This is a genomic window from Mesorhizobium sp. M1273 (genome assembly GCF_040318195.1).
Classification (GTDB): Bacteria; Pseudomonadota; Alphaproteobacteria; order Rhizobiales; family Rhizobiaceae; genus Mesorhizobium.
The window spans coordinates 1-55,701 of record NZ_JAMYLV010000002.1; the positions used below are offsets into that span (position 1 = coordinate 1).

Below are 55,701 nucleotides of genomic sequence, written 5' to 3' on the forward strand. Positions count from 1 at the left end.
GTTTTCACGATTATGTTTCGCGGCGAGGCGAAAGGCAGGCGGCGGTGGGGGGGGGGGGGGCGGGCCCCCCCCCCCCCCCCCCCCCCCCCCACTTCCTGTTGCCGGACTCCAGCTTAGCAAGGGGGTGAATTATAGTCATGGGCCCCACCATCAAAGTCGTGCGATGCGCTGAGCCGGGCAGGCTGGTGTTTGAGGAGCAGCAGGCACCAGGCACTCCGCCCGAAGGCTGGGTACTGATCAATGTCGCCTATGTCGGGATATGTGGAACCGACTACCACATCTTCGAGGGCAGGCATCCTTATCTCGCCTATCCGCGCGTCATGGGCCATGAGGTTTCGGGAACAATCGCGGCAATCAACGCGCCGGTGGACCTGTCGGTTGGAGAGCAAATCCTCGTCAACCCCTATTTTGCCTGCGGAAATTGTGCCGCCTGCCGCCAGGGAAAGCCGAACTGCTGCATGTCGATCGAGGTGCTTGGCGTGCACCGTGACGGTGCCATGAGCGAGCAGATTCTCGTGCCGGCGCAGAACTTGATAGCAGCGGCCGGCCTGTCACCGGTCGAGGCTGCCACGGTCGAGTTTCTGGCCATCGGTGCTCACGCGGTGCGCAGATCCATGGCGGGGCCGGGCATTCGCACCTTGGTTATCGGCGCCGGGCCGATCGGCCTTGGCACCGCGCTTTTTGCGCGCATAGCGCAACTCAACGTGACCGTCATGGACGTCGATGCCGAGCGGCTGGCCTTTGCCGCAAGACAATTGGGCTTCCTGGTGATCGACGGGTCGAAGGGATCGATCGTCGAAACGATAGCGGAGCGAACTGCGGGAGCAGGTTTCGACGTCGTCTTCGACGCCACGGGGAACAGCCGTTCGATGCAGGCTGCCTTTGCCTATGTTGCCCATGGCGGCGTCATGGTGATGGTCAGCGTCGTGCCGGACGACATAACCTTCTCAGATCCAGAGTTCCACAAGCGGGAAATGATGCTGATCGGCAGTCGCAACGCGACGCGTAGCGATTTCCAGCACGTCATTGCCTCGATCCGCGCTGGAAAAATACCAATCGACCGACTCGTTACCCATCGCACTACCCTGCGAGACAGCCCACGCGATATTGCGATCTGGGCGCAGCAGAAGTCCGGTCTAATCAAGGCTGTTGTCGACGTGGCTGGAGCTGGCTGACGTCAGCAAACACAATCAAGATATGTGACCGCAGCCCTGATGCCGCATTATGGGAGGGGGAGTTGCTCGGTGACGCCAGGCTAAGCGGCGCGCTTGACACAGTATTCGGAGTGGGTTTCCTCAGTGAACAATTGTCCCTGCCGAACTGGCTTGGCGTTTCACTGATTGCAGCAGCGGGCGCAGTTCTCGTCGCATACAAAGGTTGAAGCCGTGAAGCGACAATCCTTCCGGCACAAAACGCGTTCCACGCCAAGTCCGCCGGCTATTCGCACCGGTTGAGTATCCGACGTCGCTATTCTATATGATGCGTGATGTTTGATGCGCACCAAGCAGGGCAACATGAGAACCACACTGGCGATCGATGACGATGTCCTGGTTGCAGCCAAGGCCATCGCCCGGCAGCAGGATCGCAGCCTCGGCGAGGTCATCACCGATCTCGCCCGGCGCTCGCTGCGTCGGCCTCAAGCCGGCGGCGAGCGCAACGGGATTCCTCTACTGTCGCCTCGGCCGGATGCACCTCCTGTCACGCTTGAGACGGTCAATGCCTTGCGAGACGAACTGCCGTGACGCTCCTGCTCGATGTCAATGTGCTGATCGCACTGATAGATCCTGGCCACGTCGCCCATGACGAACGCGCATGGCTGGTTCGAAGAGACCGGTAAACTCCGCATGGGCTACGTGTCCCGTCACCGAAAACGGCGTCCTGCGCATCGTCGGCAACCAAAGATATCCCAATTGTCCCGGCTCACCAGCTGTTGTTGCGCGAATCGTTACCAAGTTGCGGACCCTGCACGGGCACAGCTTCTGGCCCGACGATGTGAGCCTGGTTGGCTCCGGCGACATTGATGCAGCCAAAATCCTGACCTCGGCGCAGGTGACGGCTACCTACCTTCTCGCGCTTGCCAAGGCGCGCGGCGGCCAACTTGCCAGCTTTGACCGCAAGCTGTCACAAGCTGTCAGCGGCGGCCGTGAAGGGCGGGAAGTCTGCACTGCATCTGATTCCAACAAGGTAGAGACTCTTCGGTGCGGTCTACCTTAATCTTCTCGGGTTTCTTCGGCGAGAAAGTCGCGGTGGTCCAGAGGCAGCACGGAATCGAGAGCGTCAAAGACTTCTGCACGTCGAATAACATAGGCAGGTGGCCGAGCGAAGAGGTCAATTGCCATTCGCGAGCGGCCCGAGAATTTGGACTCCCTGGCGGCGTGCGGCAAGTGCGAGCTTCCGATCGAGGGTGGCCAGCGGCAACTCGGTTTCGATTGCCAGCGCCAGATAGGCGGCGTCATAGGCGCTGAGCCCGTGCGAAGCCGCTAATGTCAGCACTGCGCCGTCCGACCCGCCGCCGGCGTCCTCCAGCGGCAATCGGCGCAGCCGTGCCATGGTGGTGGCAGCTTCGCCCGCCGCGATGCGGCCACGCCGCTCGGCCATCAATACGACGTTACGCGCCTCGTGCCAGAACAGGGAAGGGACAGGCGCGGTTGCTCCCGGCAATCGTCGCATCAGGGCGGCCGCCGCCTCGCTGTCTTCATCAGGAAGAATCCAGGCAGCCGCCACGGAAAGGTCGACAACGAAAGGCATCAGACGATGATCGCCATCAAGCGCGGCGCCCTTCATCGCGCCAGGCCCGAATTTCGTCCTGCGTCACGGGCTTGGCGCGGGCGCGGGCAGCGCTGATCTCTTCGATCACGGCTTCGACATCGTTGCGGCGTTGAATCCGCGACAGTTTAGCGATGGGATCATTGCCGCGCGAAATAATCACCTCCTCGCCGGCTTCTACCCTTGAAAGCAGTTCCGAGAGATGCGTTTTGGCCTCGCCAACTTTCACCGTGATGGTCATTTCCTGTCCTTGCGCGCGTCGGGTCAACGTGGTGAGCCGTGTTCATTGCCGAGCTGAGTGTGGATTGCTCGACAATCGCTCTTGCACGCGACGATAGGCGCAATCCTGCCCCTTGGTCAAGGCTTGGTCAAGTCATTGCCGACCCCTCGCACGCCGCAAGGCGGGCCGTCTTTTGACAAGGTGAAATCGTTCTGGAGCAACGGCTTCTGATTATGCGCAGTGTCTGATTTTGCGGGCGGAAGCTTGCGCAACTTTGTCGCGGTTAGCGCACTCCAGTGGATCGCGAGTGGCTATCTGACCATAGTTTGCGGGGCATTCCTCTTCGGGCGTTCGCGCTTGGACGCGCAGCGCCGACCTCTCGCCGTCTCTGTTGCCGTAGCACGACCCTGATCACCGCGATCCTGCCACCCATCTCTTCCCCAGGCTCGCGACCCATCTGGACAGTTCGGCCTTGCCCCAAATTGCCCTTTCAGCTGAAACGATTCGGGCGGAACGTTGCAAGCATGGGATGCGGATTGCCAGAGGCGATTTCTTTGGCAAGCAATTCGCCGACGATCAATCCAAGCGTGGCGCCGCTGTGGCTGAAGGCGACGTGAAGTCCGGCAACGGTCTCGACGGAGCCAAGCACTGGCTCGCCGTCGCCGGGGATGGGCTTCGGGCCAACTGCATAGGCAGCGAGTTGGAGCCGCGGATTGCCCTCGAGCACCGCACTAGCCTCCTCGAGCAGTCCTTTGACGGTCTTGTCGTGCACGGTGTAGGTTCCGTCAGAGTTGACCACGACTTCTTCCTCCGACCACGCCGAATCCAAAACAAGTGCGCCATCCGGCGTCGGGCGAACCGCCACGCGGGGCGTATTCAGCACGGCACGGAGCTCGGTCTTGATCGGCTTGGTCTTCAAGAGAAGTGAAATTGGCGTGGCGTCGGGGACACGAACTCCGATCTCTGCGAGCATGATAGGCGTCGCTGGCCCGACCGCAAGGACCACTGCATCCGCCTTTACCGGCACACCGTCGGCAGTGACGACGCCACGCGCGCGACCACCTGTGGCATCTATCCGGACGCGTCCAGCGTCCCGAACAAACTTGCCGCCGCTGGAGCGGAACTCATTGAGCAGCAGACTGATCAAAGACGGCAGGTCAACCCATCCTTCGCCGGGATTGAAGATGGCACCCTGGGCGGTAATTGCGCTCGCGTTGACGCCGGGCACCACTGCACCGACTTCGGCAGGGCCGAGCAGAAGCGCGTCATAACCAATATCCTGCTCCAGCTGGCAGACGGACGCGATCTGGTTCGTCTCGTCATCCGCATCCCAGGTGAGGCCGCCGTCAAAGCGAAGCCACGATCCCGTTTCCGGCCTTGTGGCGGCCAGGGTCCGATAACGGTCGATGCCTGCAAGCCTCAAGCGGTGGTAGGCAGTGTCCGCACGTCGCGCTGAGTTCAGCCAGGAAAGTGAACGGCCGGATGCACCGTTGGCTGGCGCGCCGTCGTTGACAACCGTTACATCAAGGCCAAGACGAGCAAGGTGCAATGCGGAAGAGATGCCGAAGATGCCCGCGCCGATAACAACGACATGGCGCGGCTTTGGTGATGCGGTCATAGAGAAATCCTTCTTCGCAGAAGCCGGGCTGGGAGTTGTTGGATGGCTGCAGAGCGCGGCGGAATTAATAGTCGGTGAGCTTCTTCATGTAGCGCCGGCCCTCAAGCATTGGACGGCCGCGCAGGGCGGCCAGCTCGTAGGCAAAACGCCAAAGCGTGTCGAAGAACACCAAGGGCACGAGATAGGGTTTGATGTGTTCGGACATACCGCTGAGGTCGAGTTCCGCTCCATCGAGCACCAGGACGTTTTCCCGGCTGCCGTACTTGAAAAGGAAGTCTCGGGCGCGTTCGGGAAGGCTCCGCGTTTCGTCCAAACCCAGCAAGACCACGAAGCAAGTATCCCGGTCGACCACCTCAAATGGGCCGTGAAAGAACTCGTTGGCGTGTATGGCCTGCGAATCGTACCACTGCATCTCCATCAACACGCAGATGGCGTACGAATAGGCCGCACCATAGCTGGCACCGCTGGCCAGTGTGTAGATCGCATTGCGCGGCGCGAAACGGGGGGCGAAGGCCTGAAACCGGTCGGCATAGGTCCGGTGCGCACGCTCGATCGCCGGCTGAAGATGGCTCAGGCTCGTCAGCAGATCGGCAGTTAGCCCGGCATCCTCCCGAGCATCGATCAGGCCGGCGAGCAACATATAGAGCACGCCGTAGTTGCTGCAGGCTGAATCGATTGCTTTGCCCGTCGTGTAGGAGGCCTGGTAGGCGACTGCGTGGTCGACCGCCAGCGCGAGGGGCGATATCTGGTCGAGCGTCATGCCGATTGTCGTTGCGCCTCGATCCTTTGCATGATTGGCCGCTCGCACAGTTTCGCGGGTGGTGCCGGTCTGCGAGCAAAGGACAACGAGCGCGTCAGGTCCCAACCGTCGCGGGTCTCGGCAGACGAACTCATCCGCGTTGTAGATGTCGCAGGCGAATGTGCCGCTGTGACGGTCGACGAAGTATTTGCCTGCCATCATGATCGAGAGCGAACCGCCGCACGCCACGAGGAATAGGTGCGAAAACTGCGTGCCCGCCGTAGCGGTCAGGGCGCGTTCCACGTCGGAGGGCAGGGCGGAAATCATGAGCGTCCTCGTCTCGTTGGCAGAGCTAGGGGCGGGCCCACAATTGACAGGTGGGCGGCCATTATGCGAACGTTATCACACCCTTTAAACTGAAAGTCCTGCAATGGTCAAGATTGCCGCGATAGGCGATAACGTGGTCGATTGTTATCTTGCTCGCGACGAGATGTATCCTGGTGGAAATTGCCTCAATGTCTCGGTTTATGTCAGCCGCTTCGGCGGGCGATCGGCCTATGTCGGAGCGATCGGCAAAGACCGGGCAGGGGACCTTATCTGCACTGCACTGGCGTCGGAGCGCGTGGACATCACCCGATTACGGCGTCTCGAGGGACCGACCGCTTACTGCCTCATAGGTCACCGCAACGCCGATCGGATTTTCCTGGACTTCGATCTCGGAGTTTCGGTGTTTACGCCGACGCAAGAAGATCTGGATTTTCTCTCGGGCTTTCAGGCCGTCCACATCGGCCAGTCCAGCGGTTTGGACCCGTGGGTTGCCGCTGTATCAAGTAAGTCACTGTTGTCTTATGATTTTTCCACGCGACGGGAACCGGGACATCGACGCGAGATTGGACCCTATTGCTATCTGGCTTGTGTCTCGGGTGACGGTCTCGACGAGAAGGAATTGGCCGCAATCGCGGCCGAATTGCTTGCATGTGGTTCAAAGTGGGTTCTTGTGACTCGTGGTCGAGCCGGCGCGGTGCTTCACGGCGACACCGTCTCTTACCGAACCCCGGCGCGGTTGGTCAAACCCGTCGACACCCTGGGCGCGGGCGACACCTTCATCGCAAGAACGCTGTTCGGCCTGCTTAAGAAGGAGGCGCCTCAAGACATCCTCGGCCATGCCGCGGACGCGGCGGCTGCTACCTGCCGGTACTACGGGGCAATCGGCCATGCGACAGCAATCGACTTAGGAAAGATGACGCCGAAGATCCCCCACGCTTAACACTGGAAACCATCTAGCTGCGAAATTCTCCGAAACAATTGACGCGAGAAATGGACAATGCTAGAGAAAATGATAACGTTCTCACCTTCCTGGCCGAACGCCGTCCAAGAGCGTTTTGATAGATGAGACGTCGAGTGGGATCGCAAGGCCGAGTTCGGCCAATCGTAAGAGGAGAAGACATGCACACGAATTCGAGCAGGCGCCTACTTTTGAAATCCGGTCTGGCGCTGACGATCGCGCTGTTGACAGGACTTGGCACGTTGGCCTCGTCAACTCAAGCAAACGCGGCGGACAACCCTTATAACCTCATCGACCCGACGGTGATCAGCGTCGGAACCATGGGCGATGCGAAACCCTATGTCTTCACCGATGCCAACGGCAACTTCACCGGCTTCGACGCCGAACTCTTCCGTGATGTGGCGCGCCGGCTCGGGTTCAAGGAGGAGCAGGTCGTTTTCACCGGCCAGGAATTCTCGGCGCTGCTGCCCTCCGTTGCCAACGGCCGCTTCGATGTCGCTGTCGCCGCCATCGGCACAACGGCGCAGCGCAAGAAGACGGTGGATTTTGGCGACGGCTATCTCGCCGGCTACCTGTCGATCATTTCCGCGGATCCGGCACTGACGAGCAATGAGAGCACCGCCGGAAAGCGCATCGGCGTGATCCAGGGAACGCTGCAGGAAATCTATGCCGAGAAGAACCTCAAGGGCGACATTGTCAAATTTCCCGACAACAACACTGCGGTGGCGGCGCTGAATAACGGGACGATTGATGGCCATTTCACTGACTATGAGTCCGCCAAGCAGTATGTGGAGCGCTATAAGAACCTGAAGATAACAATGAACGTGCCGTCCTTCGATGCGCCGGCCGGGTTCGTGGTCAAGAAAGGCAACGATGCCTTCCGCGAGGCGCTCAACAAGGCGCTGCGCGAGGCCATGGACGATGGCACCTGGAAACGGCTGCATGAGAAATGGTTCCCGGGCACTCCGATGCCGGATCAATATCTGCCCAAGAAGTAAATTCGCGCGTATTCATTTTCGTTTCCGGCCGGGCCCGTCAGCAACGGTGCCCGGCCGAGTTATAGATGGACTTGATATGAGCTGGTTCGATACCTTCGCCCGAAGCTTCCTTGATTTCCAGGCGATGGCAGAAGTTCTGCCAAACATGGTGATGGTCGGCCTCAAGAACACTTTGATCCTGGCCCTTGCCTCGACGTTTTTCGGGACGCTGATCGGTATCGTCCTCGCAGTCATGGGGATTTCAGAGAACCGGCCGCTGAAACTCCTTGCCCGAGTCTACACCGATATCTTCCGCGGGCTTCCTGCCATTGTCACGATCCTGATCATTGGCCAAGGCTTCGCGCGGTTGGGCCGAGATCTGTTCGGTCCATCGCCTTATCCGCTGGGCATTCTGGCGCTCAGCCTGATCGCCGGAGCCTATATCGGAGAGATTTTCCGCGCCGGCATTCAGAGCGTCGAGCGGGGTCAGATCGACGCCACGCGCACTCTCGGTATGACGTATGGCCAAGGCATGCGCCTGGTGGTGATCCCGCAAGGCATCCGTCGCGTCCTGCCTGCACTGGTCAACCAGTTCATCGGCAATGTCAAAGACTCCAGCCTGGTCTATTTCCTTGGTCTGCTCGCCTCCGAACGCGAACTGTTCCGCGTCGGCCAGGACCAGGCTGTGCTGACCGGCAACTTGTCGCCGCTATTGCTGGCCGGAGTGTTCTATCTCGTGATCACGGTGCCGCTGACCCATCTCGTCAACTACATCGACGCGCGCATGCGCGTCGGCAAACGAATAACCGCCGTGCAGAGTGGCCTCAAGGAGGTCGCCGAGCTTGCCGAAGCCGTCGTGCCGGGAGCAGCGACGTTGCCTGCAGCAGCGCTCACACGCTTCAAGGGTGGCGGCATCGAGGTCAAAAATATCGACATGGCCTACGGCGCCGTCCAGGTGCTGCATGACGTCGGTCTGAAAGTGGAGCCCGGGACCGTCACCTGCCTCATCGGTCCGTCCGGATCGGGCAAGTCGACCTTGCTGCGCTGCCTCAACCGTCTCGTAGAATGCCGAGCCGGTGACATTCTGCTCGACGGCGAAAGCATCTACAAGCAGACCCCTGACCAACTCCGGCGGCGCGTGGGCATGGTTTTCCAGCAGTTCAATCTGTTCCCCGACCGTAGCGCGCTCGCCAACATCACCTTGGCGCTGCGCAAAGTTAAACGCATGTCGCGCGAGGAGGCTGAGAGTGTGGCCTTGGTGAGGCTGCATGAAGTCGGACTGCTGGAGCGTAAGGACCATCGGCCGGCCAATCTCTCGGGCGGGCAACAGCAGCGGGTGGCCATCGCGCGTGCGCTCGCCCTCGAACCCGAAATTATGCTGTTCGACGAAGTCACCAGCGCCCTCGATCCAGAATTGGTCAAAGGTGTCCTGAACTTGATGGCCGACCTCGGGCGGGGCGGGATGACGATGGTGGTCGTTACACACGAGATGAATTTCGCTCGCAAGGTCGCGAACCAGGTCGTGTTCATGGACGAGGGGCGGATCGTCGAGGCAGGCCGGCCAGAAGACCTATTCGACAATCCGCAGAGCCCGCGTCTTCGACGCTTTCTGTCGGAGGTGCTGTGATTCAAATGGTGTGCGCAGCGGCGGGTTCTGCGGTGTTCGGCCTTGCGGGGCGTGCCTAACTGCCGCTAGTTCGTCGCCACGACGTTGCATGGTCGGCGGGACTTGCTGGGTGACTCAAAGATCCAAAAACGCAACTATCATCGAAGTCGCTCGCCGGGCTGGAGTGAGCTCTGCCACGGCTGGGCGCGTGCTTGGTGACTACGGGTACAGCAGCCCTGAGGTCCAGGAGAAGGTGCGCGCCGCGGCATCTGCGCTGGGTTATCGGCCCAATCGCCTGGCCAAAGGTCTGATCACCGGTAAGACCCAGACTATCGGCGTTGTCGTAGGCGACATCGAAAGCCCATTCTATGCAAGCGTGCTGCGCGGAATAGGGGACGTCGCGCGCCGTGGCGGCTTCGGGGTTATCGTTACGAATAGTGACGAAAATGCCGAACTCGAGCGAGAGGCGGTGCAGCTGCTGTTGGAAAAGCAGGTCGATGGTTTAGTCGTCTCATCGACCTTCTTGGACAAGCCGGATCATCTTCGTGACGCAGTCGCGGCCGGCTGTCCCGTCGTGCAGTTCGACCGCATCGTGGCGGGCATGGAAACCGATTCGGTCGTGGTCGATAACGTTTCTGTAACGCGTAGCAGCATAGCGGCGGTCATCGCCGCCGGACACAGCCGCATCGGAATATTGGCGGAACTCGGGCCGGACCAACGCGATGATGTTGGTTCCTTTGTGACAAACGCTGATCTCTCCAGCTCCGACGTTCGCTACCATCATCCAAGCTGGCAACGGTTGTTGGGTTATCTCGAAGCCCATCGCGCTGCGGGCATTTCGCCGGATCCACAGTTGATCCGCCGCGTGGCGGTCTATTCCAGCGAGGCAGCCCGAAAGGAGGCACTCGATCTGCTGACAATGCGCAATGCGCCGTCCGCCCTGTTTACCGCCGACGGTGTGATGTCGACAGGCGTTCTGGAGGCGACATCCGCACTGAAGCTTGCGATTCCGGGAGAGGTTTCGCTGCTTTGCTTCGACGATCTCGACTGGATGCAGTTCGTGGCCCAAGGTATCACAGCCATCGCGCAGCCGGCGCATCTGATCGGGGCGACGGCAGCCGAGCTTCTCTTGAAGAGGCTGGCTGGCGACACCGCACCGTTTGAACACCGTGTCCTCGCGGCTCGCCTGGTGAACCGTAATTCGATTGCGGTTCATCTCAACCGCAACGCCCCTGATCCGGCCGCGACGGTGTAGCTGGAGCCAAATTGCCGCGCCTCTTTGTGTCGAGGTCGATCCCATGCAACGGCTGAATGATAGCTCAAGCGTATTGCTGGGTAGGACTTTCGTCGCTTGCGATGCCCAGCGTGAGCTGCGCCAGAAATCGGGCGAGCCCATCCGGGTTCCGAGACCTAATCACGTGCGGTCGCAGTAGTATGGCTTGGTCGTTGAACGCAAAGGCTGCCCGATTTCGTTCCGCGATGGGTACAATTATAGATCAAGCAAAATGTCGCCTTGTGGGCGGCTGCAGCACGCCAGGATGTAGCCTGCCGATTTATCCTCCAAGGTCAGTCCGCCTAGGTCATCCATGACGACTTCGCCAGACAGCTTGGCGATCCGGCACGTACCGCAAACTCCCTGCTGGCAAGCGGTTGGGACATAGACGCCACATTGGCGCGCCGCTTCCAGCAGGGTCTCTCCGGGCGCGCAATGATATGCAAGGCCGGAGCGGGCGAAGCGGACCGAAGACGAAACCTTTGAATCCGATAGCGAACGCGAAATGTTGCCGCCCCCGAAGCTCTCCTCATGATACTGTGAAGGGGCGAGCCCGATTGCATCGAGGCAACTGCGTGCAGCCTTCATGTAGGATTCCGGCCCACAGGCAAAAATCGTGCGGCTATGGAGATCGGGAACCAAAGTCAGGAGCATCTCACTGTTAATTCGCCCGGTTGGACCCGTCCAGGCCGGGTCTCCATGACTGCAAATGCAAGTCACATGAACATTGGGAAAGCGAGCGGCAAGTGCGTCCAGTTCGAGCCGAAAAATGATGTCGTCCGGCGTTCTCGCACTATGAATGAAGTGGATATCCTGGTTTGCTGCGCGGTCGGTAAATGCCCGCAGCATCGACATGACGGGAGTTATCCCGCTGCCACCTGAAAGGAAAAGGGACTTTGCATGCGGCAGATCGTCGAGATTGAACGAGCCGAGCGGCCCTTCGATCTCGATCCCATCGCCCGGCTTCAAATTGTCATGGAGCCAATTCGAAACGAGCCCGCCCGGCGTCCGTTTCACGGTGATCTGCAGGTCGAGCGGTCGCGTCGGCGGTGATGAAACAGAGTAGGAGCGTGTCACCGCGGCGCCCTCGATCCTCAGGTGCACCACAACATATTGGCCAGCGCTGAAGCAGAACATCCGATCTGAAGCGGGTGTGAGAACGAACGTTTTCACATCGTGCGTCTCGTCGATCACGCGTCGGCAGAGCACAAGCTGCGGCGTGGTCTGTGCCCACTGCCGGTGAAGCTTTGTTGGGGCGAAGCCGGGGGCTCCTAAGGCCGCGTGTGCGTTCATTATTCAACTCGGGTTTGAAGTCGAGCCAAGATGCCACTTCAAAACCCGCTGAACAGCCGCGCAATCCTACCTTTATGATCGGTAATTTCGATTAAACTTCCAGGGACATTACAGCCACCTGGAGAGCTCGGATGCCCTTGCGAATAATGGGTTCGTGTTTGCGGCGCGCAAGGATCGCGGTGTGGACTGGCTGGTGCAGCGTCGGCGCTCCCTCGACGAGGAACGATGGGAGCTCGGCCGTGAACCGGCGCGCATCGTCGCTGCGCATGTAGCAGGTGCCGCCCGTTCGTCGCAGCATGATCTCCGCCAGAGTTTCCGATCCCGTCGAAAGCCGGCAGATCGCAAGCTCGGCCAGCAGCTCTGCGTGCGTCTTTTCCAGCACCGCGGTGTAGCCTGGGCGAATGTAGGTTTCAGGGTCGACATCGGACAGCGTTCTGGCAGCCGTCGAAACCATCACATATTCCTCGACCATCAGATGCTCGTAGGCGATCTCAGGCAGGTAGCGAGGCGCATAAAGCACGGCAATATCGAGATTTCCCATGCTTAGGTCGCTGACCATCTGGTTCGAATAGTCCGACTCGACATGGATCGAGGATTTTGGAAGCGCCTGGCACAGTGTCTCGACCCATCCCGGCAGGACCGAACGGGTCATCCCCACCTGTGCGGCGATGCGCAACGTGCCCTCGAAACGGTTGAACGCTCGCACATCGTGTCGAGCTTGCGACCACGTCGACAGCAAGGATCTGGCATAGGCTTCGAACCGCCGCCCGGCGGCTGTCGGCTCAGCGCCGGCGCGCCCGCGCAGAAAGAGCTCGGACCCGATCGCGCTCTCCAGATTCTTGATGCGGGTGCTGATCGTCGACTGGGTCAACCCCAGCCGGTCGGCGGTACGATTGAAATTTCGCGACTCGATGATGTCGAGAAAGGTTTCGATGTGATCTAGCTGCACATGACCTCCGATCGAAAAAGTCGATCATATTGCGCAGGATCATAAGCTTGATCAAACAATACTCAAGGCGGAAGCTGCACGCGGTGAAATCGGCCGGCAGATCGTCCAGGCTGAAGCTACGGAGCTGAGCAACGTGTTCATAGTCGACTGCGATTGTCACAATTACTGGTCGAGCGCGACTGTATTGGAGCCTTACCTTTCCGGCCTATGGAAGGACATGTTCGTTGAAGGCGAGAAGACAGGTCCCGTTGGCGCCTTCCCGCATGGCCATCGTCCCTGGTTTCATCCGCAGGACTTCTCACGCAAGGACGTCCGTCCGAAAACAGAAGCCGACAACTATCTCATCATGAAGGAAAAACACCTCGACAAGTACAAGGTCGACGTGGCGATCCTGACCGGCGATGAGCCGATCGAGGCTTCCACCCTCGCCAATCCCTATTATGCCAGCGCCCTCGTCAGCGCCTACAATGACTATCAGATCGACCAATGGCTGCCGAAGGACGATCGCTTCATGGGCTCGATCATCGTCGCGCCACAGGATCCGAAGCTCGCGGCCGCCGAGATACGCCGTCTGGGCAATCACCCGCGCATGGTTCAGGTTCTCGCTTCGCAAGGCTCCGTCAAGCCCTATGGCGATCCGTTTTACCATCCAATTTATGAGGCTTGCGCCGAGGTGGGGCTGCCCTTTGCCATTCATCTGGGCGGCCATGGCGGCGTGAATTCGACCGCGATTGCTCCGGCCCCGACGACATTCTTCTGGGAGACCCATGCCATCCTGCACATGTCGGCCATTTCGCATGTCGCAAGCATGATTGCGCATGGCGTCTTCGAAAAATGGCCGGACCTCTACTTCGTGGTCATCGAATGCGGCGTCGCCTGGGTGCCATCGGTATTGTGGCGCCTGGACGCCGACTACAAAGCCCTACGCAAGGAGACGCCATGGCTAAAGATGCTGCCGTCCGAATATTGCCGGCGCAACATCCGCTTTTCCACGCAGCCGCTGGAGCAGCCCGCAAATATTCAGCATCTCTGGTCCACTCTCGAGGCGATGGACGGCGAAAATACGCTGATGTTTGCCTCCGACTACCCCCATTGGGACTATGACGATGCCAACACGCTGCAAATCCCTCCTGCCTGGAAGAGCAAGATCATGGGGCTGAATGCGCTGGAGGTTTACAAGCGCATCCCGCGCGCGCAAGCGGCGAATGCTGCCTGAGGAAGCAGACGATGCCCGAGAAGACATACATCTGTAGAGTCGAAGAGATCGAAACCGGATCTCCCTTCATCGCCAAGATCCGCAGCCTTTCGGTCGGCGTTTTTCGCATCGGAGATTCATTCCACGCGCTGCTGAATGTTTGTCCACACCGCGGCGCTCCCCTTTGCGAGGGGCCGCAATGTGGAACAACTGCACCGGTCGAAGAGGCGCAGTTCATCTATCACCGCCAAAACGAGATCGTGCGCTGCGCCTGGCATGGCTGGGAATTTGATATCAAATCGGGCGCGGCCCTGGTCGATCCGTCCGTTCGCGCGCGCACATTTCCAGTAACGGTCGAGGCGGGCAGCATCTATGTGACGGCCTGATTGAGGTACGGATTCGAAAAGTAGCAGAAAGGGTGATCGCGGCTAACGGGCAGATTTCTTCACAGGGTGCGGCACGAACAATAACGCGGAAAATCCGCAATGGGAGAGTCAAATGTCAGAATCTGGATACAAGCTTGGTATCGCTCAAAGCCTGATCGGTCGCGGCAAGATTTCCCGTCGCGACTTCATTCAGCTTGGGCTGGCCGCTGGGCTGACGGTCACCGCTGCGGATAAGCTCTTCGTCAGCACGGCCCGGGCCGAACCGCTGCAGGGCGGCTTCGCCAAGCTCGGAATGGCACATGGCGCGACGACGGATTCGATCGATCCGGCCGGCTACCCGGACACCTTCACACAGACAGCGTTCTCGGGCTCGATGTCCAACAGCCTCACCGAGGTCGACGCCAAAGGCAACGTCCAACCGGACCTTGCCGAGAGCTTTGAATCGTCCGATGGCGCCAAAACCTGGGTCTTCAAGCTTCGCAAGGGCGCAACCTTCCACAACGGCAAGAATGTGACGGCGGACGATGTCGTGACTTCGCTTCGCTATCATATGGGCGACGAAACTAAGTCGGCGGCGAAGCCGCTGCTTGAGCCCGTCGCCAGCATTAAGGCGGATGGCCCCGAAACGGTTGTCTTCACGCTGAAAAGCGGCAACGCCGACTTCCCCTACATCATGAGTGACTACCATCTGGTCATCATGCCGGCCAAGGACGGCAAGGCGGATTGGGGATCAGGCGTTCGCACCGGTGCTTTCGTGCTCGAGAATTTCCAGCCCGGCGTTTCGGCCAAGCTCAAGCGCAATCCGAACTACTTCAAGAACGGCAAGCCCTATCTCGACGAGGTGGAGTTCATCGCCATTACCGATCTCGCCGCTCGCATGGCCGCGTTATCGACAGGGGAGGTAGACTATATCGGCCGCGCCGACCTCAAGACCCTCGGCATGTTGAAACGCAACCCCAAGGTGGAGATCGTCGAGGTCACCGGCTATGGCCATTATACGTTGCCGATGAATGTCACGATGGCGCCGTTCGACAATGCGGACGTCCGAATGGCCTTGAAATGGGCGATCAACCGTCAGGAGATCGTCGACAAGATCTTTCTCGGTCACGCCACCGTGGCCAATGACAACCCGATCGCGCCGGCGATTAAATTCGCCACCAATCCGCAGCCGCAGCACAGTTTCGATCCGGAGAAAGCCAAGCATTATCTGAAAAAGGCCGGGATGGAAAAACTGAAAGTGGACCTCTCGGTTGCGGATGCCGCTTTTGCAGGCGCTGTGGACGCGGCTGCGCTCATCCGCGAGACGGCCGCCCAGTGCAGCATCGACGTAAACGTCGTGCGCGAGGCCGAGGACGCCTATTGGGACAATGTCTGGCTCAAGAAACCTTGGTGCGCTTCCTATTGGAGCGGTCGCGCGACGGCCGACTGGATGTTCACGCAAGCCTTCGCCGCCGATTCCAGCTGGAACGAGTCGTTCTGGAAAAATCCCCGCTTCAACGAGTTGCTTGTCCAGGCGCGCGCCGAGACGGATGAGGCCAAGCGGGCGGCAATGTATGCCGAGATGCAGCAACTGACGCATGATGATGGCGGCAGCATCGTGCTGGTCTTCAACAACTTCGTCAGCGCCAAATCCAATAAGCTCGCACATGGCGAAGTGGCGCCGAACTGGGAGAACGACGGACTGAAGATGGCCGAACGCTGGTGGATCGCCACTGCGTGAGAGAGCGGGCCGGACCCGCGATGGCTACCGGGCTTCGGCTTGCAGCCGCGTGCCCTGCCGGCAGGGCAGCGACGGCAACGGGAAACGCGAGCAAATGAACCCGGTCGCAAGAACGGTTCTGCAGCGCCTTGGCCTCGGCCTGGTCACGCTGTTCATCGTCTCCATCATTATCTTCTCTGCGATTGCAATGCTGCCGGGCGACTTCGCCAAGGCGATGCTCGGACAATCCGCGACACCCGAAACGGTCGCCGCCTTCCAGCGAGAAATTGGCATCGACCGTCCGCCTGTCGAGCGTTATTTCGTCTGGGTCGGGCAGATGCTCCACGGGGATTTCGGCTCTTCGTTCGCAAGCCGCACCGGATATCGGCGCACCGTCGCCGAGATCATCGCGCCGCGCCTTTACAATACGATGTTCCTCGCATCGATGACCGCGCTGATCGCAGTTCCGCTCGCCTTGGGACTGGGCATCCTCGCTGCGCTCCACCGCAATGGCTGGTTCGACCGGGTGGTCAACGCAGTGACGCTGACAACCATTTCGTTCCCGGAGTTCTTCGTCGCCTATATGCTTGCCTACCTGGTCATCTCGCGCGACACATTCATCGGCTCCGAGTTCGCACAATCCCTGCCGCACTGGCTTGCAGTGTCACTGAACTGGATACTTAACGCAGTTCCCAAGTTCCCGACATTATCGAACGTGAACGACCAGACGCCGTTCTGGGATCAGGTCTGGAGAGTAGCCTTGCCGGCGACCACGCTTACGCTCGTCATCGTCGCACACATGATGCGCATGACACGAGCGGCGATCATCAACATGCTTGCAAGCCCCTATATCGACATGGCGCGTCTCAAGGGAGTCTCGCCGATGGCCATCGTACTCAGGCATGCCTTGCCCAACGCATGGGCTCCGATCGTCACGGTGGTGGCCTTCAATCTTGCTTATCTCGTCGTCGGAGTGGTCGTCGTCGAAGTGGTGTTCGTCTATCCCGGCATCGGTCAGCTGATGGTCGACGCGGTCAAATCAAGGGATGTTCCGGTTGTCCAGGCTTGCGCCTTGATTTTCGCGGCGACCTATATCCTCCTTAATCTGACCGCCGACATCATTTCCATCGCCACCAATCCCAGGCTCTTGCATCCACGATGACCAGCTACGAACCCATCGCGCAGGTTCACAGGCTGAGGCGCTCGCGCGCCACCCGGGCCAAAACGGCGCTGAGGAAGGCACCCTTCAGTGCCTGGTTCGGCATCCTCGTGATCATTGGCTATGTCGTCGTTGCGGTCTTCGCGCACTGGATCGCCCCATACGGCGAAACACAGGTCTTCAGCGAGGCCTTCGCACCGTGGAGCAAGCAGTTCAAATTGGGAACCGACCAGCTCGGCCGCGATATGCTCACACGCTTGATTTACGGTGCGCGCAACACCATCGGTATAGCCGTCGCGACTACATTGCTGTCCTTCGCAGTCGGCGTCTCGCTAGGCCTTCTTGCCGCGTTGTATAGAGGATGGCTCGACCAGATACTGTCGCGTGCGGTGGACGTCTTGATGTCGATCCCAAGCCTTATCTTCGCCCTGGTGCTGCTTTCGATCTTCGGCTCGTCGATCACAAGCCTGATAATCATCATTGCGCTGCTCGATTCTACCCGTGTCTTTCGGCTCGCACGCGCCGTCGGGCTTAACGTGGCGGTAATGGACTATGTCGAAGTGGCGCGATTGCGCGGCGAAGGCCCGAAATGGATCATCGCCAAGGAAATCCTTCCCAACGTGATGCCGCCGCTGGTCGCGGAGTTCGGCTTGCGATTTTGCTTCGTATTCCTCACGATCGCGGCACTGTCCTTCCTGGGGGTCGGTATTCAGCCACCGACCGCCGATTGGGGATCGATGGTGCGCGAGAATGCGACCCTGATCACCTACGGCGACGTCACGCCGCTGCTGCCGGCCGGCGCGATTGCCCTCCTCACGGTCTCTGTGAATTTCGTCGTGGACTGGTTCCTGAATGCAACAAGCGGGTTGCGGGATGAAAAATAGCGCTCCCGGATTGCGCGAAAAAGGCAAGGATCTGCTTCAGATCCGCAATCTGCATGTGGAGGGTTTCTCGGACGAGCGGTGGTATCCCATTGTCCGCGGGGTCGATCTGGCGCTGAAGCGGGGGGATGTTCTTGGCCTGATCGGCGAGTCAGGCGCCGGCAAATCCACCATTGGCCTCGCGGCGATGGGTTACGCCAAGCCGGGCTGCCGTATTACACAGGGCTCGATCCTGTTCGACGGGATCAATCTTCTGGCACTAAGCGAAACAGGGCGGCGTCGCCTCAGAGGCTCCCGTATCGCCTATGTCGCGCAAAGCGCGGCGGCCTCTTTCAATCCGGCCCATCGACTCCTCGATCAGACTGTCGAAACCGTGGTGGCGCATGGGATTGCCAGCCGAGAGAAAGCGAACCGGAGTGCGGTCGATCTTTATCGGCGTCTTCAGCTTCCAGATCCGGAGACCATTGGCTTTCGCTATCCTCACCAGGTTTCCGGCGGACAATTGCAACGGGCGATGACCGCGATGGCGATGGCTTGCCGTCCGGACCTCATCGTCTTCGACGAGCCAACGACGGCGCTCGATGTGACAACGCAGGTCGAAGTTCTCGCCTCCATTCGCAACATCGTGGAGGAGTTCAACACCGCTGCAATCTATGTGACGCATGATCTGGCGGTGGTGGCGCAAATGGCGGACCGCATCATGGTTTTGCGCCATGGACTAACCGTGGAGGAGGCAGAAACGCGCCAGATGCTCGCCTCGCCCACCCAGGAATATACCAAGACGCTCTGGGCCGTGCGCAAGCTCGCCAAGCCCGAAGTTCCGGCCGATGAATATTTGCTTACGATAGACAACGTCACCGCGGCCTACGGCCGGGCGGTTAAGGTGCTCCAGGATGTCTCGATCAAAGTTCCACGCGGAAGAACAGTGGCTGTGGTCGGCGAGTCCGGTTCCGGCAAATCGACGCTCGCTCGCGTCGTTACCGGCCTGCTGCCCCCGCTTTCGGGGTCGATTTCCTTTGCCGGCCAGGCCCTTTCCAAGACCGTGAAGTTGCGCCCAAAAGAGATCCTGCGACGCATACAGATGATTTATCAAATGCCCGACAACGCCCTAAATCCGCGCCAGACGGTCGAAGAAGTTATAGCTCGTCCGCTTGAATTCTACCTTGGCCTCAAGGGTGCACAACGGGATCGGCGGATCGGCGAACTCATGCACATGGTCGAGATGAGCGAAACTTACCTGGATCGTCTGCCGGCCGAACTGTCGGGAGGCCAGAAGCAGCGCGTTTGCATCGCCCGGGCGTTGGCCGCCGATCCGGAGCTGATAATCTGCGACGAAATCACGTCCGCGCTCGACCAGATTGTGCAAGAGGAAATCCTGAAGCTCTTGATCCGGCTTCAGCGCGAGCTCGGCATGACCTACATTTTCATCACCCATGACATTGCCACCGTGCGGGCGATCGCCGACGAAATTGTGGTCATGCACCAGGGTAAAGTCGTTGAGCAGGGATTAAAGAGCGAAATTCTCACGCCGCCGCATGCCCCCTATACCGAACGGCTTCTGTCCTCCGTGCCGGAAATGGATCCGGATTGGCTCACAAGGCTGCTCGCCAGCCGGACGATGTGATCGTCGGGCAGAGTGTTCTTCCATATCGCCACGGTTTACAGTCTCGCGGAAGGCGCTCGGCGAGACCGCGCTCGGTCGCAAACGGACAGCGCGCGTCGCCCCGTCCATACGAGGATAGGCGCCCTTTGCCGTCACTCGGTTTTCTGAGAGCATGATGGAGTACGCGCAATCCGGGAGCCGATACTCTATGCCAACAGAAATCGATGCTAGTGTAGCGCGCCGGTGGTTTGCCGAAGACCTGCGTGTCGCATCACCTGTCTTGCACAATCCTGCGGTCATCGAGGCCTTTGCAAGGGTTCCGCGCGAACACTACCTTGGCGACGGGCCATGGCGTATCCATTCGAGACTGCAAATCGGGGCGGTCCATACCAGCCCTTCAGCCGCACTTCATGAGATCTACCACGACGTTCTGGTCTTGCTTGACGAAAAACGCGGACTGAACAGCGGCTTGCCGTCGCTTTGGGCATTGGTTTTCGACCATCTGAACATCACTCCCGGCCAGACCGTCCTTCAGGTGGGCGCCGGTGTCGGCTATTTCACCGCCGTCCTCGCTGAACTGACGGGTTCTGAAGGACGCGTGATTGCATATGAGATCGACGAACAACTAGCTCGTCGCGCGCAAGGCAATCTTGCTCAATATGCGCATGTCGAAGCGACGTGCGGTGATGCAACGCAGGCAATTGATCTGCCAGACCTCGATGTCGTGATCGCCTTTGCCGGAGTGACGCACGTGCCGGAACGGTGGCTTTCAAATTTGTCCGACGCTGGCCGGATGGCATTGCCGTTCACGGGTGAAGACCGACGAGGTTTCATGATGCTTCTGGAAAGGGCTGGCGATACGTTTCCCGTACGATCACTTGTGCCATGCGGATTTTACCCCTGCAGCGGAGCCAGGCGCACTGACGAAGAAAAGGCCTTGATGGTCGCCCTCAAGGCTGCGCGAGGCAAGGTCACCCGTCTCGCGCAATATCACCGAGGGCGACCGAAAAATGGCATCGAGAACGCTTGGTTGGTGACCGACACATACTGGATTTCGAAAGCCTAGAGATCAATGTCGATCTTGCGTGTCACCGTCGTAGCGTGCGGCACGGCTTTCCACGAGCGATCTATGCCGGCGGGAGCAGTCCGAAACATCATTATTGCGTCCGAAATTTCCCCGATCCGCGCGTGGGGATTGCAGCCGCGGTCCTGGCCGGCTGCAGCACAGCCTTCTTCTTATGCGAAGACGGACTGGAACTATACTGCGCAGCATGATCCGCCGTCGAGACGTCTCCGACCAGCGCCGCAAGGTCAGTCTCATCGAGCGTCTCGGTCTCGAGCAGCCTGCGTGCCGCCCTTTCCAGCACGTCGCGCCGCTCGGTGAGCAGGCTGACGGTTCGTTCGAACGCGGCCTCCACAATGTCGCGCACTTCCGCGTCGATGGCATCGGCGGCGGCTTCGCCGTAATCGTGCTCGCGCGGTCCGCCCGCGAGCGGGTTGGGGCTCAGGAAGGAGCGTGGGTCCTTTTCCAGCGCCACGTGCCCGAGTTTTGCCGACATGCCGTAACGCGTCACCATGGCGCGCGCTATGTCGGTTACCTTGGCGAGATCATCGGCGGCTCCGGTGGACAGATGGCCGAATACGATCCATTCGGCCGCCCTGCCGCCGAGCAGCACTGCCATTTTGTTGTCCAGCTCCTCGCGTGTCATCAGGAAGCGATCCTCGGTCGGACGCTGGATAGTGTAGCCGAGCGCGCCGACGCCGCGTGGTATGATCGACACCTTGTGCACCGGGTCGACGCCAGGCAGCGCCATGGCTACCAGCGCATGACCCATTTCATGGTAGGCGACGATCTCGCGCTCCTTCGGGTTCAGGAGCCGGTTGCGTTTCTCCAGTCCCGCGACGATGCGCTCCACCGCATTGTTGAAATCTCCCATCATTACCGCATCCGCCTTGCGGCGCGTGGCGAGCAACGTCGCCTCGTTCACGAGATTGGCCAGGTCAGCACCGGTGAAACCGGGCGTCAGCGCCGCCACTTTTTCCGCGTCGACATCCGTCGCCAGCTTGGCCTTGCTCATGTGAACCTGCAGGATCTTGATGCGACCCTGCTTGTCGGGCCGGTCGACCAATACCTGGCGGTCGAAACGGCCGGCGCGCAGAAGTGCCGGATCAAGGATCTCAGGACGGTTCGTCGCGGCCAGCAGCACGACGCCGATCTGTGGATCGAAACCGTCGAGTTCGACCAGAAGCTGGTTGAGCGTCTGCTCCTTTTCGTCGTGGCCGCCGACCATGGTCCCGCGGGCGCGGCCAAGAGCGTCGAGCTCGTCGATGAATATGATTGCGGGAGCCTTGGACCGCGCCTGCTCGAAAAGATCGCGCACGCGCGCGGCCCCCACCCCCACGAACATCTCGACGAACTCCGAACCGGAGATCGAGAAGAACGGGACCTTGGCTTCGCCGGCGACGGCCTTGGCGAGCAGAGTCTTGCCCGTGCCCGGCGGTCCGACCAGCAGCACGCCTTTGGGCATGCGGCCTCCGAGGCGGCCGTATTCGCCCGGGTTCTTGAGAAAATCCACAATCTCCTGCAGCTCGGCCTTGGCTTCATCGACCCCCGCCACATCGTCGAACGTCACGCCGGTATTGGCTTCGACATAGACCCTGGCCTTGCTCCTGCCAATTTGCATCAAACCTCCGACGCCGCCGTCCATGCGTCTTAGAAGCAGCATCCACAGGCCAAAGAAGACGAGCACCGGCACAACCCAGGAAAGCAGGTCGCTCAGGAAGGTGCTTTCGACCTGGCCGGTCACAGTGACACCGTGCTCCTGCAGGTCACGGGCGAGGTTCGGCTCGACGCGTGTGGTGATGAATAGCGGCCTGCCATCTTGCGGCTCCTTGAAGCGGCCCTGGATGAAGCGGTCCGAAAACCTGCACCTCGGCGATTTTGCCGGCGTTCAGCAAGGTCTCGAACTGGCTGTATGGTATCTCGGCGACGTGCTGCGTCGTGGCATAGATATACTGGACGACCATCACGCCCACGAACGCCGCGACCCAGTACCAGATATTGAACCGCGTCTTTCTGTTGCTCATGTCCATGGCGGCCTCCACAGGGAACCGGATATAGGTCGCCAAGCCCGCGCGGCATCGGTGCAGGCCAGGTACGGCGCAAAAAAGTGGGAAGCCCAGACCAGCCGGCGACGATACTGGGTCTGCATTGTCCTTTCCTGCGCGGCATGCCCGGCATGCCGTTTTCCTCCGCCGGATAGACCCCCTTCAAAACGTCGTTGAAATCATGGCTGACGGCCGCATTGCACTCGCAGGCAAGCACCTGCGACACGGCGGCGGTCGCTGCTCTGCAGCAATGCCAACATCCAGACAACATCTGCGCCGGCATGCGGCCGCTTTTCCGCATCGCAAGGGTTCAACACTCAGGCGAGAGCCGGACCTATGGAACCCTACATGAATGGACGCGGAGAGAACGCGCCAGTCCTCGCCCGCCGGGGAGTTCCTCGCCGGCGGGCGGATGCCTCGGATACAGAGAGTGGCCGCGTTCAACTCAAAGTCGATCGACGGATGCTGTAAAACCGGTGATTTCACGACCGCGACCGGCGCCGGGAAGCTTCTCCAATTGATCCAATTGGCGCAACGCGTCCATGATGGCATCGAAGCTGACCGGTTCGGTTGCGCCCGGCGGCATGCGCAGCGCCGGCACCGATTCCACTGCACAGGCATCCGATGCCCATGACGAAAGGATTGCACGCTTCTCCTGGAAGTCCAGCGTCACGTCGGTCAGCACGTTCTCAGGTCGCTCGAAATGCCGTGCCGGATGGAGCAACCGGTCAAGAAAAACATCAGGGCCCTCGGGCCCGATTGGGGGAAAACTCGTCGAAATGGCTCCTTCCATCGATAGTCCTCCGCTTTGAATAGTCTCCTCTGTTGACGTCGTCTGTGGTGGCTGTCGCGATTTCCACCAGCTGAAAATTTTGGAGAGTTTCGACCAAATTTCAATGGCTCCGCAACGCCACATCCTCGCAGTTCCGCCCGCCATCAACATTTTTTCGAACCGGTGAAACAATCGGCGTGAATGTCAGTTCTTGCGCCTGGGACAAGTCGCGCGGCAGCGCCAGGGCGGTCGGGCGGGAGAACCAATCATTTCTTACATTTCCAGGAAGCGACTGTGCATTGGCTTGGTCGCAGGAATTTTGATGCTCTCGGCTGGCGGCTTTGCTCCGGTTTCAGCACAGGAAATCCTGAACGACTTCGGCGCAATCCTGCGTCAGAAGCTGCCGGCCGTGGTCGCGAGCCCGGGCAAGATTACCGGTTTCGCGCTCTATTATCGAGGCCGACCAGCAAATGGCCGCGAGAATGCCTGGCTGATGAGGGACACATGCTGGAACTCGAAAGCCTGGCGATCGATATCAATCTCGCGTGTCGCCGCCGTAGGGCGTGGCACGCATTGAAGGGCGTTCCACGAAGGAGCTATACCATTGTGCCAGTCGTGGCCTTCCCTGCAGGAAGTCGGGCAGTCCGCGGAATTCCAGCCAGCTTAGACAAGTGGCGAGCGCGATGTGGCCGACATGGAGCGGCGCGTCGAATTCGACCTCGCTTTCCACGAAGTCATAGGATTCGATAAGCTTCATCGTCATGCCTGCACCCAAGGCGGGATAACGCAGATGTTCAGGGCGGCGCTCGTTTTCCCACCGAATGGAAATGCCTGCGTCGCACATGCCGCCGGCAAGCGCCTGGAGGCGCAGGGCGGACCATTTGGCCCGCCCTGTTTCGGGGATGAGCCGACGACTGCTTTCGAGGTTGTCGAGATAGTCGCAGATTACGCCCGAATCGAAGATCGCATAGCCGTCGTCGACAACGAGAACGGGCACCTTGCCAAGCGGATTGATCGCAAACACATCATCGTTGCGATTGATGGGGCTCGTCTCCTGATGAATGACGCGCAGACGTCCGGCAAGGCCCGACTCGTGGGCAAAGACCAGAACCTTGCGCGCGTAGGGGGAGTGGGTCTGGTAGATGAGTTTCATGGACCCGTTCTGCGCTGGGTCTGGCGGGCATATCGAGCAGTCCGCGGCCCAGCCGCTCTTCCGTTCAATGATCCCGGGTCCGGTGCCATCGTCATGCGTCCTTCTCCAGTTCGGCCTCGGTCACGATGATCAGCACCCGGCTCGATTCGTCGAGCGCAAGCTCCTGCGACAGGCCGTAAGCCGCGACGGCGGTGGCGAGGCCGGCGAGGCCGGCGGCACCCGACGGGGTTGTGTCTGGACCGTTTGCCTCACGAAGCCGGCTCTTCGCGTCGGCAAGCGCCGCTTCGGACACGGTTATGACCCGAGCGTTGCCTTGGCGCAGTACGTCGAGCGCCGATGCTGCTGCTTCGCCACAGGCGAGCATGTCTGCCGACGTCTTGAGATCGCCGGATATCCGAACTGAGCGTGCTTGCGACAGCGCGGCCGCGACGCAGGCTGCGGCCTCTGGTTCTACCACGACGATCATGGCCGGAGGCATCAGCCAGTCCTTCAGCCCAGTCGTCAGGGCGGCGGCAAGTCCACCGACACCGGCCTGCACGAAAAGGTGGGTTGGCCTCAGATGGCCAATCTCGTCGACTTGGCGACGGATTTCCGCGGCAATCACGCCATAGCCAGCGACGACATCAGCGACCGCTGGATCATCCGGGTCGCTCGAGGTATCGGCCACCAAAATGCCTTCCCCGGCGCGGGCTGCCGCAGAGGCCCGATCGACGGCATCGTCATAGGTGCCGTCGACCCACACGATTTCGGCGCCTTGGGACTCGATACGCCGCACCCGGCCCGCAGGGACGCCCGTATGCAGGTATATCCTTGCCCTCCCGCCGGCAAACTTCGCCGCCGCGGCGACGGCAAGTCCGTGATTGCCGGCGCTGGCTGTGATTAGCGCCGGCAGCGGCGTCTGGGCCCGCTCTGGATCGAGCAGTTCATCGATATCCATCCCGGTAGCGCGAGCGAGAGCGCACAGACCGGCATAGGTGCCGCCGAGGGACTTGAAGCTGCCCAGGGCACGGTGGCCCTCGTTCTTGGCAAGCACCTGGGTCACATCCAGGCTCGCAGCCAGGTTTGGCAGGTCGAGCAGCGGTGTCGGTGCATAAAACGGCGACAGGCGCTGTAACAGCGCCGCAATGAGATCAGGGCCAAGGCCCGGCTGTGTGTCTGTGGTCATGAGGCGAAATTCTATTCCGGAAACGATGGCGCTTGGCGCCTATTATCGTTGCCCGCCTGCCTGATTTCGTCATAGATGCCTATCCAAATGACGAAAACCGCCGCCCTCGATCGCTTCGACCATGTGCTGCTGTCGCTGGTTCAGCGCGACAACCAGATCCCGGCGCGGCGTCTCGCCGAGCAGGTCGGGCTTTCCCAGAGTGCGGTCCTGCGCCGCCTGCGCCGGCTGCGGAAGGATGGCGTGATCGCGGCGGATATTGCCGTCGTTCGTCCGGCGGCCATGGGCCTGCCGCTAACCATCCATGTGCTCGTTTCCCTGGAACGGGAGAGCGCTGTCGAGTTGGACGCCTTCATCGGCAAGCTCCGCGGGCGCTCGGAGGTTCGTCAGGCCTGGTATGTCACCGGTGAAGCCGATTTCGTGCTCCTCCTGCAATTGCCGGGGATGGAGGCGTACGATGTCTTCGCGCGGGAAGTCTTCCACGCCAATTCGAACGTGAGGGCGTTCCGCACCATCGTGACAATGCGGGAAGTGGTTGGCGCAGCGGATGCGCAGCCGCTACCCACTGCCTGAGTTGCGGCGTGCCCCCGGCAAGCTGACTGCCCTGCTTGACCCGGAATTCTAGTCAAGGGCGCGAACCCGATTGAAGTTCGATACACGCATCCCGTATCTACTCACCCGCCGCACCGAGCTAATCGCTGCCGCCAAGATGCTTCGCGAATGTCGCCCCTGGCGCAAATTACTTCCACTCGTGCCTAGAAGAATATCCATGTATGAAACGGGGGGTGCAGCTCGCTCCCGTATACTGATCGTCCAACGGCGGCATGAATTTCGGAAGGGATATGAGAGCCAACACTTCAGGATCTCCCGGTGATGAGGCGCACTCTACCCGCAGCAGAATCAAAGAGGTCGCGGCCGAGTTCTATGTCCTGCGCGGCCACGATGGTTTCAGCTTCGGCGATATAGCGACGGCAATCGGCACGACGCGCGCCAACATCCATCATCACTTCGGCAACAAGCGTCAGCTGATGGAGGAATTGATCGCGGACTTCGCCGCCAACGCCGAGGCCCGCATCAAGCGCTTCTGGACGACCCCCGATATCCGGTTCTTCGACCGTCTCGATATGCAGCTCGAGGATCTGCGCCGCTTCTACGAACGTTTCAACGCTGTGAAGGGAGCCCGCAATATGTGGAGCCCGCTTTCGCGCCTTCGCCACGACCTCCCGGTTCTCGGAGAACCAGCGGAACGTGCCCTGGAGCGCGTCAACCGGGTCTATGATCAGAGCCTGCGTCATGCGGTGGACCAGGCGGTGAAGGACGGAGAGCTTTCCTCCCACACACTCAGGAACGAACTCGTGCACATGCTGCGCATTACCCTTCTGTCCTGTCCACCGATGACGCAGGACACCGGAAGCTTCGACGAGGTCGCCAGGACCTTCGCAGCGCTCGCTGCGATCATCCGCGCCGCTTGGCAGGATGCGGGAAAGGGCTCGGATCGAGGCTAGACATCGGGTGGATCAAAGCGAAGGTGAGTTGACAGCCTTTGGCTTTCACATTACTTACTTGCAGGTAAGTCAGCCCATGATGGCGACGAGGCGCGTATTAGGGAGGATCACGTGCTGCGCGATGATGCATTCACCCGTTTCGAGGTCAGCCCCTTCACTGGTGCACTCGGTGCAGAAATTCGCGGGATCGATCTGGTGAGCGCGAGCGAGGATGCCTTCCAGGACGTTCGCCGCGCGCTCTACAAATATCATGCGCTCGCCGTGCGCGATCAGGAGCTTGACGCCGCTGGCGTCCACAAGGTCGCCCGCCGGTTCGGACCATTTAGCGGCAATCCGGTGCACACGCCGATCGACGGCTTTGACGATATCGTGCGCTTCGTGCGCGAGCCGGACGACACGGGCAAAGTGATCGGCGAGGACTGGCACATGGACCTCGCCTGGCTACCGAAGCCACCGGGCATTACGATTCTCTACGGTGAGGAGGTGCCGCCGGTTGGCGGCGACACCTGCTTCTCCAGCCTCGAGAAGGCATATGACTCGCTTTCGCCGCGGCTGGTCGAGATCCTGCAAGGCCTGACGGGCGTCCATAGCGGCCGCGGGGTCTTCGCCATCAACGCGGCCCACAGCCGGCTCGGCGTCAAGGCCGATGTCGAGGCGATCGAGAATGCCGTCGTCGAGCATCCTGTGATCTGTCGCCACCCCGAGACTGGCCGGCGCTATGTCTTCGTCAGCAGCGTGATGACCAATTTCAAGGGGATGACGGAGGAAGAAAGCAAGCCGATGATCGACTTCCTGATGGCGCGGGCTGTCCGGCCCGAGTTCAACTGCAGGCTGCGTTGGGAACCGAAGACGCTCGGTATGTGGAACAATCCCCATGTCCTGCACACCGCCATCAACGATTATCCCGGATATCGCCGGGTGATGTACAGAACAACGGTGGAGGGCACCGTTCCACTTGCCGCCAGGGACGGCTGACGCGCAACCGCTCAGGGAGGAGCAATGGCATTTGGTTCCGAGGCGTCCGTCGGCCATAGGGGGGAAGGGGCGGCGGAAGCGGCTGGCGAGACCAAGAGGCGGCGCTTCGCGTTTTCGCCTGCCTACCTCTATGCGACGCCCGTGCACCTCCTGGTGCTTGGGATCATCGTGCTCCCCGCGATCTTCGTCCTGTGGCTGAGTTTCGAAGCCTCGTCATTCGGCCAATCGGCAACCTTCGTTGGCTTCGATAACTATATCCGCGTCCTCACTGATCCCTATTTTTGGGGTTCGGTCTGGAACACGGTCCTTGTCGTCGCCGTGGCGGTTCATATCGAACTGCTGCTCGGCCTTGGCCTGGCCCTGCTTTTCGCCTCCGGGCTTCCCCTCCAGCGCGTCATGCTCGTCGTGGTGCTCGCTCCCTACGCCATCAGCGAGGTGACGGCGGTCGCAATGTGGCGCTTCCTGTTCGATCCAGACGTCGGCCCGATCACGCTGATGCTGCGATACACCGGTCTGCCGACGCTCGACTGGACGTTCATCCCTTCTCACGGCCTCATACTCGTCGGCCTGCTCACGATCTGGCTGCACCTGCCATTCACATTCATCATCCTCTATGCGGCACGGCTCGCGGTTCCGAAGGAGCTCTACGAGGCTGGGCGCACCGACGGAGCCAATGCGTTCCAGCTCTTCCGCAACATCACGCTGCCGCTTCTGGCGCCAGCGATGCTGATCGCGCTGCTCTTCCGCTACATCTTCGCCTTCCGTCTCTTTTCCGAGGTCTGGCTCCTGACCCAGGGCGGCCCGGCACGCACGACCGAGGTCGTTTCCGTTTATCTTTATCAGGAAGGCTTCCGCTACAACTCGTTCGGCACGGCGGCCGCGACGGCATGGATGATGGTCGTCATCTCGCTGCTGCTTGCGACTGGCTATGTCTGGCGGCTGCGCAAGGAATCCATGGCCAATGCGTTCTAGGCGTCTTGCCATCGGTGCCGGAAAGACGCTCGCCGTTGCGGCAATCGTCGTCTGGTCACTGTTTCCGATCGGCTTCATCGTGCTCTCGTCGTTTAAACCCGGTCGCGAGATTTTCGCGGTTCCACCGGAGCTCTTCTTCGAACTGACCTTCGAGCACTACGCCTCCCTGTGGCAGCGCTGGCCGGCCTTTTTCGACGGGCTCGTCAACAGCCTGGTCATCACCACCGGGGCGACGGCGCTTGCCGTCATGGCAAGTCTGCTCGCCGGTTTTGCCTACTCACGCTATCGAGGCGTCCGTTTCCTGGAGGGGTCGGTGATGTTTCTGATCGGATCGCGGCTGATTCCGCCGATCGTCGTGACGCTGCCACTGTTCCCGGTCGTCAATCGGCTCGGGCTCAACGACACCCATCTGGTGCTGATCCTGCTCTACGCGACTTTCTTCGTCTCGCTCGGCACGCTCCTGATGCGCACGTTCATTGACCAGGTACCGCGCGAACTCGACGAGGCGGCCGTCCTCGACGGCGCGCGGCCGCTGACGATCCTTGTGAAGATCATCTTGCCGCTCGTAGCGCCCGGCATGCTCGCCGTCGCCGTCTTCGTAGTCGTCTTCGCGTGGAATGAGTTTCTGTTCGCCTATATCTTCACCGCCAACCACGCCAAGACCGCGCCTCTGGTCCTTTCGGAGATGATCAGTTCGATCGATGGCGTCGACTGGGGCGTCCTCTTTGCTGCCTCTACCGTCCAATTGCTGCCGGTTCTCGTCTTCGTGGTCCTGATGAACCGGTTTCTCGTCGCCGGATTGACCGCCGGCGCGACCAAGGGGTGACGACGTCACCGAGAAAGGGAGGAAGACAATGCCTTTGCACATGACACGCAGAGCCCTGCTGACGACGGCGATGGCCGCCGGCGCGACGGGTGCCTTGGGTCGGTTGGCCCATGCTCAGGTAAAGACGCTGAATGTGCTTTGCCATCGCGTCCACCAAGCCAACCTGACGACCGGCGCCGCCGGCAATGTCATCAAGCCCTGGGAGGACAAGAACAATGCCCAGATATCCTGGACCACGCTCGACAGCAATCCGCTCCAGGACCGGCTATTCCGGGAGGCGAGCCTGAGCGAGACCGATTTCAACATCGGCTATGTCATCGACAACCGCATGACGTCGCAGATCGCCTCGCTATTCGAGCCGCTAGACGATCTCCGGGAAGCCGAGCCGATCGAGGATTTCGACGATGTCGCCGAGGGCCTGCGCCAGTCGATGACCGTCGGCGGCAAGCTCGTCGGCGTTCCGGTGCGCCATGCCACGCAGGGGCTTTTCTACAACGAGGAGCTGCTTCAGGAGGCCGGCATTTCGGCGGCGCCGGATACGCTGGAGGAGCTGGTCGAGCAGGCGAAGAAGCTGACCTTCACCTCCAGGTCCGGCACGCCCGTCGTCGGCATGATCCTTGCGAGTGACCTCGCCGTCTTCCCGGTCATGTTCGCCCGCGCCTTCGGCGGCGATTTCATCGACAAGCAGTTCAAGGTGGTCCCCGATCCGGAGGCGATGGAAAAAGGCCTGTCCGTGCTTGCCGACCTCTTCAAGGCCGGCGCGCTGCCACGCAGCTATGCCACAACGCGCAACGACGACGTGGTGACGTGGATGCAGCAGGGGCGCGCTGCCTTCGCGGTGCTGCCCTTCGCCCGCTACGCGCAGCTCAACAACAAGGAACAGTCGACCGCACCGGGAAAGATCAAGGCGATCGAGTTCCCCGGCTCCAAAACCCTCGGCAGCGGTCACGAAATGCATCCGGTCGTTGAATCCTGGGCGATGGCCATTCCCGCTAATTCGACGGACAAGAAGCTCTCCTGGAGCTACATCCGCTTCGTAGCGAGCAAGGCCGCCACACTCGACATGGCGCGCAACGGCAATGGCCCCGTCCGCACCTCGACCTATGCCGAGCCGTCGTTCGCCGGGTCGCTGCCGCAGGCGAAGGTCGAGGCTGCCGCGCTCGCCAAAGCGCGACCGGCATTTCCGGCTTTTCCCGAAGCCGCTCGCGCTCAGTCGACGTTTCTCGAGGAGGTTCAACTCGCTGTCCTCGGTCGCAAGAGCCCGAAGGAAGCGGTCGCCGCCATTATCGACCGCGTCAAACCGCTGATGCCAGCGTAATCATATGAACCGACGTTCATATCGCCTCGCACATACCGAATGGGAACGCCGGCCGAAATCGCTGCGGCGGTGGCGTTCCTCGTGAGTGATGAAGCTTCGTTCGTCACAGGCCAAACCCTGATCGCCGACGGAGGGCTCTCGATACTGGACTTCACTTCGCTTTCTCTTCTCGACCAGCGCGGTTCGGTGCTGTTCTCAGGCATGGTCGGCGACACTCCGTAGGCAGGTCTGAACCAGGCCGAAGCCGACCGCCGATCTTTCCGATCGAATATCCGATGATCTGGTAGCAGGAGCGCGCTGCCGCCTTTGCCATACTCACCGGAGTACCAGTTTCGGGTTTCGCTGCTGCGGCTGAACGAACGGAGCCTACCCCGGACCTTCGCGCGCCGATTTTCTACTAGCTTCCCGCGAGCGACAACCCACTGGCGCGCTCGCATAACAGGGCAAGCAATTCGCTGCGCCGCGCTTCTGGCGTGTCGACGGGCAACACGAAACAAAGCGTCTTGTTGATGGCTCCGTTGCCGTCGCGGATGGGCGCGGCCATGCACCAAGTGAAGCGGTCGGCCAGAGCGGCGGTCTCGCTGAAACCTTGCTGGCGCGCCAGAGCGACATCGCCGAAGAACTCGGCTGGCGCAATGACACGGCCGTCTGGAAGCGTGTAGTCGCCAGGCGGAATGAAGTCGCATATTTCCTGCTCGCTCATATGGCCGAGCAGCAGCCTACCGGACGCCGTCCACGGTATCGGCACCTCGACGCCGACATCGCTTGAAATCCGGAACGGGCCAGGCGAGTCCCGGCAATCAAGGACGACATATTTGGTCCCGCGCAGGCCGCACAGTTGGACGGTCTCGCCCGTCTCCGCGCCTAGTCTGTCCAGGGTTTCGATGATGCGCCGGTAATGGGCATTATGATGTGAGTAGGCCCAGCCGAACAGATGCATCGCCTTTCCGAAATAGACATAGCCTTCCGTCCCGACATTTTCGAGCATTTCGGCTTCCAGCAGGCTGTTGACGATTTCATAAGTGGTTGAACGCGGCGCGCCGATCATCTTGGCGATGTCGCCGACGCGCATCGGCGCGCGGTGCCGCAGAAGGGCCTCCAGTAGCATGATGACGCGGTCGATCCCGCGACGCCGTTCGCCATTGCGCGGCTCGGCGCCGGCTTCCGTTTCAATTAGACCAGTGACGCCATCGCTCATGTAGGCCGCACCCGCGCAAAATCATTCGGCCCTCGTCTCAAGACGCTTGAAAGATGTCAAGGCTCAGTCTAGCATCCCGTTTGTCCGATATACAGGCCTATTGTCTGAAATATCGGACAATAACGAGCCAGGCGCAGAAAGTCCTGACGAGAAAAACGGGCGGTTTCCGATACGGCAACCGGCGGGTTCTCTCGTCCCGATCCCGCACGTCCAGGCATAACTTCAGAAGGGAACAATCATGACGAAATCATCGTTTTTCGCGTCCGCCAGTGCCCTTTGCCTCGGCCTCCTCCTCAGCCTCGGCGCCGGTTCGCAGGCCAACGCCGCCGCTAAATGCATCAAGGGCGATCGCAAAGCGCCATATACGATCGGCTGGGCCAATATCTATTCAGTGCCGACCTGGATGAAGCAGACACAGGGCACGATCGAAGCCGAAGTCGAGACTTTGAAGAAGCAAGGCTTGGTCGACAAACTCGTCGTGACCGATGCCCAGGGCGACGCCAACGTCCAGATTCAGCAGATCCAGTCGATGATCGATTCCGATGTCGATGCCATCATCTTGATCGCTGGTTCGTCGACCGCGCCGGCGCGCGTGCTGGCGGACGCCTGCGCCAAAGGCATCGCCATCATCAACTTCGACAGCCTCGTCGATACCGACCAGGTGACCGCCAAGGTCAACACCGATTCCTCACAGTGGGGCGATCAGGCGGCCAAGTTCCTGATCGACGCCATCGGCGGCAAGGGCAAGATCCTCATCCTCAATGGCCCAGCCGGCGTTTCGGTCAGCGACGACCGGCGCAAAGGCGCCGATGCCGAGCTTAAGGCCCATCCCGATGTGAAGGTGCTTGCCGAGACGAACACGCCCTACAATGTCGCGCCCGCCCAGGAGGCCGTCACCAGCCTGCTTTTCGCCAACCCCGAAATCGACGGCATCCTGTCGCTGGGCGGCGCGTTGTCGGCGGGCGCCGTGCTCGCGCTCGACAAGCAGGGCCGCGACCAGGTGCCGATCACCGGCGAGAATGCGCGCCAGTTTCTCGAACTGTGGAAGGAAAAGGGCCTGAAGAGCTGGGCGACGATGCAGCCGAACTGGCTCGGCGCCTTCGCCACCTACACCGCCGTCCAGGCACTGGAGGGCGAGGATGTGCCGGCTTTCGTCAAGATCCCGTTGCCGGTGATCGACAATTCCAACATCGACGAATACCTCGCCCGGGCGAAGGATTTCCCGGCTGACGGTTACATCTATTCGCCGTACGATGAGGATCTATTCAAGAAGCTGCTGGCCCAAAAATAAGCCTGAAGGGTTGTAGCATTGACAACCACGGCTCCGCTTCTCGCCGCGCAGGGGGTGTCGAAGTCCTTTTTCGGCAACCCCGTTCTGCGCAACGTTTCAATCGCTCTCCAGCCCGGCCGCGTGCATGCACTGCTGGGCGAGAACGGCGCAGGTAAGTCGACACTGATCAACCTTTTGTCCGGCGCCTTGCGCCCGGACGGCGGGGCGATCGAGGTCGATGGGCGCCCGGTCTCGCGCATGACCCCCGCTAATGCGCGACAGGCCGGAATCGCCGTTGTCCAGCAGGAACTCAGCCTGACGACCAGCTTGTCCATTGCCGAAAACATCGGGCTCGGTGCCTATCCCAAGCGGTTCGGCTTGATCGACTACAACGAGCTTGCCGTCCGGGCCAGGGCCGCATGCGATCTTGTCGGGCTTTACGAACCGCTGTCTGCGCCGGTGGGGCACCTGTCCCTCGGCCGCCGGCAGATGGTGGAGATCGCCAAGGCGCTTTACCGCCGGCCGCGCGTGCTCATTCTCGACGAACCCACCTCATCGCTATCGGCAACTGAGACAAAAAGCCTCACCGACCTGCTGGGGAGGCTTCGGGGCGAGGGCATCGCTATTCTCTACATCTCACACCGACTGAACGAGGTGATGGCGCTGTGCGAGCATGTCACCGTGCTCAAGGACGGGACCTGCACGGCGGACTGCTCGCTGGAAGGAACCGATGCCGCCGGGCTGGTACGGCTGATGGTCGGCCGCGACCCCGGCGATCTCTTTCCACGATGGCGGCCTTCGCCATCGCCGGCCGACGCCATCTCGGTTCGTAAATTTTCCGCCGGCCTGATGCGCGACGTCGATCTCGACATCAGGACGGGCGAGGTGCTTGGCATTGGCGGCCTGGTCGGGCAGGGGCAGGAAGATCTGCTGCTTGGCCTCTACGGCGCGATCCCGGCCAGGACGGTATCCGCGACCGTAAACGGTGTTTCGGGTTTGCCCGGCGGCGTGCCGAACGCCAATGCGCTCGGCCTCGCTTATGTCCCGGCTGACCGCAAGCGCGAAGGCCTGCACCTGATCCATCCCATCATCACCAATATGATGCTGCCCGCCTTCGCAAGGCTGCCGGCGCTGAAGCTGCGCAGTCGGCGTGCCGAGCGCGATATGGCAAGGGGTCTCGCCGCCCAGCTTGCCATCAAGGGCGACCTCGACCGCCCGGCACAGGCACTCTCAGGTGGCAACCAGCAGAAGGTCGCGCTGGCGAAATGGATGCCACACGAGCCGCTTGTGCTTCTCCTCAACGACCCGACGCGCGGCGTCGATGTCGAGACCAAGCGTGAGATCTACATGATGCTTCGCAAACTCGCCGCCGCCGGCAAGGCGATCGTGCTGCTCAGTTCCGACACACCCGAACTGGTGCACCTTTGCGACCGTGTCGGCGTGGTCCGCGAAGGCCGCATCGTGGCCATGCTCGAGCGCGAGGCACTGAGCGAGGAAGCCATCGTTTCCGCCGCAATGGGCGCCGAACAGCAGAAAGTTGCGGCATGAGCGCGGTCGCATCCTCAAGCCAAGCCGGCGCGCTCTACTGGCCGGTTCAGCTGCGCCGCAATGTCGGCGTGCGCAGCCTGTTCGCTGTGGTCCTGGCGTTCGTCATTGCTTACGGTTTCCTGTTTCCCGGCCTCTTGACAGCGTCCGGTTTCGCCAAATTCACCCAGAGCTGGTTTCCGCTGGCGCTGGTCGCCATGGCCCAGGCGATCCTCATGCTCACCGGCGGCATAAGCCTGGCCATCGGCGCCATGGTCAGCCTGGGCGCAGTGATCGCTGCGACGACGATGACTGGACCGCTGGGCGTAGCCGGCGGTGCCGCTGCGGTGGCGCTGACCGGTCTCGGCATCGGTGCCGCGATCGGGTTCATCGTCGTGAAACTTCGGTTGCCGGCGATCGTGGTGACGCTGGCTGGCTCCTTCATTATCGGCGGCGCTGCCCTGCTCATCCTGCCGAGGCCGGGGGGCGCCATACCCGAGTGGCTGTCGGACCTGCTTGCCGGCAACACGCCGGCGGCATTCGTGCTGCTGATACTCATCGTGGTTTTGTGGAAACTCTATCTCGCCACGCCGCTTGGTTTGAGCATCTATGCTGCAGGCGAAAATCCCGTCGGCGCCTACCGCTCCAGCGTGCCGGTCGACGGTGCCCGGATCGCCGCCTACGCGATTAGCGGCCTGCTTTGCACAGGCGCCGGCCTGTTCATCGCCGCGCAAACCGGTTCGGGCGATCCAGTCATCGGCACGGCGTTCACGCTGAATTCCATAGCCGCCGCAGTGCTCGGCGGCATCGGTTTCCTTGGCGGCCAAGGTACCATGCGCGGCGCTCTTGCGGGCAGCCTGCTGCTCAGCCTGATGATCAGTGTCATGTTCTTCCTCGGCTTCACGCCGGTCGCCCAATATGTCGCCCAGGGCCTCATCATCATCGGGGCGGTCGCCATCCCGCAATTCCGCAAGGTGCAGCAATGACAGCACGGAAAGTCAGTGTGAGCGGCAGGCGCGCCGTGACGATTTTGCGCAGCCGGCCCTTCCTTACGATCGCTATAGTTGCGGCGGTATGGATCGCGGCGAGCTTCGCTTCACCTGGCTTCGGCGCTTATGGGCATTTGCGCTATTTGGTTGAATTGGGCGCGGTGGTCGGCCTGGTCGCGGCGGGCCAAACTTTCGTGGTGATTGCCGGCGGAATCGACCTTTCCGTCGCGGCGATCGTCACGGTTAGCGCTGTCAGCCTGCCGCTGCTTTCATGGCAGGCGGATCCGACAGGGCTCACCGCCGTTCTTGCAGTTCTCACGTTGACGAGCGCAATCGGTCTGGTGAACGGGCTGGGCGTGGCGCTGTTGCGCGTTCATCCAATGATCATGACGCTGGCGATGGCGACATTCCTGCAAGGTCTGCTGATCATCATCGCCGGCGGCAGTGCCGTGACCGCCGAGAACCCGCTGGTCCGCTGGCTCGGCAATGCGCGGCCGGTCGGTATTCCGGCAGGCGTGCTTTTGTGGGTGGTCATTTCAGTGATCGTTCTGACCACGATGCATGCGACATCCCTTGGCGCCCGGATATTCGCGATGGGCGCCAATCCGCTCGCCGCGGCGCTGTCCGGGGTTCCCGTCGCCTCGACCACGCTGGCGGTCTACGGCATCAGCGGCTTCTGTGCGGGACTTGCCGGTGTGTTGGTCCTCGGCATGAACGGACAAGGCTATGTCGGTATCGGCGATCCTTATCTGCTCGCCTCGATTGCCGCCGTGGTGCTTGGCGGCACCTCGATCCTCGGCGGGCTCGGCACCTATGCCGGCACCATCCCCGGCGCCATCCTGCTGGTTACGATCACGGCGCTGATCACCGTGGTCAACGCATCGCCTGGCTGGCGCAGTATCCTGTTCGGGTCGCTGATCCTGGGGCTGCTGCTTCTCTCAGGCAGAGAGCAGGCCCGCCGATGACATATCGTCCAGCCGATAAATGCGCCGTGCATTGCCGTAGAACAGTGCCGTCTGCTCGTCCGCGGAAAGCTCTCCTGCAATGGCCTTGAAGCTGTCATACACCGCATCGAACGATGCATGCAGGCCGGCGACCGGAAAGTCGCTGCCGAACATCGCGCGCCGCGTACCGAAACAGTCGATGCAATGCATGACAACCGACCTTAGGCTGTCGAGCGTCCAATCATGATCGTAGGCGACCAGATCCGATATCTTGATGGCGACGTTCTCGCGCTCCGACAAAAGCCGCAGCCCCTCGCGCCACACCCGCATTCCGTCCGCATCGCGATCGATCGGGCTGCCGCAATTGTTGAGAACAAAGAGCTGGTCTGGAAAGGCCGCTGCGAGGCGCGCCGCGCCGGTGAGCTGGCGCGGAAACACCATCAGGTCGAAAACCAGCCGGCGGCGCCCAAGCAGGGACAGGCCGGCACGCCAGGCCGGATCGTCCATGATGCCGTCGCGGGCGGCAAAACGACGGGCGGGATCAGGATCCCAGCTCAGTATGTCGCGTACGCCGACGACACGGTCGAATGCCGCCTGCGCCTGGACCAGCGCCGGCGCTTGGCGGTTCGCCAGAGGTACGTGAACGACGTAACGGGCGGCCACGCCGCGCGACTTGTCGAGGGTTTCAAGCCACCGCGTTTCACCCACGCAGTCATCCCCGGCCCAACCGGCTTCAATATGGACGGTGGCGACGACACTGTGCTGGCCGGCGTCGCGCAAATAATCTTCAGGAAGGTAGTTTCGCCGCAAGGGGCCAAGCTCGCCCAGACCGCCGCGTTCGCCAGCCGTGGGCGCGAGCCAGGGATGGCGGCCGAGGCCGAGATCCCACAGGTGATGGTGGGCATCGATGATCGGTCCGCAGTAACGCTTTGGCACGCATCTCTCTCATGGTGTGGCCGGCATCGGAAATCGATCCGGACTTCATCCTGCGAAAGCGAAAGGACTAGCATCGGATGACCGAAAACTCACCCGTACTGTCGCTCGCGACCCGTGAAAATTTCCTGCTCGACGATCGTATCCGCGGCGTTCCGCCTGGCACCCTCGGCCTGGACAGCAGCTTTGTCGCATCTGAGCGCTGGCATCCAGCGCATGGACGTATGTCGTTGCCGGTGTTGACCCTCGACGAGGAGGCCTTCATCGCCAATCGTGACCTGTTCTTGGGGTATGCGCGAGAACAGGGCGCCGTGATCGCCCCGCATGCCAAGACCCCGATGGCGCCGGACCTTGCCCGGTCCCTGGTCGAGGCCGGAGCATGGGGCACGACCGTCGCCGACATAAGGCAGGCCACAGTGATGCTCAGATCCGGGCTCTCTCGGCTGATCATCGCCAACGAGGTCGGCGGACCAGGTGGTGCGAACCGACTTGCTGTCCTTGTCGGCGCCTGGCCAAGCGCCGAGTTCTACGTTTTTGCCGACTCTTTCGACGCCGTGAATGCGCTTGCTGAAGCTTGGCGCGCCAATGCGACGCTGCCGCCATTGCGCGTGCTCGTGGAACTTGGTGCGGGGAGGGCAGGCGCCCGGACCACCGGCGAAGCCGAGGCGATCGCCGACGCGGTTGTAGCTGCCGGAGGGCGGCTGCTGATCGCCGGCGTCGCAGCCTACGAAGGTGCCGCGGCGCAAGCCGATCCTGGCCGTACCGATGAGGCGATATCCGCGCTGTTGGCAATGACAGCCGATATGTTCCTGCGGCTCCGCGCCCGCGTCGGCGGCGACACCCCGCTGATCGCCACCGCCGGCGGCTCGGTGTACTTCGACAAGGTGGTCGCAGCGCTTTCGCCCCTCGTCTCCAGGGACGGCAATGCCACGTTGGTGCTGCGCAGCGGCGCCATCTTCTTTCACGACCATGGCGTCTACGACAGGTCGCTCGGCGCACTCGATGCCCGCGACGGTTTTGCGATCGGCGGCGTCGGTGCTTCCGCACGAAATTCCTTCCATCCGGCTTTACGTCTTTGGGCCGAGGTACTGTCGCGGCCGGAGCCCGGCCTTGCTATCTGCGGTATGGGCATGCGCGACGTGTCGTTCGACCAGGGCTTTCCGAAGGTCGTGACCATCTTTCGTGCCGGCAAGCAGCTGCCGAAAGCGCGTGCCGAGGTCTTCAAGCTCAACGACCAGCACGCCTTCCTGACAATTGCGTCGGGCGACAATATTGCCGTTGGTGACGTCGTTGAATTCGGCATCTCGCACCCCTGCACCTGCCTCGATCGCTATCGCGTGATCTTCGGCGCCGACGCGGCCGGGTATGTCCGCCACGCCTTTCCTACCTATTTCGGCTGAGCAGATATCGCGGCCACTTCCAAAAAAGAGAACCTCGAAAGGATCTGATATGATCAAGTACTTCCAGTCCGGCTCCCGCATGTCTCAGGCGGTCGTCTATGGCGGCCTCGTGCACATCGCAGGCCAGGTGGCAGACGACCGCAAGGCCGGCATCGAGGGTCAGACGAGCGACGTGCTCTCCAAGGTCGAGGCGCTCCTTGTTGAGGCCGGCAGCAGCAAGTCGAGGCTAGTGGCGATCAACATCTTCCTGCCGCAGATCGCCGACTTCGATGCCATGAACAGCATCTACGATGCCTGGGTGGATCCTGCGCGCCTGCCGGCGCGCGCCTGTGTCGAGGCGCGTCTCGCCGATCCCGATCTCCGCATAGAGGTCACTGCGATCGCAGCTATCTGAGCCGCCGCCATGCACACCGGCCTCAGCCATACGCTCGACTTCGACCGGGACGGCAAGACACTCGGCCATCTCAGCATTCCGTTTTCGATCGACCGTTCGCCCTATTTCCAGGTCAAGGTCCCGATCTGCCTTGTCCGCAACGGCGAAGGCCCGTCGGTGCTTCTGATGGCCGGCAATCACGGCGACGAATATGAAGGCGAGCTGTCGTTGGCAAAGCTGGTGCGCCGGCTCGATCCCAAGCAGATGAAGGGTCGCGTCACCATCCTGCCGATGGCGAACGTGCCGGCGGTGATCGCCGCAAAGCGCTGCTCGCCACTCGACGGCGGCAATCTCAACCGCGCCTTTCCGGGCGACCCGTCAGGCACGCCAACAAGCCGGCTTGCCAATTTCCTGGAGATGGAACTGTTTCCCCGCCACGACGTCATCTTCGACATTCATTCTGGCGGCACCTCGATGGAGCATCTGCCGACCGCGCTTGTCGAGCACAATACCGATCCCGACCGGCACCGGCGCGGTGTGGAGCTAATGCGGACGCTCAGCATGCCCTATGGGTTCGTGGCCGACAACGGCCAGGCCTCACCGACCTCCATGGGTGCGGCGCGCCGGGCCGGCGCCATCGGCGTCAGCGGAGAGTTCGGCGGCGGTGGCACTGTCACGGTCGATACGATGGAGATTACCGCCCGCGCACTCGACGCCCTGATGGCCGCCTTGGGAGTGGTTGAGGCGCCGGTTCTTGCACCGGCAACCGGACCTTCGGCGCCGACGCGGCTTCTTTCGTTGTCTCGGCACAGTCAGGGCCTTTATGCCACAAGCCGTGGTTGGTTCGAGCCGGCAGTCAGGCTGGGCGACAGCGTGACTTCAGGCCAACTGGCGGGCTGGTACCACGACCTCGAACGACTCGACCTCGCCGAGCAAGCCCTGCACTTCCTCGAAAGCGGCATTGTGCTTTCGCGCCGGCTGCACACGATGTGCGAGGCGGGAGACTGCCTCATGCAGGTCGCCGAGCCGGTCGACTGATAAGAAGCCCTCCCGACCATACGCCCATATCAGGATCAAGACTGAGGATAACCGGATGCAACTGTCGATGTGGACCTATCCTTGGGATGTCCAGGATCTGGGCTTGGAGATGGTCGAGCGCGATCTTGTCGAGCGTGCCGGGCTCAACATGATCAGTCTGGCGACTTCGTATCACGCTGGCCGGTTTCTGCAGCCGCGCAGCCCGCGCCGGAAAGCCTATTTTCCGGAAGACGGAACCATCTATTTCAAGCCAGATGCGGCACACTGGGCCGACCTAGCCATCCAGCCCAAGGTGGCGAAGGTGATCATGGAAGGCGGCGATGTGCTTGGCGACCTTGTCCGCCGGCGCGAGGTGGGCGGGCTGGGCGTTTCGTGTTGGACGGTCTGCTTGCACAACACCCGGCTCGGCATGCTTCATCCGCAGGCCGTAACCCGCAACGCCTTCGGCGATGCCAACTACTACAATCTCTGCCCATCACATCCGGAAGCGCGCGCTTATGTCCGCGCGCTGATCGCCGATATCTCGCACAGCTACAGGCCGGACCGGATCGAGCTTGAAAGCCCGTCATTCATGGGCTTCGCCCACGAATACCATCATGAGAAAGACGGTGTCGGGCTGATGCCGGAAGACGATTTTCTGTTGTCGATATGTTTCTGCCCGTCCTGCCTTGCGCGCGCGGCCGAGGCCGGCGTCGACGGCGAAGTAGCGCGCAAGCTCGTCGGGCAATGGATCGTCGAGACCTGCGAGCGCGCCGTGCCCGAACGGCGCTTTCCAGACTTTCCGGGGAGCGGCCTCGACACTTTTTTGCCATGGCCGGAACTCCATGGCTACCTGCTGTGGCGGTTCGAACCGGTGACCAGCCTGGTCGCCGAACTGCGCGAGGTGGCCAATCCGGCGACCCGCGTTGTCATCATCGATTTGAAAGACGGTTGGCTTGGCGGCTGCGATCTCGCGGCGCTCGGCAAGGTCTGTGACGGGGCAATCCTGTGTGCCTACGACATGCAGCCCGGCGATGTCGCCAGCCTGATGGCGGCCGGACGCGCAGCCCTTGGCGTGAAAAAGTTCCTCGGCGCCGGCTACCGGCTGTTCTATCCGGAAATGGCCGGCCCCGACATCCTCACCGCCAAGGTCAAAGCTGCGATGGCGCCGGATGTCGACGGCATCAATTTTTACAATTATGGCCTTGTCCCTGCCGCACGCCTCGATTGGGTGAGTGCCGCAAGATCCGTTTGAAAAACCGATCCGTTGCCGCAGTCTGCTAGGACTGACCTCACTTTGCCTTGGAGCTTTATGAGCATGCCGGCTATTCGCTTCGGTCACATTGGCCGGCGGCGGCCGGACAAGCTGAAAGCATGGCGGTGACGGTCCATGCGGATCGAAGATCATACGCCGACCATATTGCTGCTTATACGCTTCAAAGTATACAAAATTCGATACGGAAAAGCGTATATTGAAATTTATCTGCGCGAGCGTATAATACCATGGCTAGAGAGGTATGCTGTGGACCAAATCGCCCGAACACCCAAGCAAATTGGAGATGCCGTCCGCCGGCAGCGTCGCAAGCTCCGCCTCAACCAGACCAATGTCGGGGACCAAACGATGCTGCGTCAGGCGACCATCTCGGCCGTCGAGAGTGGCGCGCCTGGGACCCAGCTCGGAACGCTTTGCGATATTCTCGCAGCGCTCGACCTCGAATTCGTCGTCCGCCCTCGTACCAAGGCAAAGCCGGCTGAGATCGAGGACATCTTCTGATGGCTCGTCCGGGGCAGCACATCCCGCTAAATGTCTTCTTGAACAGCCGTCTCGTCGGGCGGCTGAATAGACAATCCAGCGGCGCGATCGATTTTCAGTACGATCCGTCCTGGCTTGCTTGGGAGCACGCGCTGCCCGTCTCGCTATCACTGCCTCTGCGTGAAGATCGTTATATCGGTGCGCCCGTCATCGCCGTCTTCGACAATCTCCTGCCCGACAACGTCCCCATTCGCCGCCGTATGGCGGAGCGTGTTCATGCTCAAGGAATAGACGCTTACGACCTGCTTGCCGCTGTCGGACGCGATTGTGTCGGCGCATTGCAATTCCTGCCGGATGGTGTCGAGCCAGGCCCCGCCGGTATTGTCAACGGCAAACCCGTTGACGATACCGAGATTGCTCGTCTTCTCCTCGATCTGGCATCGGCTCCCCTTGGGCTTGGCGAGGACGAGGACTTCCGGATCTCGATCGCTGGCGCTCAGGAAAAGACTGCGCTCTTGTTCTGGAAAGGACGTTGGTACAAGCCGCTGGCGACGACTGCCACGACGCACATCCTCAAACCACAGATTGGACGGTTGCCAAATGGCATCGATCTTTCCTTCAGCGTCGAGAACGAATTTTTCTGCCTCAAGCTGACAACCGCCCTAGGGCTCCCGAGCGCCGTCGTCGCAATCGAGGAGTTCGAAGGCAATCGCGTGCTCGCGGTCGAGCGGTTCGATCGCCGATGGACCAGTGACAATCGTCTCCTGCGTTTGCCCCAGGAAGACTGCTGCCAGGCCCTTTCTGTGCCGCCGTCACTGAAATACGAATCCGACGGCGGGCCTGGCGTTCCGGCTATCCTCAATTTGATGAAGGGAAGCGACCAACCGGAGGTAGACCAGGCTGCGGTTTTAAAGGCCGTGGTTGCCTTTTGGCTTCTCGGCGCCACAGATGGGCACGCCAAGAATTTTAGCGTCTTTCTTTCCCCCGGCGGCCGGTTCCGCATAACGCCGCTCTATGATGTGATTTCAGCGCAGCCCAGCCTTGATGCGGGACAGATCAAGCGCAACAAAATGAAACTGGCGATGGCTATTGGTGACACACGCCACTACCTCGTCGACAGCGTCATGCCACGCCATTTTATCCAGACCGCCGCCAAAGCAGGGATCGGTCCGAAACCCGTCAAGGCGATCTTTGATGAGCTGCGCCAACAGGCGCTAGCGGCGGTCGAACTGGTTTCTGCATCGCTCCCAAAGGATTTTCCTGCGGAAGTCGCTGATGCCATCGGCAATGGGGTCAGGGCTCGTGTACGCAGACTGGAAGAGGCGTGATGCTGAAAGTAGAGACGCAACGAGACTGATGTCGCCATTGCGACAACGCTCAAATGGTCTTCTTCAGCAGCAGCAGCATCCAGGCGGCCACGGCCGCCGCTGCGTCGTCCAGATGATGCCGAACCCACCCCTTACCTTCTCATGCGCGATAGGATGGGCCAAGGTTTGACCACGTCAAAAAACCGGAAAGCAAGGAACCTGCCGACCACCAGAGCAGCTCGAGCGGCAGCATGGAAAGTGTGACGCGGCGCTACCCGATCCTAGCCAGTGCCTTTCCGGGATAGGATCAACTCACGGATTTGCCAGCCTGTAACTTTCTTACGAGGCCGATCAACTGATCCAGATCAGCGCGTGGAAGCGCAAGTATCTCGGGCGGGGGTTTGTGATATTCCTTCATCAATTCCTTGATGGTTGCGGCACCTTTGGGTGTGAGCTTGACAAGCTTCACTCGGCGATCGCCTGGCGACGGAATCCGTTCGGCGAGCCCCGCCTGCTCAAGCCGGTCGACCAGCCAGGTCGCCGTCGATGGATCGCACTGCCATTGAGCAGCCAATGCGCCGATCGGCTTGCCCGCATCTTTGTCGAGCGTGAAGAGGGCGCGGGAGTCGTTGGGCGTCAGGCCCAATTTCTGCTGGATCGCCAACCGGTCCGGCGCGGACCGCATCAGGAAATCAAACATCAGACGCCATGCCTCGGTGGCGTGCTGCAAGCGATCTTGGCTCGGTCTCATTCCACGCTCCTTCGTGTCTTGACACATACTTGGACCAATCATATGATTTGATCAATCAAAATGTTTTTGTGGTCAAAGCAATGAGAGGAGATCCGAGATGACCAATACCACGGTTCTCGTCGTCGGAGGCGGCCTGAACGGTCTGACGGCGGCCGCCCTTTTGGCTCACAACGACATTGCGTGTGTCCTCGTCGAGCGTCATCCCGACACGTCAATCCAGTACAAGTTTGCCGGCATCTCCCCGCGCAGCATGGAGATATTCCGAAGCCTCGGCCTCGAGGAGGAGATTCGTACAAATCGGACGGGGGACCAGCAGGCAGGCGCTATTGCGCGCGCCAGGAATCTCGCCGATCCGCAGATTCAATGGGGCGGACCGGCGTGGCCGGATGCAAGTGCCCTCAGCCCCACGCAACCAGCGACGTGTGATCAGCACGTCCTGGAACCGATTCTGCGCCGCTACGCCGAGCGGAACGGTGCAGACGTGCGTTTCAGCACGGAGCTGGTGACTTTCGATCAGGACGAGACCGTCGTCCGCGCGGAAATTCGCGATATCGCGACCTGCGCAAAGGAGGTCATCTCGGCCGACTATCTGATCGTCGCGGACGGTGCGAACGGTTCCCTGCGAGAGAGGCTGGAGATCAGCCGCAGCGGGGCAGGCGGCCTTCAGCACTGGATGAATGTCGTCTTTGACACGGACATGCCTCCGACGATAGGCGGCAAGCGCTTCACGTCGTGCTTCGTGACGGACCTCAACGGGACCTTCACGCCCAGACAGGGTGGACGATGGCTTCTGGCGCTCCAGTACTTTCCCGAAAAGGGCGAGAAACCACAGGATTTTGATGAAGCCAAGTGCAGGGAACTGATCATACGAGGTGCGGGCCGGCCGGACATCACGACGAGGCTTGTCGATGCGCGCTCCTGGGAAGTGGCCGCCCTCACAGCGCGCCAATTCCGCCGAGGCCGCGCGTTTCTTGTGGGGGATGCCGCACATGTGATGCCCCCAACAGGCGCTTTCGGTGGCAATTCAGGTATCCACGACGCCCATAACCTTGCCTGGAAGCTTGCGATGGTAGCACGCGGGCATGCCGATCCCTCGTTGCTGGATAGCTATGACATGGAGCGCCGGCCGGTCATCGAGGCTACGTTGGCGCAAGCGCTCGCCCGCCTACAGAAATGGTTCGACGATCCGTCGAAGCGGTTGCCTCCTCCTGTTGCGATCGTCGAGGATTACGACGTGGTATTTGCCCAACGCTACGCTGCAGGCATCGTGGCTCTGGAATCCACACCGGACGATCACCCATTCCAAAAATCCACGGAGCTGTCGGGCCGCCCCGGCACGCGTTTGCCGCATTTCGCGGTCGGGCGTGCCGGCCAGCGGATTTCGAGTCTCGATTTGTGCGACCGCGATCTTCTTCTCCTCTGCGCCGACGAAGCATGGTGTCAGGCCGCTGACTCCGTAAGCCAGCGCCTCGGGATGCCGCTGACGTGCCACTCGTTGGGTGCGAATGGGGATCTGCTTGACTTGGACCATCGGTGGCCTTCCGTGCTCGGGGTTAAAAGCGGCGGTTCCGCCTTGGTCAGACCGGACGGATTTGTCGCGTGGCGGTCAACGCACGGTGTGCCTGATCCTGTACAGGTGCTGATCGAAACACTTGATGGGCTCGGTTTCCGCACGGAGGCGCACGAACATCATCGGTGAGCGGCGGCGAGTGCGGATGCCTCCCGCCTTCGGGCATGACTTCCTTGCCGATGCCATCACTGGGAATGACAACGATGCCAGGCGCTTGCTCCTTTCCTACTCGTTGTCGCCGAGTAGGGCCGCGCACACCGCTTCGGTGACCTTATCGGTGGTGGCACTTCCGCCGAGATCGGGCGTGTGCAGTGAGGCGTCCGCCGTCACGCGCTCGATGGCGCGCATCGGGCGCGCCGCGGCAGCCGGCTCGCCAAGATGCTCCAGCATCATCACCGCCGACCAGAACGTGCCGACCGGATTGGCGATGCCCTTGCCGGTGATGTCGAAGGCCGAGCCGTGGATCGGCTCGAACATCGACGGAAACCGCCGCGCGGGGTTGAGGTTCGCAGTCGGCGCAATGCCGATCGATCCGGCAAGTGCGGCCGCAAGATCCGACAGGATATCGGCGTGAAGATTGGTCGCGACGATTGTGTCGAGCGAGCGCGGATTGAGCGTCATGCGCACTGTCATCGCGTCGACCAGCATTTTGTCCCATGCGACATCAGGAAAATCGGCCGCGACCTCACGGGCGATGTCGTCCCAGAGCACCATGCCGTGACGCTGGGCGTTCGACTTGGTGACCACGGTCAACAGCTTTCGCGGCCGCGACCGCGCCATCTCGAAGGCGAAGCGCATGATGCGCGTCACGCCGGCGCGGGTGAAGATCGAGACCTCGGTCGCGATTTCCTCAGGCAGGCCGAGATGCGAGCGCCCGCCCTGGCCGGCGTATTCGCCTTCCGAATTCTCCCGAACGATGACCCAGTCGAGATCCCCTGCCGTGACGCCGCGAAGCGGGCTCTCGATACCGGGCAGGATGCGGGTCGGGCGGACATTGGCGTACTGGTCGAAGGGCTGGCAGATCGCGAGCCGCAACCCCCAAAGCGTCAGATGGTCGGGCACGTCTGGCGCGCCGACAGCGCCGAAATAGATCGCATCGAAGGCCTTCAGCCGCTCGGTGCCGTCCTTGGGCATCATCACGCCGTTGAACTTGTAGTAGTCCGAGCCCCAGTCGAAATGCTGCACCTCGAGACTGAAACCGCCGTCGCGCGTGGCGCAGGCGGCCAGCGCACGAAGGCCGGCCGCTACGACTTCCTTGCCGATCCCATCGCCTGGAATGGCCGCGATCCTATAGCTTCGCATTAGTCCAGTCCTCCCCTTGTGGCGCTAAACTAGCATGGACCATCGTGCTGGCCTTTGGCCGTGAGGCCGAATGCCGCCATTACGGCAAATGGTCAATCAATCCGTTCAGCAGGAGCAGCAGCACCCCGGCGGCCACAGCCGCAGCCGCATCGTCCACCATGATACCGGCCCCACCCCTTACCTTGTCATGTGCGATACGGATGGGCCAAGGCTTGACGACGTCGAAAAACCGGAAAGCAAGGAAGCCTGCTGCCCACCAGAGCGGATCGAGGGGCAGCATGGAAAGGGTTAGGGCCGCGCCGAAGGTCTCATCAATGACGACGATCTGCGGATCCTCCGTCCCGGTACGGGAGATAACATACGATGACGCCCATACGCCGACGGCGAACAGGGCCACGTAGGCAAGCACCGTCAGCCAAGGTGATGCGGGTATCAGAGCCGCGGCAACAGCCACTCCAACCATTGCGCCGGCCGTGCCCGGCCATATTGGAGATAATCCCGCGCCGACAGAGGTCGCGAGCAGGTAGGCGAACTTGGGTGGAAACTTATGCATCGATTTTCGGCCGGCTTCCCACGGATCGCAAGCGATCATAGTCACATCGTTCGGGTGCTGCCGCCAGACTGCTGTTCGATTTGCACCACCTCACAAGGGCATCGCCCAAACCGTGAAAATGCTGTCGGGCAGCTGTCGCAGCGACTGGAAGTTCTGTTTCGCCGCCAGCTCGGCGAGTACCTTAATCCGCCGGCCCCATTCGCCAAACGAGATCATTTTTGCGGCAAGTTGAGAACGTTGCTGGGCCCGGTCTCGGCCCGCATTGGCCAACCGAAACGGTGGCGACGGTGGAACAAACCCGCAAATTGCTGGTAAAGCTCCGTCAACCGACATCATCAGAGGAGCCGCCATGATCGCCGGTCTCATGAAAAGTCGCATCGACCCGCTATGGGAGCAGGCCGCCTCTCCGCTGATCGGGATCGGCATGACGCCGAACCAGGTTACGGCCAGCGGGCTGGTGCTCGTGGCTTTGTCTTCGGCCGCCTACGCGTTTCATCATTCAAGTCTTGCCTTTGGCCTTTGCCTGGCGTTTGCCTTCAGCTTCGATGCGCTGGACGGTGCGGTCGCCCGCCGGACAAATATGAGCACCAAGGCCGGTGGCTATTTCGACGCCGTCGTCGACCGCTATCAGGAATTGGCCGTCTTTGCGGCTATCGGCTGGGTTGCCGATCTGTGGGCGATCGCAATGTTCGCATTCGCGGGCGGGATCCTCACCAGTTACGCCAAGGCGCGGACGGCGCTGGAAATCCCTGTGAAAAACCACGGTTGGCCGGATTTCTTCGAGCGGATGGAACGTCTGGTGTTCATTTGCGTGCTGCTCGCCGCCGACGGAGTCGCGACCGCGATGGGCGCGGCTTCGCCCTGGATTCTGGCGGGTGGGTTCGCGCTGTACGCAGTGCTGGCCAACGCCACAGCCCTGCAACGGATCAGTCGCGCATTTGCGATGCTGAAACGAGCCGACGGGAAGCAGCCGTGAGACTACGGGGATGCTTGCACTTGGCCTCACCTGAGGCTATGCAATGCTTCACATGAATGGAGAGCGGCGATGTTGGCATTTGGAAATATAGCCGATGTGCTGGGGCTGCCGCCCAAGGAGACGGCTGCACGGTCGCCATTCGGGCTGATGGCTCGAATCGAAGACGGATTGCCGTTGGGTGCGCTTGAACGCGTCTCACAATTGCTGGCACCGGCCGATACGCAATTCAAATATCGCCTCGTCCCAAAGGCAACTTATGAGCGCCGCAAGAGAGGTGCTCTCCGACTCTCTTCGGAAGAGGGCATGCGGGTGGCGCGGGTGGCGCGCCTATGGAACCTGGCCCTCGACGTTTGGCAGATCGAAGGTGAGGCTCGTGACTTTCTGTTTCGGTCTCATCCCATGCTGGAAGACCGACGCCCGATCGACGTGGTCATTCAAAGCGAGATCGGCGCCGAACTGGTGCTCGATATCCTTGCAGGCCTGAAGTACGGCACCGCTGCTTGACGGCACAGATACTCGATCGCATGCTGCAGTGCTTCAGGATCGGCGATCCAGCCGGCACATATCCGATCTTCGACGCGACGGGCTCGACGATAGCGCCTGGCCGCTGGAACACGCTCGGCAGCCCGTTGATCTACACCAGCGAGCATTATTCAACGGCCTTGCTGGAAAAGCTGGTGCACGGCAGCGGCAGACTGCCGCCCAACCAGCCTTACGTCCAGATCATGCTTCCGCGCGGGCTGAGCTACGAACTCTTTTCTCAGCCGTCGTTGCCCGGATGGGATATGATGCCGGCAACGGTGAGCAAGGAATTCGGTGAGACATGGTGTGTCGAGCGCCGCAGCACGATCCTGATCGTGCCAAGCGTCGTGGCTCGCCCCGACAACAACGTGTTGATCAATCCGGCACATCCGGAGTTTTCCCTGATCACGGCCAGCCTGCATCAACCCGTATACTGGGATAGCCGCCTGTTTGGCTCCTGAGCCGGGCAGAGAGGCAGGTTCCTACTTAACACAACCCGTCAGCGCCAACTCAAGCCTGGAGCGACATGGGTCAGGATCGCCTCGATGGCATGGACATTGTACTCGACGCCGAGCTGGTTGGGGACGGTAAGCAGCAGCGTATCGGCCTCGGCGATGGCTTCGTCGCCCTTTAGCTCCTCGATCAGGACGTCCGGTTCGGCGGCATAGGAGCGGCCGAACACCGCGCGTCTGTCTGCCTCGATGTAACCGAAATGATCTCCGCTCTGGTTGCCGCCGAAATAGGCTCGGTCGCGATCGTCGACCAGCGCAAAAATGCTCCGGCTCACCGACACCCGCGGCTCGCGCGTGTGTCCGGCCGCCTTCCAGGCCTCACGAAAAGCCCGGATCTGTTCGGCCTGCTGGACGTGAAACGGCTTTCCGCCTTCATCGAATTTGAGCGTGGAGCTCTGCAGGTTCATCCCCAGTTTCGCCGCCCATTCGGCGGTGGCGTTTGTGGCGGCGCCCCACCAGATGCGCTCGCGCAGGCCCTCCGAGTGCGGCTCGACGCGAAGCAGGCCAGGCGGGTTGGGAAACATCGGCCGCGGGTTGGGCTGCGCAAAGCCTTTGCCCAGCAACACTTCGAGCAGCACTCCGGTGTGTCTACGGGCCATGTCGGCATCGCTCTCGCCCTCTTGCGGGGCGTAGCCGAAGTAGCGCCATCCCTCGATCACCTGCTCCGGCGAGCCTCGGCTGATGCCCAGCTGCAGACGCCCTCCGGCGATTAGGTCGGCGGCGCCGGCGTCCTCGGCCATGTAGAGCGGGTTCTCATAGCGCATGTCGATCACCGCCGTGCCGATCTCGATTCGGCTGGTCTTTGCGCCGACCGCCGCCAGCAGCGGGAAGGGCGAGGCGAGCTGGCGGGCGAAGTGATGCACGCGGAAATACGCGCCGTCCGCACCCAGCTCCTCGGCCGCGACCGCCAACTCGACGGACTGCAAAAGCGCGTCGGATGCCGTCCGCGTCTGCGATTGCGGCGAGGGCGTCCAGTGCCCGAACGAGAGGAAACCAATCTTCTTCATGAGAACCAGCCTAAAGGGGAGCCAGGTGCAGACTATGCTGCGGCGCGCAGCAAAGCATCGCAAAATCGGTGCCGATGACCGCCTGCCTTGACGCGCAAAGCTTGAATCGGCGGTTGTTGATCAACGATGGCCGACCGTGCCGAGCTGCCGTCGGACGCCAGCCTAGGAAGGTGCCGCGAATGCGAGCGCTATCGCGATGAGGATCAACAGCGGTCCCATCCATTTGAAGCGAGTCCCAAAGTTGGTCCACCATGCTTGCTGCTGGCCGGGGCGAGCTTGGAACGGGTCCGCGAGAAATCCGAAGCCGACGCCAGCCATCCACAACCCGGCGCAGAACATGATGAACTCGTCGATGTATTCCGCGACCATGCTTCGAAGCTTTCGAATTTATGCCGCCGCTACATGCGCCGAATTCGAGCCGATATAGTTTCGGATCGTTTCGATGATCCGGTCCTGGTCAGCCTCGCTCAGATAGGGATGCATTGGCAGGCACAGGATGCGCTTCGGCAGCTCTTCCGAAACGGCAAGGCCGGTCAGCGTGCGCGGATAATCGCGATAGGCAATCTGGCTGTGCAGCGGTTTCACATAGTAGATGACCGACGGAATGCCCTTTTCACCGAGATGTGCCTTGAGCCCGTCCCGTTTCGGCGTTTCGATGGCGTATTGCGCCCAGGCCGAGCGGCCGCCGCCCAGATTGCGCGCCGCCTTGACGATATCGCCGAGACCTTCGGCATAGCGATTGGCGACCGCTTGCCGCGCCACCATCTCGTCCTCGAGGATGGCCAGCTTCTCTATCAGGATCGCCGCCTGAAGCGTGTCGAGCCGTGAATTGATGCCGACGCGGACATTGTCATATTGCGTTTCGCCCTTTCCGTGAAAGGCGAACGAGCGCAGCTGTTCGGCCAGCGCATCGTCATTGGTGAACATCGCACCGCCGTCGCCATAGCAGCCGAGCGGCTTTGCCGGATAGAAGCTGGTCGAGCCGACGGTGCCGAACGAGCCGCACATCTTGCCGTCAGCCGAGCCGCCGGTCGCCTGCGCCGCATCCTCGATGACCATCAGGCCTTCGCGATCGGCGATGGCCATGATCGCCTCGTAATCGGCGGCGAGGCCGAACAGGTCGACGGGAATGATTGCCTTCGGCCTCAGCCGGCCCTCCGCCTTGATCATGGCAATTGCCGCCTCGAGGCTGGCGATGTCGATATTGTAGCTGTCGGCATCGACATCGACGAACACCGGTTCGGCCTTGGTCAGCGCCACCACTTCGGCCGTGGCGGCGAAGGTGAAGCTCGGCACGAACACCGCGTCGCCCGGGCCGATGCCGGCGGCAAACAGCGGCAGCAGCAGCGCATCGGTGCCGTTGGCGCAAGCGACCACGTGCTTGATGCCGATATAGGCGGCGAGCTTGTTTTCGAATTCGGTGACCTGCGGTCCGAGAATATAGCGGCCTTCGTCGACAACCCGGTCTATTGCCGCTTTCAGCCTGTCGCGGATGCGTTCGCGCTGCGCGCCAAGATCGATGAACTGCATGTCGGCCTCAAACGGTTTTAGTCAGATAACCGGCCGCTGGTAGCAGACTTGGTACGGCCGAGAAAGCCGCAGGGCAAAAACCCTGAATTGCTCAAGTGTCGCAGCCTGTTACCTCTGATTTCCGATCTGGCCTCTTAAAGGCGTGGAAATCCGGGCTTCGGCCGGCCTGTTACAGGCTTCGCACCCCGCCCGCCAGGCTGGACGAAACATAAAGTGATCGCCGGTGAGCAGTCCATGGGCTGCGCACCAGCCGGTCAGGCGATTTCATGCCGCCATGGCGGGTTGGCGCCGGCCCGCGATACCGTCACCGCCGCGGCCTTGGCGCCAAGCGTCAGCGCCTTGTGGATGGCGTCTTCCGGCAAACTGGCGATTGCCGTCTTCGACAGCAGACCCTGTTCATGCAAGGAGGCAAGAATGCCGGCATTGAATGTGTCGCCGGCTCCGACCGTATCGACCACCTCGACCTTGTCCGGCACGACGGTGACCCGGTGCTGGCTGCTGTAACCGACCGCGCCTTCGCTGCCGTGGGTGACCACGATCAGCTTTGGGCCGCGATCCAGCCAGTTACGGACGACGTCTTCATGCGAGCCGGCTTCGCCGAACCAGTTCAAATCCTCGTCCGACAGTTTCACGATGTCGGCCATCGCCATCATGCCGCGGATGCGCCTGAGGTGCTTGGCCTTGTCGGGAATGAAGTTTGGCCGGATGTTGGGGTCGAGCATCATCACGCGGCGCTCATGTTCGCGCCGCATGAACTCCTCATAGGCCGATCCGGCCGGCTCCGAGATCAGGCTGATGGCGCCGAACAGCATGGCCTCGATCTCGCTGCCGAGTTCCGGCAGGTCCTCGATGGTCAGCATGCGCCCGGCGGTGTTCTCGTCATAGAAGGTGTAGGTCGCTTGGCCGTTGGTGAGCCGCACGAAGGCGAGCGTGGTCGGCCGCGGCGAAGTGTGCGCATAGGTCGAGCTGACCTTGCTGTTCCCCAGCGCCTCCCTGAACTGCCCGCCGAACAGATCCGACGACAGGCCGGAGAAAAAGGCAGCGGGCGCGCCGAGCCGGCCTAGCGCAATGGCCGAGTTGAAGACGGCACCGCCGACATAGGGGGCAAAGGCCGGCTCGCCCTCCGTCGTGGTCCGCGGCAGCATGTCGATCAGGGCTTCGCCGCAGCAGAGGATCATGAAGTCTTGCTTTCCGGCGGATAGATCACGCCCTTGCGAATGATGATGTTGGCATAAAGCCGCGGCTCGCTAGTCGCGACGATCGCGTGCGCGGCCTTGACCCGTGCATAGAAGTCGGCACCGGCAAGCGCAACCACCTTGCGGCCCGGCGCACGCCTGGCGCAGATCGCTTCCATCTCATAGTGAACCGGATCGGCGAGCAGGGGATCGCCTTTGGCCGAGGCGCGAAACAGCGCCTGCGGCACGGCGTCGTCGACCGGCAATACGCTCAATACCGCATCGAGCACGGGGACGAGATGATGACCGTCGGCGCGGACCAGCCGCTGTGCCTGCTGCTCGGCCGGGTAGTTGCCGTCGACCAAGGCGATCTCGTCGCCATGGCCCATGGCGCGCAATATCGCCAGAAGCTCGGGGCCGAGCAGCGCCGGGATGCCGATCAGCATGCTCAGAAGCTCCGGGAAATCGTGGTCGAGCCGATGAGGAAGCGCTCCGACAGCGGCAGGCTGGCGCCACCCAGCGCCCGCGCATGGATGCCGACGGTTCCCTCGCGAACGGCCGGCAGCCTCAGGCCTTCGCCGTCGATCCGGCCGATGGCCTGGATAACGGCATCGACAAGCCGCCTGCGCACGGCAAGCGGCATCCATCCGTCGATCACCGCGGCATCGAAGTCAATGACGGAGGAGGCCGAAACGATGGCATAGGCAAGCGCCTGCGAGGCGCTGGCGATCCAGTCGTCAAGCTCGGCGCCGATCTCGCCCCAGTCCCCCGGTGATGTCCACAGATGCGAGGCCTCGATGCCGCGCGCGTTGAGCGCCTTTTCCAGCATGGCGATCGACGCCACGTCGATCAACTGCGTCGGCTTGCCGTCCGGCCCTGGCACCGGCATCGAGCCCAGCGCGCCGGCATTGCCGGTTGGGCCACCAAACAACCGGCCGTTCAGCACGATGCCGCCGCCGGCAAAGGCACCGATATAGAAATAGACGAAATCGCGTGCCGCACCCGCCGCGTGGCCGAACACGAGCTCGGCGCCGCAGGCCGAGGTGGCGTCGTTCTGCAGATAGACTGGAAATTCGCATTGCGCCTGGATATCGGCGCGGATGTCGCGATGGCGCCATTCGTCCATGATTTCACGCGGCGCGCCGGCGGTGTCGGCCCAGTTCCACAATTCGAACGGCATGGCGATGCCAAGCCCGGCAATGCGTTTATCCTGCGCCGGGGTGAGTTCGCCGCGCATCTTCTTCATGCCGCTTGTGACGAATTCCACCGTTTCGCGCGGCGCCGGATAGCGGTAGGAATGCTGCAGCATCGAGCGCACACTGCCGAGGAAATCGATCAGCACCAATTCGGCGCTGCGGCGGCCGATCTTCAGGCCGATGAAATAGGCGCCGTCGGGATTGAGCGCCATGGGTATCGAGGGCTGGCCGATCTTGCCGCGCAACGGCGCCTGGCGGACGAGCAGGTCGTCCTCCTCCAGCTCGCGCATGATGACCGACACTGTCTGCGCCGAAAGGCCGGTCATACGTGCGATGTCGGATTTGGCCAGGCTGCCGTGCTGGCGCACCAGCGACAGCACCAGCCGCTCATTGTGGTCCCGCATGCCGCTTTGATTGGTGCCGCGGTGCAGGCGGCTTTCGGCCGCATCGGGCGAGCCG

At 61.4% G+C, this 55,701-nt stretch carries 55 protein-coding genes and 3 pseudogenes (1 of these 58 only partly in view); 36 read left to right on the forward strand and 22 right to left on the reverse strand.

The window, feature by feature from the left end:
• Positions 1-149: 149 nt before the first annotated feature.
• From NKH30_RS02475 to NKH30_RS02490, 4 genes and pseudogenes are all read left to right on the forward strand, one after another.
• The gene (locus tag NKH30_RS02475) at positions 150-1,175 is read left to right on the forward strand and encodes a zinc-binding alcohol dehydrogenase family protein (protein WP_352994333.1); all 1,026 of its coding nucleotides are present in this window, start codon (positions 150-152) and stop codon (positions 1,173-1,175) included.
• Between the two features lie 101 nt (positions 1,176-1,276).
• Positions 1,277-1,381, forward strand: a pseudogene (locus NKH30_RS02480) (EamA family transporter); the annotation flags it as partial.
• 133 nt (positions 1,382-1,514) lie between these two features.
• Entirely contained in the window at positions 1,515-1,742 is a 228-nt protein-coding gene (locus tag NKH30_RS02485) for a hypothetical protein (protein ID WP_023679266.1), read from the forward strand.
• Positions 1,739-2,188, forward strand: a pseudogene (locus NKH30_RS02490) (TA system VapC family ribonuclease toxin). The gene NKH30_RS02485 and the pseudogene NKH30_RS02490 overlap by 4 nt, the downstream one beginning before the upstream one ends.
• A 140-nt stretch (positions 2,189-2,328) precedes the next feature.
• Here the strand turns inward: NKH30_RS02490 and NKH30_RS02495 are convergent.
• From NKH30_RS02495 to NKH30_RS02510, 4 genes are all read right to left on the reverse strand, one after another.
• Positions 2,329-2,784 carry a type II toxin-antitoxin system VapC family toxin gene (locus tag NKH30_RS02495; RefSeq protein WP_352540699.1) on the reverse strand — a complete coding sequence of 152 codons (456 nt, stop codon included), beginning with the start codon at positions 2,782-2,784 and terminating at the stop codon, positions 2,329-2,331.
• Complete coding sequence (locus NKH30_RS02500) at positions 2,765-3,007, reverse strand: type II toxin-antitoxin system Phd/YefM family antitoxin (RefSeq protein WP_352467423.1); 243 nt, start codon at positions 3,005-3,007, stop codon at positions 2,765-2,767. Before NKH30_RS02500 ends, NKH30_RS02495 begins: the two co-directional genes overlap by 20 nt.
• 469 nt (positions 3,008-3,476) lie before the next feature.
• A complete protein-coding gene (locus NKH30_RS02505; protein WP_352994074.1) occupies positions 3,477-4,604 on the reverse strand; it encodes an NAD(P)/FAD-dependent oxidoreductase in 1,128 nt (375 codons plus the stop codon).
• A 64-nt stretch (positions 4,605-4,668) separates the two neighbouring features.
• Positions 4,669-5,670: an SIS domain-containing protein gene (locus NKH30_RS02510; RefSeq protein WP_352474449.1), complete on the reverse strand. Its 1,002-nt coding sequence runs from the start codon at positions 5,668-5,670 to the stop codon at positions 4,669-4,671.
• 103 nt (positions 5,671-5,773) lie between these two features.
• Between NKH30_RS02510 and NKH30_RS02515 the strand changes: the two genes are divergently transcribed.
• The 4 genes from NKH30_RS02515 to NKH30_RS02530 all read left to right on the forward strand — a co-directional run bounded on the left by NKH30_RS02515 (position 5,774) and on the right by NKH30_RS02530 (position 10,466).
• Positions 5,774-6,610: a PfkB family carbohydrate kinase gene (locus tag NKH30_RS02515; RefSeq protein WP_352994076.1), complete on the forward strand. Its 837-nt coding sequence runs from the start codon at positions 5,774-5,776 to the stop codon at positions 6,608-6,610.
• Positions 6,611-6,789: 179 nt separating this feature from the next.
• The gene (locus tag NKH30_RS02520; RefSeq protein ID WP_352449157.1) at positions 6,790-7,626 is read left to right on the forward strand and encodes an ABC transporter substrate-binding protein; all 837 of its coding nucleotides are present in this window, start codon (positions 6,790-6,792) and stop codon (positions 7,624-7,626) included.
• Positions 7,627-7,702: 76 nt separating this feature from the next.
• Positions 7,703-9,232, forward strand: coding sequence for an amino acid ABC transporter permease/ATP-binding protein (locus tag NKH30_RS02525; protein ID WP_352994336.1), 1,530 nt, complete (start codon positions 7,703-7,705; stop codon positions 9,230-9,232).
• A gap of 88 nt (positions 9,233-9,320) precedes the next feature.
• Entirely contained in the window at positions 9,321-10,466 is a 1,146-nt protein-coding gene (locus tag NKH30_RS02530; RefSeq protein ID WP_352921396.1) for a LacI family DNA-binding transcriptional regulator, read from the forward strand.
• A gap of 234 nt (positions 10,467-10,700) precedes the next feature.
• On the opposite strand, the gene NKH30_RS02535 is transcribed toward NKH30_RS02530, so the two are convergent.
• On the reverse strand, positions 10,701-11,777 hold the full coding sequence (locus NKH30_RS02535) for an FAD-binding oxidoreductase (RefSeq protein ID WP_352994079.1): 1,077 nt from the start codon (positions 11,775-11,777) through the stop codon (positions 10,701-10,703).
• 91 nt (positions 11,778-11,868) lie between these two features.
• A complete protein-coding gene (locus NKH30_RS02540; RefSeq protein WP_352503720.1) occupies positions 11,869-12,726 on the reverse strand; it encodes a LysR family transcriptional regulator in 858 nt (285 codons plus the stop codon).
• Between the two features lie 133 nt (positions 12,727-12,859).
• Between NKH30_RS02540 and NKH30_RS02545 the strand changes: the two genes are divergently transcribed.
• The 7 genes from NKH30_RS02545 (at position 12,860) to NKH30_RS02575 (ending at position 20,715) form a co-directional block, all read left to right on the forward strand.
• Entirely contained in the window at positions 12,860-13,942 is a 1,083-nt protein-coding gene (locus NKH30_RS02545; RefSeq protein ID WP_352503721.1) for an amidohydrolase family protein, read from the forward strand.
• 11 nt (positions 13,943-13,953) lie between these two features.
• The gene (locus NKH30_RS02550; protein WP_352770491.1) at positions 13,954-14,307 is read left to right on the forward strand and encodes a Rieske (2Fe-2S) protein; all 354 of its coding nucleotides are present in this window, start codon (positions 13,954-13,956) and stop codon (positions 14,305-14,307) included.
• 112 nt (positions 14,308-14,419) lie between these two features.
• Positions 14,420-16,027, forward strand: coding sequence for an ABC transporter substrate-binding protein (locus NKH30_RS02555; protein ID WP_352994082.1), 1,608 nt, complete (start codon positions 14,420-14,422; stop codon positions 16,025-16,027).
• 94 nt (positions 16,028-16,121) lie between these two features.
• On the forward strand, positions 16,122-17,168 hold the full coding sequence (locus tag NKH30_RS02560; RefSeq protein WP_352921390.1) for an ABC transporter permease: 1,047 nt from the start codon (positions 16,122-16,124) through the stop codon (positions 17,166-17,168).
• On the forward strand, positions 17,165-18,049 hold the full coding sequence (locus NKH30_RS02565; protein ID WP_352874089.1) for an ABC transporter permease: 885 nt from the start codon (positions 17,165-17,167) through the stop codon (positions 18,047-18,049). Before NKH30_RS02560 ends, NKH30_RS02565 begins: the two co-directional genes overlap by 4 nt.
• Positions 18,039-19,670 (forward strand): ABC transporter ATP-binding protein, encoded by a 1,632-nt coding sequence (locus NKH30_RS02570; RefSeq protein ID WP_352921388.1) that lies wholly within the window; start codon positions 18,039-18,041, stop codon positions 19,668-19,670. Before NKH30_RS02565 ends, NKH30_RS02570 begins: the two co-directional genes overlap by 11 nt.
• Positions 19,671-19,857: 187 nt before the next feature.
• The gene (locus tag NKH30_RS02575; protein WP_352994085.1) at positions 19,858-20,715 is read left to right on the forward strand and encodes a protein-L-isoaspartate O-methyltransferase family protein; all 858 of its coding nucleotides are present in this window, start codon (positions 19,858-19,860) and stop codon (positions 20,713-20,715) included.
• Positions 20,716-20,806: 91 nt separating this feature from the next.
• Here NKH30_RS02575 and ftsH read toward each other — a convergent pair.
• The 4 genes and pseudogenes from ftsH to NKH30_RS02595 form a co-directional block, all read right to left on the reverse strand.
• Positions 20,807-22,742 (reverse strand): annotated as a pseudogene (gene ftsH, locus NKH30_RS02580) (ATP-dependent zinc metalloprotease FtsH).
• A 460-nt stretch (positions 22,743-23,202) separates the two neighbouring features.
• The gene (locus NKH30_RS02585; RefSeq protein WP_352614860.1) at positions 23,203-23,550 is read right to left on the reverse strand and encodes a hypothetical protein; all 348 of its coding nucleotides are present in this window, start codon (positions 23,548-23,550) and stop codon (positions 23,203-23,205) included.
• Positions 23,551-24,064: 514 nt separating this feature from the next.
• On the reverse strand, positions 24,065-24,682 hold the full coding sequence (locus NKH30_RS02590; RefSeq protein WP_352683785.1) for a glutathione S-transferase family protein: 618 nt from the start codon (positions 24,680-24,682) through the stop codon (positions 24,065-24,067).
• 91 nt (positions 24,683-24,773) lie between these two features.
• Complete coding sequence (locus tag NKH30_RS02595) at positions 24,774-25,847, reverse strand: pyridoxal-phosphate dependent enzyme (protein WP_352921382.1); 1,074 nt, start codon at positions 25,845-25,847, stop codon at positions 24,774-24,776.
• 87 nt (positions 25,848-25,934) lie between these two features.
• On the opposite strand from NKH30_RS02595, the gene NKH30_RS02600 reads away from it, so the two are divergent.
• The 7 genes from NKH30_RS02600 to NKH30_RS02630 all read left to right on the forward strand — a co-directional run bounded on the left by NKH30_RS02600 (position 25,935) and on the right by NKH30_RS02630 (position 31,662).
• Positions 25,935-26,417, forward strand: coding sequence for an Lrp/AsnC family transcriptional regulator (locus tag NKH30_RS02600; protein ID WP_352994088.1), 483 nt, complete (start codon positions 25,935-25,937; stop codon positions 26,415-26,417).
• 269 nt (positions 26,418-26,686) lie between these two features.
• Positions 26,687-27,349: a TetR/AcrR family transcriptional regulator gene (locus NKH30_RS02605; protein WP_352683792.1), complete on the forward strand. Its 663-nt coding sequence runs from the start codon at positions 26,687-26,689 to the stop codon at positions 27,347-27,349.
• A gap of 111 nt (positions 27,350-27,460) precedes the next feature.
• Complete coding sequence (locus NKH30_RS02610) at positions 27,461-28,324, forward strand: TauD/TfdA dioxygenase family protein (RefSeq protein WP_352683794.1); 864 nt, start codon at positions 27,461-27,463, stop codon at positions 28,322-28,324.
• A gap of 24 nt (positions 28,325-28,348) precedes the next feature.
• Entirely contained in the window at positions 28,349-29,296 is a 948-nt protein-coding gene (locus tag NKH30_RS02615) for a carbohydrate ABC transporter permease (RefSeq protein WP_084641568.1), read from the forward strand.
• Positions 29,286-30,122 carry a carbohydrate ABC transporter permease gene (locus NKH30_RS02620; protein ID WP_352994090.1) on the forward strand — a complete coding sequence of 279 codons (837 nt, stop codon included), beginning with the start codon at positions 29,286-29,288 and terminating at the stop codon, positions 30,120-30,122. The genes NKH30_RS02615 and NKH30_RS02620 overlap by 11 nt, the downstream gene beginning before the upstream one ends.
• Before the next feature lie 28 nt (positions 30,123-30,150).
• A complete protein-coding gene (locus NKH30_RS02625) occupies positions 30,151-31,440 on the forward strand; it encodes an ABC transporter substrate-binding protein (RefSeq protein WP_352683798.1) in 1,290 nt (429 codons plus the stop codon).
• 39 nt (positions 31,441-31,479) lie between these two features.
• Complete coding sequence (locus NKH30_RS02630) at positions 31,480-31,662, forward strand: SDR family oxidoreductase (protein ID WP_352683800.1); 183 nt, start codon at positions 31,480-31,482, stop codon at positions 31,660-31,662.
• Between the two features lie 175 nt (positions 31,663-31,837).
• Here the strand turns inward: NKH30_RS02630 and NKH30_RS02635 are convergent, their stop codons facing one another.
• The gene (locus NKH30_RS02635) at positions 31,838-32,638 is read right to left on the reverse strand and encodes an IclR family transcriptional regulator (RefSeq protein ID WP_352683802.1); all 801 of its coding nucleotides are present in this window, start codon (positions 32,636-32,638) and stop codon (positions 31,838-31,840) included.
• 238 nt (positions 32,639-32,876) lie between these two features.
• Between NKH30_RS02635 and NKH30_RS02640 the strand changes: the two genes are divergently transcribed.
• The 4 genes from NKH30_RS02640 to NKH30_RS02655 are packed head-to-tail and all read left to right on the forward strand — an operon-like array spanning position 32,877 to position 37,386.
• Complete coding sequence (locus NKH30_RS02640; RefSeq protein WP_352470927.1) at positions 32,877-33,929, forward strand: ABC transporter substrate-binding protein; 1,053 nt, start codon at positions 32,877-32,879, stop codon at positions 33,927-33,929.
• A gap of 18 nt (positions 33,930-33,947) precedes the next feature.
• Positions 33,948-35,456, forward strand: coding sequence for a sugar ABC transporter ATP-binding protein (locus NKH30_RS02645; protein WP_352994094.1), 1,509 nt, complete (start codon positions 33,948-33,950; stop codon positions 35,454-35,456).
• A complete protein-coding gene (locus NKH30_RS02650) occupies positions 35,453-36,418 on the forward strand; it encodes an ABC transporter permease (RefSeq protein ID WP_352994097.1) in 966 nt (321 codons plus the stop codon). The genes NKH30_RS02645 and NKH30_RS02650 overlap by 4 nt, the downstream gene beginning before the upstream one ends.
• Positions 36,415-37,386: an ABC transporter permease gene (locus NKH30_RS02655; protein ID WP_352470930.1), complete on the forward strand. Its 972-nt coding sequence runs from the start codon at positions 36,415-36,417 to the stop codon at positions 37,384-37,386. The genes NKH30_RS02650 and NKH30_RS02655 overlap by 4 nt, the downstream gene beginning before the upstream one ends.
• Here the strand turns inward: NKH30_RS02655 and NKH30_RS02660 are convergent.
• The gene (locus NKH30_RS02660; RefSeq protein ID WP_352994100.1) at positions 37,360-38,301 is read right to left on the reverse strand and encodes an amidohydrolase family protein; all 942 of its coding nucleotides are present in this window, start codon (positions 38,299-38,301) and stop codon (positions 37,360-37,362) included. The genes NKH30_RS02655 and NKH30_RS02660 overlap by 27 nt on opposite strands.
• A 77-nt stretch (positions 38,302-38,378) precedes the next feature.
• Between NKH30_RS02660 and NKH30_RS02665 the strand changes: the two genes are divergently transcribed.
• The 6 genes from NKH30_RS02665 to NKH30_RS02690 all read left to right on the forward strand — a co-directional run bounded on the left by NKH30_RS02665 (position 38,379) and on the right by NKH30_RS02690 (position 44,169).
• Positions 38,379-39,698: a type III PLP-dependent enzyme domain-containing protein gene (locus NKH30_RS02665; RefSeq protein ID WP_352683806.1), complete on the forward strand. Its 1,320-nt coding sequence runs from the start codon at positions 38,379-38,381 to the stop codon at positions 39,696-39,698.
• 49 nt (positions 39,699-39,747) lie between these two features.
• Positions 39,748-40,092 carry a RidA family protein gene (locus NKH30_RS02670; protein ID WP_352470933.1) on the forward strand — a complete coding sequence of 115 codons (345 nt, stop codon included), beginning with the start codon at positions 39,748-39,750 and terminating at the stop codon, positions 40,090-40,092.
• A gap of 9 nt (positions 40,093-40,101) precedes the next feature.
• Entirely contained in the window at positions 40,102-41,109 is a 1,008-nt protein-coding gene (locus NKH30_RS02675) for a succinylglutamate desuccinylase/aspartoacylase family protein (protein WP_352994103.1), read from the forward strand.
• Between the two features lie 55 nt (positions 41,110-41,164).
• On the forward strand, positions 41,165-42,343 hold the full coding sequence (locus NKH30_RS02680) for a hypothetical protein (RefSeq protein ID WP_352470935.1): 1,179 nt from the start codon (positions 41,165-41,167) through the stop codon (positions 42,341-42,343).
• A gap of 135 nt (positions 42,344-42,478) precedes the next feature.
• Positions 42,479-42,862, forward strand: a complete 384-nt coding sequence (locus NKH30_RS02685) for a helix-turn-helix domain-containing protein (RefSeq protein ID WP_502899609.1) — start codon at positions 42,479-42,481, stop codon at positions 42,860-42,862.
• The gene (locus tag NKH30_RS02690) at positions 42,862-44,169 is read left to right on the forward strand and encodes a type II toxin-antitoxin system HipA family toxin (protein WP_352994106.1); all 1,308 of its coding nucleotides are present in this window, start codon (positions 42,862-42,864) and stop codon (positions 44,167-44,169) included. The genes NKH30_RS02685 and NKH30_RS02690 overlap by 1 nt, the downstream gene beginning before the upstream one ends.
• A 286-nt stretch (positions 44,170-44,455) precedes the next feature.
• Here the strand turns inward: NKH30_RS02690 and NKH30_RS02695 are convergent, their stop codons facing one another.
• On the reverse strand, positions 44,456-44,899 hold the full coding sequence (locus tag NKH30_RS02695) for a MarR family winged helix-turn-helix transcriptional regulator (protein ID WP_352470937.1): 444 nt from the start codon (positions 44,897-44,899) through the stop codon (positions 44,456-44,458).
• Between the two features lie 97 nt (positions 44,900-44,996).
• On the opposite strand from NKH30_RS02695, the gene NKH30_RS02700 reads away from it, so the two are divergent.
• On the forward strand, positions 44,997-46,598 hold the full coding sequence (locus NKH30_RS02700) for an FAD-dependent monooxygenase (protein ID WP_352994109.1): 1,602 nt from the start codon (positions 44,997-44,999) through the stop codon (positions 46,596-46,598).
• A gap of 96 nt (positions 46,599-46,694) precedes the next feature.
• Here NKH30_RS02700 and NKH30_RS02705 read toward each other — a convergent pair whose 3' ends face one another.
• The 3 genes from NKH30_RS02705 to NKH30_RS02715 all read right to left on the reverse strand — a co-directional run bounded on the left by NKH30_RS02705 (position 46,695) and on the right by NKH30_RS02715 (position 48,675).
• The gene (locus NKH30_RS02705) at positions 46,695-47,771 is read right to left on the reverse strand and encodes a tartrate dehydrogenase (RefSeq protein WP_352994112.1); all 1,077 of its coding nucleotides are present in this window, start codon (positions 47,769-47,771) and stop codon (positions 46,695-46,697) included.
• A gap of 79 nt (positions 47,772-47,850) precedes the next feature.
• A complete protein-coding gene (locus tag NKH30_RS02710) occupies positions 47,851-48,363 on the reverse strand; it encodes a phosphatidylglycerophosphatase A family protein (protein WP_352470940.1) in 513 nt (170 codons plus the stop codon).
• A 51-nt stretch (positions 48,364-48,414) separates the two neighbouring features.
• Positions 48,415-48,675 (reverse strand): hypothetical protein, encoded by a 261-nt coding sequence (locus NKH30_RS02715; protein ID WP_352614884.1) that lies wholly within the window; start codon positions 48,673-48,675, stop codon positions 48,415-48,417.
• On the opposite strand from NKH30_RS02715, the gene NKH30_RS02720 reads away from it, so the two are divergent.
• From NKH30_RS02720 to NKH30_RS02730, 3 genes are all read left to right on the forward strand, one after another.
• Entirely contained in the window at positions 48,674-49,300 is a 627-nt protein-coding gene (locus NKH30_RS02720; RefSeq protein ID WP_352470942.1) for a CDP-alcohol phosphatidyltransferase family protein, read from the forward strand. The two genes, NKH30_RS02715 and NKH30_RS02720, sit on opposite strands and share 2 nt — an antisense overlap.
• A 69-nt stretch (positions 49,301-49,369) precedes the next feature.
• A complete protein-coding gene (locus tag NKH30_RS02725) occupies positions 49,370-49,804 on the forward strand; it encodes an antitoxin Xre-like helix-turn-helix domain-containing protein (RefSeq protein ID WP_352470943.1) in 435 nt (144 codons plus the stop codon).
• Complete coding sequence (locus NKH30_RS02730; protein WP_352994115.1) at positions 49,801-50,283, forward strand: RES family NAD+ phosphorylase; 483 nt, start codon at positions 49,801-49,803, stop codon at positions 50,281-50,283. The genes NKH30_RS02725 and NKH30_RS02730 overlap by 4 nt, the downstream gene beginning before the upstream one ends.
• Positions 50,284-50,321: 38 nt before the next feature.
• Here the strand turns inward: NKH30_RS02730 and NKH30_RS02735 are convergent, their stop codons facing one another.
• The 6 genes from NKH30_RS02735 to NKH30_RS02760 all read right to left on the reverse strand — a co-directional run.
• Entirely contained in the window at positions 50,322-51,341 is a 1,020-nt protein-coding gene (locus NKH30_RS02735; protein ID WP_352994117.1) for an LLM class flavin-dependent oxidoreductase, read from the reverse strand.
• A 162-nt stretch (positions 51,342-51,503) separates the two neighbouring features.
• On the reverse strand, positions 51,504-51,710 hold the full coding sequence (locus NKH30_RS02740) for a hypothetical protein (RefSeq protein ID WP_352490787.1): 207 nt from the start codon (positions 51,708-51,710) through the stop codon (positions 51,504-51,506).
• Positions 51,711-51,728: 18 nt separating this feature from the next.
• On the reverse strand, positions 51,729-52,871 hold the full coding sequence (locus tag NKH30_RS02745; RefSeq protein WP_352994119.1) for a DegT/DnrJ/EryC1/StrS family aminotransferase: 1,143 nt from the start codon (positions 52,869-52,871) through the stop codon (positions 51,729-51,731).
• Positions 52,872-53,125: 254 nt separating this feature from the next.
• Positions 53,126-54,049, reverse strand: coding sequence for a carbohydrate kinase family protein (locus tag NKH30_RS02750; RefSeq protein ID WP_352470948.1), 924 nt, complete (start codon positions 54,047-54,049; stop codon positions 53,126-53,128).
• Positions 54,046-54,492 (reverse strand): RbsD/FucU family protein, encoded by a 447-nt coding sequence (locus NKH30_RS02755; protein WP_352470949.1) that lies wholly within the window; start codon positions 54,490-54,492, stop codon positions 54,046-54,048. Before NKH30_RS02755 ends, NKH30_RS02750 begins: the two co-directional genes overlap by 4 nt.
• A 2-nt stretch (positions 54,493-54,494) precedes the next feature.
• Positions 54,495-55,701: the 3' portion of an ROK family transcriptional regulator gene (locus tag NKH30_RS02760; protein ID WP_352470950.1), read on the reverse strand. 23 nt of this gene lie beyond the right edge of the window; only the last 1,207 of its 1,230 coding nucleotides appear in the window; its start codon lies beyond the right edge, outside the window; it ends in the stop codon at positions 54,495-54,497.

What these genes read in the sequence shown, in the direction of transcription:
- NKH30_RS02745 (WP_352994119.1), bottom strand. Translation starts at nt 52,871, where the DNA reads ATGCAGTTCATCGATCTTGGCGCGCAGCGCGAACGCATCCGCGACAGG.
- NKH30_RS02625 (WP_352683798.1), top strand. Translation starts at nt 30,151, where the DNA reads ATGCCTTTGCACATGACACGCAGAGCCCTGCTGACGACGGCGATGGCC.
- NKH30_RS02495 (WP_352540699.1), bottom strand. Translation starts at nt 2,784, where the DNA reads ATGAAGGGCGCCGCGCTTGATGGCGATCATCGTCTGATGCCTTTCGTT.
- NKH30_RS02695 (WP_352470937.1), bottom strand. Translation starts at nt 44,899, where the DNA reads ATGAGACCGAGCCAAGATCGCTTGCAGCACGCCACCGAGGCATGGCGT.
- NKH30_RS02725 (WP_352470943.1), top strand. Translation starts at nt 49,370, where the DNA reads ATGTTGGCATTTGGAAATATAGCCGATGTGCTGGGGCTGCCGCCCAAG.
- NKH30_RS02565 (WP_352874089.1), top strand. Translation starts at nt 17,165, where the DNA reads ATGACCAGCTACGAACCCATCGCGCAGGTTCACAGGCTGAGGCGCTCG.
- NKH30_RS02550 (WP_352770491.1), top strand. Translation starts at nt 13,954, where the DNA reads ATGCCCGAGAAGACATACATCTGTAGAGTCGAAGAGATCGAAACCGGA.
- NKH30_RS02585 (WP_352614860.1), bottom strand. Translation starts at nt 23,550, where the DNA reads ATGGAAGGAGCCATTTCGACGAGTTTTCCCCCAATCGGGCCCGAGGGC.
- NKH30_RS02735 (WP_352994117.1), bottom strand. Translation starts at nt 51,341, where the DNA reads ATGAAGAAGATTGGTTTCCTCTCGTTCGGGCACTGGACGCCCTCGCCG.
- NKH30_RS02670 (WP_352470933.1), top strand. Translation starts at nt 39,748, where the DNA reads ATGATCAAGTACTTCCAGTCCGGCTCCCGCATGTCTCAGGCGGTCGTC.
- NKH30_RS02570 (WP_352921388.1), top strand. Translation starts at nt 18,039, where the DNA reads ATGAAAAATAGCGCTCCCGGATTGCGCGAAAAAGGCAAGGATCTGCTT.
- NKH30_RS02535 (WP_352994079.1), bottom strand. Translation starts at nt 11,777, where the DNA reads ATGAACGCACACGCGGCCTTAGGAGCCCCCGGCTTCGCCCCAACAAAG.
- NKH30_RS02500 (WP_352467423.1), bottom strand. Translation starts at nt 3,007, where the DNA reads ATGACCATCACGGTGAAAGTTGGCGAGGCCAAAACGCATCTCTCGGAA.
- NKH30_RS02595 (WP_352921382.1), bottom strand. Translation starts at nt 25,847, where the DNA reads ATGACCACAGACACACAGCCGGGCCTTGGCCCTGATCTCATTGCGGCG.
- NKH30_RS02515 (WP_352994076.1), top strand. Translation starts at nt 5,774, where the DNA reads ATGGTCAAGATTGCCGCGATAGGCGATAACGTGGTCGATTGTTATCTT.
- NKH30_RS02720 (WP_352470942.1), top strand. Translation starts at nt 48,674, where the DNA reads ATGATCGCCGGTCTCATGAAAAGTCGCATCGACCCGCTATGGGAGCAG.
- NKH30_RS02690 (WP_352994106.1), top strand. Translation starts at nt 42,862, where the DNA reads ATGGCTCGTCCGGGGCAGCACATCCCGCTAAATGTCTTCTTGAACAGC.
- NKH30_RS02640 (WP_352470927.1), top strand. Translation starts at nt 32,877, where the DNA reads ATGACGAAATCATCGTTTTTCGCGTCCGCCAGTGCCCTTTGCCTCGGC.
- NKH30_RS02635 (WP_352683802.1), bottom strand. Translation starts at nt 32,638, where the DNA reads ATGAGCGATGGCGTCACTGGTCTAATTGAAACGGAAGCCGGCGCCGAG.
- NKH30_RS02560 (WP_352921390.1), top strand. Translation starts at nt 16,122, where the DNA reads ATGAACCCGGTCGCAAGAACGGTTCTGCAGCGCCTTGGCCTCGGCCTG.
- NKH30_RS02755 (WP_352470949.1), bottom strand. Translation starts at nt 54,492, where the DNA reads ATGCTGATCGGCATCCCGGCGCTGCTCGGCCCCGAGCTTCTGGCGATA.
- NKH30_RS02510 (WP_352474449.1), bottom strand. Translation starts at nt 5,670, where the DNA reads ATGATTTCCGCCCTGCCCTCCGACGTGGAACGCGCCCTGACCGCTACG.
- NKH30_RS02710 (WP_352470940.1), bottom strand. Translation starts at nt 48,363, where the DNA reads ATGATCGCTTGCGATCCGTGGGAAGCCGGCCGAAAATCGATGCATAAG.
- NKH30_RS02700 (WP_352994109.1), top strand. Translation starts at nt 44,997, where the DNA reads ATGACCAATACCACGGTTCTCGTCGTCGGAGGCGGCCTGAACGGTCTG.
- NKH30_RS02680 (WP_352470935.1), top strand. Translation starts at nt 41,165, where the DNA reads ATGCAACTGTCGATGTGGACCTATCCTTGGGATGTCCAGGATCTGGGC.
- NKH30_RS02600 (WP_352994088.1), top strand. Translation starts at nt 25,935, where the DNA reads ATGACGAAAACCGCCGCCCTCGATCGCTTCGACCATGTGCTGCTGTCG.
- NKH30_RS02505 (WP_352994074.1), bottom strand. Translation starts at nt 4,604, where the DNA reads ATGACCGCATCACCAAAGCCGCGCCATGTCGTTGTTATCGGCGCGGGC.
- NKH30_RS02615 (WP_084641568.1), top strand. Translation starts at nt 28,349, where the DNA reads ATGGCATTTGGTTCCGAGGCGTCCGTCGGCCATAGGGGGGAAGGGGCG.
- NKH30_RS02675 (WP_352994103.1), top strand. Translation starts at nt 40,102, where the DNA reads ATGCACACCGGCCTCAGCCATACGCTCGACTTCGACCGGGACGGCAAG.
- NKH30_RS02630 (WP_352683800.1), top strand. Translation starts at nt 31,480, where the DNA reads ATGGGAACGCCGGCCGAAATCGCTGCGGCGGTGGCGTTCCTCGTGAGT.
- NKH30_RS02605 (WP_352683792.1), top strand. Translation starts at nt 26,687, where the DNA reads ATGAGAGCCAACACTTCAGGATCTCCCGGTGATGAGGCGCACTCTACC.
- NKH30_RS02525 (WP_352994336.1), top strand. Translation starts at nt 7,703, where the DNA reads ATGAGCTGGTTCGATACCTTCGCCCGAAGCTTCCTTGATTTCCAGGCG.
- NKH30_RS02620 (WP_352994090.1), top strand. Translation starts at nt 29,286, where the DNA reads ATGCGTTCTAGGCGTCTTGCCATCGGTGCCGGAAAGACGCTCGCCGTT.
- NKH30_RS02555 (WP_352994082.1), top strand. Translation starts at nt 14,420, where the DNA reads ATGTCAGAATCTGGATACAAGCTTGGTATCGCTCAAAGCCTGATCGGT.
- NKH30_RS02650 (WP_352994097.1), top strand. Translation starts at nt 35,453, where the DNA reads ATGAGCGCGGTCGCATCCTCAAGCCAAGCCGGCGCGCTCTACTGGCCG.
- NKH30_RS02740 (WP_352490787.1), bottom strand. Translation starts at nt 51,710, where the DNA reads ATGGTCGCGGAATACATCGACGAGTTCATCATGTTCTGCGCCGGGTTG.
- NKH30_RS02685 (WP_502899609.1), top strand. Translation starts at nt 42,479, where the DNA reads ATGCGGATCGAAGATCATACGCCGACCATATTGCTGCTTATACGCTTC.
- NKH30_RS02705 (WP_352994112.1), bottom strand. Translation starts at nt 47,771, where the DNA reads ATGCGAAGCTATAGGATCGCGGCCATTCCAGGCGATGGGATCGGCAAG.
- NKH30_RS02715 (WP_352614884.1), bottom strand. Translation starts at nt 48,675, where the DNA reads ATGGCGGCTCCTCTGATGATGTCGGTTGACGGAGCTTTACCAGCAATT.
- NKH30_RS02575 (WP_352994085.1), top strand. Translation starts at nt 19,858, where the DNA reads ATGCCAACAGAAATCGATGCTAGTGTAGCGCGCCGGTGGTTTGCCGAA.
- NKH30_RS02485 (WP_023679266.1), top strand. Translation starts at nt 1,515, where the DNA reads ATGAGAACCACACTGGCGATCGATGACGATGTCCTGGTTGCAGCCAAG.
- NKH30_RS02750 (WP_352470948.1), bottom strand. Translation starts at nt 54,049, where the DNA reads ATGATCCTCTGCTGCGGCGAAGCCCTGATCGACATGCTGCCGCGGACC.
- NKH30_RS02655 (WP_352470930.1), top strand. Translation starts at nt 36,415, where the DNA reads ATGACAGCACGGAAAGTCAGTGTGAGCGGCAGGCGCGCCGTGACGATT.
- NKH30_RS02665 (WP_352683806.1), top strand. Translation starts at nt 38,379, where the DNA reads ATGACCGAAAACTCACCCGTACTGTCGCTCGCGACCCGTGAAAATTTC.
- NKH30_RS02590 (WP_352683785.1), bottom strand. Translation starts at nt 24,682, where the DNA reads ATGAAACTCATCTACCAGACCCACTCCCCCTACGCGCGCAAGGTTCTG.
- NKH30_RS02530 (WP_352921396.1), top strand. Translation starts at nt 9,321, where the DNA reads ATGGTCGGCGGGACTTGCTGGGTGACTCAAAGATCCAAAAACGCAACT.
- NKH30_RS02520 (WP_352449157.1), top strand. Translation starts at nt 6,790, where the DNA reads ATGCACACGAATTCGAGCAGGCGCCTACTTTTGAAATCCGGTCTGGCG.